Here is a 57,355-nt window from a genome sequence, read left to right as displayed (position 1 = left end):
CCTGGCGACATTCAGTGTCTGTCGGCGCAGAGCACTGGGACTATTTTTATGCCTACGATCACAAGATCGGCCGGGAGGCGCTCGCCCCGATTGATATCTTTCGCCCGATCTATCCTGTCGCCGTGAATTATGACGGAGCGTACTGGGCCAATGGCGTCGCGCGTGCATGGAGCCAATCCGTGTTCGGGCAGGATATGATCGATTTCGATGATCACTGGCGACTGATGGTCGGCGGCCGCTATGATCTTCTGAGCCAGCGAGAACGAATGTTTGATCCTTTCGGCGTTCTGGCGGGCGAGCCGACCATTGGATTGAGCAAGGGAATAAATGGTTATTTTTCGCCCAGAGGCGGGATTCTCTATCGTCCTTGGAGCAGTACGCATCTATTCGTGGCATTCGGACAATCTCTCATTCCGAATACGGGCGTTCGTCTGCGGGGGGGTGATGCGCCCGCTCCGCAACGAGATACACAATACGAGCTCGGACTGAAGCAGGGGTTTCCAGATCATAATCTCGTATTCGGAATTGGCCTATTCGATGTCACTCGCGACCATGTCGCGATTGTCGATCCGGCTAATCCGTCGGGATTTTACTCGATCGTCACGGGGCAGCAGCACAGTCACGGTGTGGAATTGAATGCCAGCGCCGAATTGATTCCGAATCTACGCATCGAAGGGGCGGCGACCTTCGTCCACGCGGTGGTGTCGAAGGACTCGAATTCTCGGTCCCAGCTGGGGAGCGATCTTCTGGGGGCGCCGCGACGCGTGTATAGCGTTTCTGCGAACTACGATTTCGATTTTGGTCCGTTTGCCGGCCTCGCGATCGGAGCCAGCTATTATTACGCCAGCCGTGCTCAGGCCACTCTTCCGAACGCATATGGATTTACCGTGGCGTCGCAGCGAATGCTCGGGGCGTCGCTGAGCTGTCGCGTCAATGATAAGATGAAGCTTGAGGTCAATGCGTCCAATCTGATGGATCGGGCGAACTTTACGTCGAATGGCGCGCTGTTCAGGGGCGAGCCGCGATCGATCTCATTGGGTCTGCAATTCCGATACTGAAGGTTTCGGGAATCAAGCGTCGGTTTCGCTTCCTAGGCGGCGTGGACAAATTTGAGCCAGTATCTGGCCGTGGCGATGTTGACCATGCCGAGAAAGGTTTCGGGGAGCTGGTCGTAGCGGGTAGCAATGGCGCGATTGACTTGTATCCCTCCGGCGGCGGCCGCCTGGCGGTGACCTCGGTTTTTGAGATAGCTGCCTGACGGGTGGCGCGATGATCGTGTCCACTTCAGTTACAAGCGGACACTATCGCCTATGTCGCGCAACGATGATGGTCCTCCGGCGCTCGAGCGCAAGCGTCGATCATGGGCTATGGATGAGAAGCGCCGGATCGTCGACGAGAGCCTCGAGGAGGGAGCTTCGATCGCCGAGGTCGCGCGGCGGCACGACCTCAACACCAACCAGCTCTTCACCTGGCGTCGGCAGTTCGGCGTCGTCCCGACCGCGCCGCAGGAACTCGCGCCGATCCTGCCCGTAACGATCACGCCGGACGCGGCGACGGAATATTCCGCTCCAGGGTCGACCGGCCAGATGGAGATCGTGCTGGCCGAGGGTGATCGGATCATCGTGTGGGCAGACGTCGAGGCAGCCGCGCTGTCGCGGGTCGTGAAGACGCTGCGCCGATGATCCCGTTGCCGGCGGGCTGCCGAGTGTGGATCGCGACCGGCCACACAGACATGCGGCGCGGCATGCAGGGGCTGGCGCTTCAGGTGCAAGAACAGTTGAAGCGCGACCCGCACGCGGGCGACCTGTACATTTTCCGTGGGCGTCGCGGTGATCTCGCCAAAATCCTCTGGCACGACGGGATCGGCCTGTCGCTCTACGCCAAGCGGCTCGACCGCGGAAAGTTCATCTGGCCCTCGGCGACGGCGGGCGCGGTGGCGATTTCGGCCGCTCAGATGGCCTATATGCTCGAAGGGATCGACTGGCGGAATCCGCAACTCACCTACAGGCCGCAAAGCGCGGGGTGAGAAAAAGCTGGGGTCGACTGCATTTTGGGGCGCCGCAAATCGCGCGATCTGTGATTCACTTCGCCTCATGGACGCCGTGAACCAAGCCCTTCTCGACGAAAACGCCGTGCTGAAGGCGCAGCTCGCCGTCGCGCTTGCAAAGGCGTCGGAAGACATGGCGCTGATCGCGGCGCAAAAGCTCCAGATCGCCAAATTGCAACGGCAGATCTACGGGCAGAAGTCGGAGCGCTCGGCGCGGCTGCTCGATCAGTTGTCGCTCGAACTCGAAGAGCTGGAGGCGAGCGCAACCGAGGACGAGCTCGCGGCGGAGCGCGCCGTCGCCAAAACGACGACGGTCGCCAGCTTCGAGCGCAAGCGGCCGCAGGAGCGCGACACCTTTCCCGAGCATCTGCCGCGCGAGCGGGTCGTAATCGAAGCTCCGGCGACTTGCGACTGCTGCGGCGGCGCGCGGTTGCGCAAGCTCGGCGAGGATGTGACGCGGACGCTCGAGACGACGCCGCGTCAGTGGAAGGTCGTCGAGACCGTGCGGGAAAAGTTCACCTGCCGCGACTGCGAGAAGATCACCCAGGCGCCGGCGCCGTTCCATGTCGTCGCGCGCGGCTGGGCGGGTCCGAGCCTGCTGGCGATGATCGTGTTCGAGAAGTTCGGCCAGCATCAGCCGCTCAACCGCCAAGCCGAGCGCTATGCTCTCGAAGGCGCGCCGATCGCGCTGTCGACCATGGCCGACGCGGTCGGCTCCGTGTGTGCGGCGCTCGATCCGCTGCGGCGCCTCGTCGAGGCGCATGTTCTGGCGGCGGAGCGGCTTCATGGGGACGACACCACCGTGCCCGTGCTGGCGAAGGGCAAGACCGCTGCCGGCCGGTGCTGGGTCTATGTTCGCGACGACGCGCCTTTCGGCGGAGCCGGGCCGCCGGCCGCGATCTTTTATTATTCGCGTGATCGTCGCGGGGAACATCCGCAGACTCACTTGTCGGGGTATTCCGGCATCCTGCAAGCGGACGCCTACGACGGCTATAACCGGCTGTATCTGGCGGAGCGCAAGCCCGGCCCGATCCGCGAGGCCGCGTGCTGGGTCCATGCGCGGCGCCCGTTCTTCGCCATGGCGGATGTCGACGAGAATGCGCGGCGCAAGGCCGCGGGGAAAAAGGAAATCCCGCTCTCTCCGATCGCCGTCGAGATCGTGCGCCGGATCGACGCGCTGTTTGCGATCGAGCGGTCGATCAACGGCAAGAGCGCCGGGGAACGTCTCGCCGTCCGGCGCGCGTCGAGCCGCCCGCTCGTCGATGCGCTGGAAGTCTATCTGCGCGAGCAACTCGCCAAACTCTCGCGCGGGCACGATCTCGCCAAGGCGATCCAGTACATGCTGAAGAGGTGGCCGGCCTTCACGCGGTTCCTCGATGACGGACGCGTATGCTTATCGAACAATGCCGCCGAACGAGGCCTGAGAGGCATCGCCCTTGGCCGGAAAAGCTGGTTGTTCTGCGGTTCCGACCGCGGCGGCCAGCGCGCCGCCGCGATGTACAGCCTCATCATCACGGCCAAGATGAACGGCGTCGATCCGCAGGCCTGGCTCGCCGACGTTCTCTCGCGCATCGCCGGACATCCAGCGCATCGGCTCGATGAACTGCTGCCGTGGAACTGGCGAGCGTCGGCTCCGCGCGCGTCGGCGCTGGCGGCCTGAGCATGCACGTCAACAAGGTCGATCACGTCACGACCGTCGAGCGCGTCGCAGAACGCCTCGGCGAGAGCGTCGACTTCATCCACGACGTCGCTCTCGAAATGGACACCGAGGACGGCGTCATCTGGGTCTACGGCATCGGAGACGACGGCGTTCTCGCATTCACCGACTTCGGCATCGAAACTCTCGTCGAGCTCATCGAAATCCACAAAGACCGGAAGTCGCGCGCCGGCGCCTGACGCTTCAGCCTATCCCGCATGCGGCCCACGCCGGATGCTTACATTGACTTTGAGATGACCGAACATGCGCTCAATGCGGTTGCGCTGTTTGTAGAGGGTGCGGTTGTGCTCGATTTTCACGCGTCGGTTGGACCGTCCCGGAATTACGGCCTCGATGTTGCGTGCGGCAAGGTCAGAACGGATCGCATCGGCATCGTAGCCCTTGTCTGCGAGCAGTGCGTCTGGCACGCGTTCGGGCAAATCGATCAACGCATCATACGCCTTGCAATCTGCTGACTCACCGCCTGTCAGATGGAAGGCGAGCGGTCGTCCGAGAGCATCAGCCAGGCAGTGAAGCTTACTGGTGAACCCGCCCCGCGAGCGGCCAAGAGCGCGTCGATGAGCCCCCCTTTTCCGCCCGCTGCCGAGACGTGGGCGCGAACCGTGGTGCTGTCGATGCTGTAGTGACCGCTGTCTGCCATGATCTCGGCCAGCGTCACAGCCACCATTTCCCAGATCCCGGCTTCGCTCCAACGTCGGAACCGCCGATAGATCGTGTTCCAGTTGCCATATTTGGACGGCACGTCGCGCCACGGAGCGCCGCAGCGAAGTCGCCACAGTATCCCATTAATGATCGAGCGGTTCTCTTCAGGAGGTCGGCCTCGACCTCGGTTCGACGCTTCGATCGGGAGCAAGCCTTTCAAAACACGCCATTCTGCTTCGCTCAGGTCGCCTCTGCTCAAGTCTGCCTCCAAAAAGCAGTCTTGAATCAATGCTTTTGGCTCAAGTCAATCAGGTCCGATTGCCACCATTGCTGTGTCGTGCCAGAAAATTCTTCATGAAAAATATCCAGATCATCGACGGTGCTGCAAACGCCACTTTCAGCGTGTTTCAGGCAACAGAGGAAGAGTTCGTTGCCATCTTCCCGGACGGACGAGACATGGAACTGGTCGAAGACTTAATCGAACGGCTTGGCGACGAGGTCGCAGGTTCCGTGCTGAAACCGCTTTGGAACCGCCCGATCCTGAAGCGTGATGCGCTCGGAATCCATGGGACGCTATTCTACGACAATGAACATCGACGGGACCATATCCCGCCGTCGAAGCGCGAAATCGATTGGGATGATCGCTCGGTCAATCAAGCCCAGCGAGACCTATTCGCCAGACATCGCTAATTTGTCCACGCCGCCTAAGGAGTGCCCCGATCGGACGGATCGTGTGTGGAATTACTTGGGAAGGAGCAATACGTTTGGATCTCAGGGAGCTGAGATGGGCCCTTGTCGCCTCACGGCATCGAAGTCTTCGGCAAGCGGCGGAGACGCTGAATACGCGTCAATCCACCCTCAGCCGTCGATTGCATGATCTCGAATGTGAGCTCGGCGTGGACTTGTTCGAGCGCACGACCGGCGGAACGAAGCTCACGCCGGTCGGTCGGGAGTTTCTGGAATTGGCGCGGCCCATCGTCGACGAAGCGGACCGTCTCTTCCTCACATTCAAAACGCGACGCAACGGCGGAAGCAGGCCATTACGAATAGGGATTTGTTCGTCGCTTTCAGCCGGCAATCTGCGGGAGACGCTCGCGGAGTTACGCCGCCAGATCGCGGATGCGGATATTCTCCTGGTCGACGGCGCCAAGGAGGGATTGCTCGGCGAGCTCGCCGCCGGCGCGATCGACGTCGCCATATTGACCTCCGGCGGCGGAAGGTGGAACGACCGTGTTCTGCCGCTCTGGGGCGAGCGGGTGGTCGTGGCCGTTCCGGAACATCACCCGCTCAATAATCGACCAGCGATCAAATGGCGAGAGCTTTGCAACAATCGGATATTGCTGACGCGGAGCGGCGTCGATTCTGAGCTCGAGCAATTGCTGAGCGTGAAGGCAGGAGGCTCGGGCTCTCTGCGTATCAGCTATCAGGATGTCAGCCTCGACAGGCTGCTGAGCCTCGTCGGCGCCGGCTATGGCGTCGCGCCACTGCTCGAAGGCGCCGCCGGATTTGGCTGCCCCGGAGTGACCCATCGCGAGCTGCATGGCGACTGTGGGCAAATGCGGCTTCAGTTCGCGGCCTATTGGAAAGAGACGAACAGCAGTCCGATGCTGCAGCCATTTCTCGATCTGTTGCGCGCCCGCTATCCCGACCTTTCGGTTTCCGCGACATCGGGTTGAGGTTTCGGACGCGTCCGAGTCTTCGCGAAGGCTCTGTCGGTCGCGATGAAGCGCTGAAGCATCGGGACAATCAGCTTGAGCGGATCGGCGATGGTCTGCCCATTGGCTCGGCCGAGCGCGTCGGCATAGGCGGTGAGATCGCGATGCAGAGAGGCGGGAATCTCGACGGTGATTTTGACGGGCTTGTCGTCGGCGAGCGGACCGAGCTTCAGTTTCGTCACGGCGCCATTCCTTCTTTGTATGGAGCCAATAGGAGATCCCGCGTCACGAGCACACGGACGGGGAAGCCCGGCCGGATGGTGAGAGTGGGCTGGACATTGAGCTGGCGTTGAACGAGCAATTGGCCGGTCTGGCTGGCGCTGTTGGAGCCACCGCGGCGGATCGCCTGGATGAGGCTGCTCTCGCTGCCTGTGGTTCCCGCTTCGGCGCCGATGCTGAGCAGCGTCGAGAGCGCGGCTCCCTTGATCAGCATGTCCCAATGATTGTCGACCTCGTCCTCGAGGCCGGCATAGCCGGCGGCGTCTGAGCCCGGTTGCCGCTCAAGCACGATCGAGGTTCCATTGGGCATGATGAGCCGGGTCCAGGCGAGGAGCACGCGCCTTTGGCCGTAAGCGACGGAGCTGTCGTATTGGCCGATGAGCTTCGCGCCCTGCGGGATGAGCAGAAATTTCCCCGTCGGATTGTCGTAGACTGCTTCGGTCACTTGGGCGGTGATCTGTCCCGGCAGATCGGAGCGGAGGCCGGTGATGAGCGCGGCGGGGATGACGGTTCCCGCCTGAACGACATAGGGCGACGCGGGCTTGGCGAGCCGGTCGGGACTGACGGTTCGCCTGTCGGTCGCAGCAGTCAGAAAAGCGGTTTTGCGATCCTGCATGTTCTGCGCGGAACCGGCGTCGACAGACGGCGCCGCTGTAGCGCCTGCATCGACAGCAGAGATCGCGGTCGGAGCGCTCGGCGTGCTCGGCCTCTCGCGCTCGTTCGTCTGAGCAAAGAGGCGGCTCACGCGCGCGGCCTCACCTTCTTGCGCGCGACGTTGCGCCTCGGGGTCGGACGCCGATCCGCCGACGATCGTCGTATTGCCGGCCGCGCTAGCATTCAAAATCGGCCGCCCGAGATCGCCCGGGAGAGGCGGGCCGAGCGGCGGCGCCGGCCGAGGCATTCCGGTATAGTCCTTGGGGAGGTTCGCGAGGCCGTCGGCTGCAGGACGGTTCTGCGTATTGTAGAGTTCCTGGGCCGCGCCGGTCCGCTCGCGGGGCTGGAGGGCGTAGCCGAGCGCGCCGGCGATCGCGAGAGCGGCGACGCTCGCCATGCCGATCAGCACCTTGCGCGACAGCCGCGTCACGCGCGGGCGTTCGCCGCGGAGGCGAAGGTCGGGCGCAATCGGCGGCGATGCGGCAAACCGCTCGTCATTCGAGTTCGGCGTCATGACCGCGGCCTTCCGTCGGTACGGACGATGCGCACGCGCCGCTCGCTATCCGCATCGCCGAGGCGGAGCTCTGCCGCCGCGAAGAGGCGATCGACGACGTAATAGTTGCGGCTCACGCGATAATTGACCAGCTCCGAGCCGCCGGCCGGACCGATGACGAAGAGCGGCGGCGTCTCACCCTGGCGAATGCCGCTCGGGAATTCGATATAGACCTTCGATCCGTCGTCGAAGGCGCGCAATGGCCGCCAGGCCGGAGTGTCGCCCTGGATTGCATAGCGGAAATTCAGCGCGGAGACGTCGACGCCCGTCGCGATCGGCGCAGCGGATTCCGCAACCACGTTCTGACGGCGCAAGGCGATGAGCTGGTCTTCTGGATATTGCCAGGAGACCGAGGCCATATAGGTCTTCTCCGTCGATCGCAGCTCGAGCAGATAGGTGCGCCGATCGGTGTTGACGACGAGATTGGTGACGAGATCGGGCCGCGTCGGCTTGACGAGGATGTGGATCTTTTTGGTCGCGCCCGCGCCGCTCTCCGTGTCGCCGATGATCCAACGGACGGTGTCTCCAGCCGCAACCGGCCCGGAGCCGACGAGCTGTTCGCCCTCTTGCAGAGCGACGTCGGTGATCTGTCCGGGCGCGGAATAGACCTGATAGAGCGCGCCGCCGGAGAAGGCATAGACCTGCACGGCGTTGATGAATCCGTCGCGCACCGGCTGCACGCGGGCGGCGGCGTTGGCCAGATTGACACGCACGGCAGGATCGGCGGGCTCGGGCGGCGTCTTGCCGGAGTAAAGCGGCTTCAACTGGCCCGGTAACGGAAGCGGCTTGGCGAGGGTGACGATTTTCACCGGCGCCGGCGGATCGGCGGAGAGCCGCGCCGGCGCGGCGTCGTCGTAATCAATGTCGGGCGGAATGAATTTCGCGCATCCGGCCAGCGAGGGCACGGAAATGAGCAGAATCGCAAAGCCGGCTTTACGGAAAGATGCGTTTCCATTTTTCCGGAACCGCAGGTTTACGGCGATGTGCGAAGCCGGATCGCCGGCATTCTGGAAATTCGGCCGGGTCATTGTCCGAGCTCCTTGGACCAGTTGATGGCGTTGACGTAGACGCCGAGCGGATTCTTGCGGAGACGATCGGCGTCGGTCGGCAGCTGGATGACGATGGTGAGGATCGCCGTCCATCGCGTGGTGTCGGCGAGCGCGCCCTCCTGATAGCGGCGCTCGATCCAAGCGACGCGGAACGAGTCGGTCGAGGCGCGGATGACGCTGGAGACGTCGACGGCGATCTGCTGCTTGCCGAGCTTGGCGAAAGGATCATTGGCGCGTGCGTAGTCGTTGAGCGCCGCGGCGCCCGCCGTCGTCGTGAAGTCATAGGCCTGCAGCCAACTTTGCCGGACCACGACAGGATCGGCCGGAGCGGCACGCACATCCTTGATGAAGCGAGCGAGATACCAGGCGATCTGCGGATCGGACGGCGTGTAATCTGCGGTCGCCGGAGCGACGGCGCGCGCCTCGCCGAGCCGGTCGATTTCTACGACCCAGGGGACGACGGTCCCATGCGTCGACTGCCAGACGAGACCAGCCGCGAGACCGCAGGATAAGAGCAGCGAGCCGAAAGCCATCAAGCGCCAGTTCTGCGCCTGGACGCGTGCGGAGCCGATGCGCTCGTCCCAGACCTGCGCGGCTCTTTGATAGGGCGTCTCCGGTTCGGGCGTGCGGCCATAGCGCACCGAGGCGCGTCGGAACATGGGTCTATTCCTCTTGTGAGAGATCGACGGAATGGCCGCCGCCATGGCTGTCGCCGGACTGAATGACATGCGCGGCGGTCGTCGCGCCGTGGCTCGCGAGTTGATTGCGCTTCATGCGCCGCGCCCAGGCGGGCGGCGCATTCCCTGGCGGAACGCTGGTCGCGCCGTCGCCGACCGCGCCTGTCGTCGACGAGCCGCCGGTCGCTGCGAAGGCGGCGCGTGCGCCGGCGGAATAGTTCTCGGCAAGGGAGCTCGTCGCGCGAGCGGCCGCGCGCCGGAAGGGCGCCGCTGCGACTGCGCCCGCCGCTTTGCCAACACCGGCGAGTCCGGCGGCGACAGCCGAAGGCCCAGATTCGCCGGCCGAGCCGAGCGCATAGGCCGAAGCGGCCCCGCCGGCGAGCCTCGCGCCACCGCGCGCGGTGACGGCGGCTCCCGAGGCGGCGGCCGTCGCTCCCCTTCCGGCGAGGCCGAGCGCCGCGCCTCCGACCATTCCGGCGCCCGCGACGGCGACTCCGGTTCCGACCGCTGCGCCGGCGCCGAGCTGCGGCGCGCCGGAGACGAGGCCGGTCGCGATGCCGGGACCGAATATGCCGAGTCCGAGCATGGCGAGCGCGGCGAGCACGACGGAGAGCGTCTGCTCGATCGTCGGCTGCTCGCCGCCATAGCTCGTCGTGAATTGCGAGAAGAGTCCGGAGCCGATTCCGACGATGACGGCGAGCGTCATCACCTTCACGCCCGAGGCGACGATATTGCCGAGCACCTTCTCGGCGAGAAAGGCAGTCTTGTTGAAGAGCGCGAAGGGAATGAGCACGAAACCGGCGAGCGTCGTCAGCTTGAACTCGATCAGCGTGACGAAGAGCTGCACGGAGAGGATGAAGAAGGCGATGACGATCAGCAGCCAGGAAATCATCAGCACGGCGATCTGAACGAAATTGGCGAAGAAGGACGCAAAGCCCATCATCTGGCTCGCCGCGTCGAGCAGCGGCTGGCCGGCGTCGAGGCCGACCTGAGCGAGACGGCCCGGCCGCAGGAAATCGGTGGTCGACACCGAAGAGCCACCGGCCTTGAGGCCGACGCCGGCGAAGCTGTTGAAGACGATTCCCGAGAGCTTGTTGAAATTGGTGATCAGGAAGGCGAAGAAGCCGATATAGAGCGTCTTCCTCACGAGTCGCTGGATCACATCCTCGTCGGCGCCCCAGGCCCAGAACAGGCCGGCGAGCGTGATGTCGATCGCGATCAGCGTCGAGGAGAGATAGGCGACGTCGCCCTTGAGCAGGCCGAAGCCGGAATCGATATAGGTCGTGAAGGTGTTCAGGAAGGAGTCGATGACGCCGACATTGTTCATGGCGCAGCGCCTTTCGATGTAGCAGCGGCCGGCGCGGCCGTGGGAGGCGTCGGCCGCGCCGGCCTGCCGAAGAAGCGGCGGCGGTTCTCCGTCCAGACCGCCTCACAGCGCTTGTCTTCGGCATCCTGGAGACCGAGTGCGCTGCAGCGGCGCAACTCGGCGGAAAGATCGTCTGGATCGTTGACGAAGGCAGCGCCGGCGTCACCGATGAACGGCGCAGGCGCATCGAGATCGATTGCGGAGAGCGTCGCGACCAATGTGGCGATCAGAATGAGGATCGCGCCGGCGCGCCATATGTCCGCTGGTCCCATGGCCGCGCCTCAATTGCCGTGGAACATGGTGACATTGTCCGGCTGATAGCCGGAACGCGTCGAAAAACGCCGATATTGCTCCAGTCCTTGTGACTCGGCGGCCGTGAGGCGCGATTGTTCGAGCGCATCGGCGCGGCTCTTGGCTGCGACCACGGCGACGAGATCGGAGAGCTGCTGCGATTGCAGCGCCAGCAGCTGATTGCCCGCCTGCGCCGCCTGGAGCGCGCCGGTCGCCGTCTGGCTGGCGGAGGACAGCGACGACATGGCGGAGCCGTTGCTCGAGATATTGCCGACGACGCCGGCCTGCACTTTCAAGGAATCCTCGAGGGCGGCGACGGAATTCTGCCAACGCGTCTGCGCCGTGGCGATCAGTCCGGAGCTGGAGGAGCTGGTCGACGCCGAACCATAGGTCGTCGCGAACGCAGTCTCGATCTGCTGGACATCGAAGGCGATGCGCTGCGCCTGGGCGAGCAGCGATTGCGTCTTCTGGATCGTCGTCTGGAGCTGGCTCAGCGTCGAGAGCGGCAGGCTCGCGAGATTGCGCGCCTGATTGGTCAGCATCTGGGCCTCATTGGCGAGGCTCTGGATCTGATTGTTGACCTGCTGCAGCTCGCGCGCGGCGGTGAGCACGTTCTGCGAGAAATTGCTCGGATCGTAGACGACGATCTGCGCGGGTGCCAAATCGGCGACGAGCGAGAAGCAAAGAGCGGCTGCGCCGAACAGGGCGTCGCGGCAATGAGACGGAGCAGCCATCAGGAAAACTCCAGATTGGTGAGGTCGGGGATGAAATCGGCGGCCCATTCGAGGCCGCGCTCGATCAGCCAGGCGCGGAGAAAGCCGTCCGGACCATAATCGGCGAGGATGCGCTCGATCGCGGCGTGATCGGTCTTGGATGAGGCGGCGCAGAAGGCGAGGCCGATCGGTCCGAGCCCCAGTTCGAAAAGGCGATTGCCGCGTCGCGATTGGCAGTAATAGTCGCGCTTGGGCGTCGCGCGGGCGATGATCTCGATCTGGCGATCGTTGAGGCCGAAGCGGCGATAGATTACGGTGATCTGCGGTTCGATCGCGCGCTCGTTCGGGAGGAAAATGCGGGTCGGACAGCTCTCGACGATCGTCGGCGCGATCGGGCTATTGTCGATGTCGGCGAGCGACTGCGTGGCGAAGACGACGGACGCGTTCCTCTTCCGCAGGGTCTTGAGCCATTCGCGCAGCTGACGCGCGAAGGCGGGATCGTCGAGCACGAGCCAGCCCTCATCGATGACGAGCAAGGTCGGCCTTCCGTCGAGGCGCTGCTCGAGGCGATGAAAAAGATAGGTGAGCACGGCTGCTGCGGCGCCCGCGCCGATGAGGCCTTCCGTCTCGAAAGCCTGGAAATTGGAATAGCCGAGGCGCTCCTCTTCGGCGTCGAGCATCCGGCCGAAGGGGCCGCCCACGCAATAGGGCTGAAGCGCCTGCTTCAGGGCCGTCGATTGCAACAAGACTGCGAGGCCGGTGAGTGTGCGTTCACTAGGCGGCGAAGAGGCGAGCGAGGTGAGCGCGGACCAGATATGCTCTTTCGCGATCGGATCTATGGTGGCGCCTTCCTTGGCGAGGATGGCGGCTACCCATTCCGCCGCCCAGGCGCGCTCGGCCGCGTCGTCGATGCGGGCGAGCGGTTGCAGCGCCACACTCTCCTCTGAGCCCGCCGACAGGCCGCCGCCGAGATCATGCCAATCGCCGCCGCAGGCGTTCGCCGCCGCGCGGATCGAGCCGCCAAAGTCGAAGGCGAAGATCTGCGCGCGGGCATAGCGCCGAAACTGCATCGCCATCAGCGCCAGCAGCACGGATTTGCCGGCGCCCGTCGGACCGACGATCAGCATATGGCCGACGTCGCCGACATGCAGCGAGAAGCGAAACGGCGTCGAGCCTTCGGTCTTGCCGAAGAGCAAGGGAGAGGCGCGAAGATGCTCGTCTCCGTCTGCTCCGGCCCAGATGGCGGAGAGCGGAATCATATGGGCGAGATTGAGCGTCGAGATCGGCGGCTGGCGGACATTGGCGTAGGCGTGACCGGGAAGAGAGCCGAGCCAAGCTTCGACCGCATTCACCCCTTCCGCTATGCAGGTGAAGTCGCGGCCCTGGATCGCCTTCTCGACGAGGCGCAGCCGTTCCGTCGCAATCGCCGGGTCTTCGTCCCAGACGGCGACAGTGGCGGTGACATAGGCTTCGCCGACATCGTCGGCGCCGAGTTCTTGCAGCGCGACATCGGCGTCGGCGGCCTTGTTCGCCGCGTCGGAGTCGACGAGGGTCGAAGCCTCATTGGTCATCACCTCCTTGATGATGGCGGCGACGGATTTTCGCTTGGCGAACCATTGCCGCCTGATCCGAGTCAGCAATCTGACGGCTTCCGTCTTGTCGAGGAGGATGGCGCGCGTCGACCAGCGATAGGGGAAGGCGAGACGATTGAGCTCATCGAGAATGCCGGGGTGAGTCGCGGTCGGAAAGCCGACGATGGTCAGAATGCGCAGATGCGCGTTTCCGAGCCGCGGCTCCAGCCCGCCGGTGAGCGGCTCGTCGGCGAGCAGCACGTCGAGATGCATCGGCGTTTCGGGGACGCGGACGCGCTGACGGCGCGTCGAGATCGTCGAATGCAGGAAGGTCAGCGTCTCGCCGTCGTCGAGCCATTTGGCCTCGGGCATGAAGCTCTCGACCAATTGCAGCACACGATTGGCGCGATCGATGAACCCCCGCAGCAGCTCCCACGGATCGACGCCGTCTTGCGCGCGGCCTTCATAGAGCCAGTTTTCGGCGCGCGACGCGTCCTCCTCCGGCGGCAGCCAGAGGAGAGTCAGGAAATAGCTGCTCTCGAAATGCGCGCCGGCCTCCTCGAATGCGTTCTGCCGCTCGAGGTCGACGAGCGCAGAAGCCGCATCGGGAAAGCGGTCATGCGGATAATGCTGCGCCGACGTCCGATCGGCTTCGACGAAGATCGCCCAGCCGGAGCCGAGGCGGCGCAGCGCATTGTTGAGGCGAGCGGTCACGCCGACGAGCTCGGCCGGCGTCGCGCTGTCGAGATCGGGTCCGCGGAAGCGCGCGGTGCGCTGAAACGAGCCGTCCTTGTTGAGGACGACGCCTTCGGCGACGAGAGCGGCCCAGGGCAAGAAGTCCGCGAGGCTCGTCGGGCGGCCGCGATATTCAGCGAGATTCAGCATGGAGCCTCACACACCGAGATAAGCGGGATAGCGCAGATGTCGGCGCACGACCTCGACGAATTGCGGATCTCGCTTCGCCGCCCAGACCGCGGCGCTGTGGCTGACCGCCCAGAACAGAGCGCCGGGAAGCCAGAGGCGAAGGCCGAGCGCGATGGCCGCGGCGAGCGTGCCATTGGCGATGGCGACCGCTCGCGGCGCGCCGCCGAGCAGGATCGGATCGGTCAGCGCCCGATGCACGGGGACGAAGAAGCCGGGGACGTCCTCGGCGCTGTTGAAGCCGCTCATCAGATCAGCGCTCCGCCGGAGAAAGAGAAGAAGGAGAGAAAGAAGGAGCTGGCGGCGAAGGCGATCGAGAGGCCGAAGACGATCTGGATCAGCCGGCGGAAGCCGCCTGACGTGTCGCCGAACGCCAGTGTGAGGCCGGTTACCGTGATGATGATGACCGAGATGATCTTGGCGACCGGACCCTGGATGGATTCGAGAATTTGGTTGAGCGGCGTCTCCCATGGCATGGAAGAGCCGGAGGCGTGGGCCGAAGAAGAAGAGATCACCGCGCAGCCGACGATGGCGGCGAGAATGGCGATACGGCGGCCAGATCGGCTATGCGGAACAAAGGGCGTCATGATTGGTCTCCTGCGACATGTGCAGCAATCGAAAGGACTCGGTAATCGCCGGTGGATGGATCGAGGCCGTCGACGGTCGCGAGCTCGGAGAGGCGCCGCTCGCCGCCGCGGCCCTGAAGAACGGCGATGACATCGATGGTCTCGGCGATCAGCGCGCGCGGCACGGTGAGCACGGCTTCCTGAATGAGCTGCTCGAGACGGCGCAGCGCCCCGACCGCCGTGCCGGCGTGAATGGTGGCGATGCCTCCGGGATGTCCGGTGCCCCAGGCCTTCAGCAGATCGAGGGCTTCGGCGCCGCGGACTTCGCCGATCGGAATGCGGTCGGGCCGCAGTCGAAGCGACGAGCGCACGAGATCGGAGAGGGAGATGACGCCATCCTTGGTGCGCAGAGCGACGAGATTCGGCGCGCGGCATTGCAGTTCACGCGTATCCTCGATCAGCACGACGCGATCGGCCGTGTGCGCGATCTCGGCGAGCAGCGCGTTGGTGAGCGTCGTCTTGCCGGTGGAGGTGCCGCCGACGACGAGAATGTTCTTGCGATCCGCAACAGCCTTTCGCAGGGAGTCGGCTTGACCGACTGTCATCACGCCTTCGCGCGCGTAGTCGTCGAGCGTGAACACTGCGACGGCAGGCTTTCGGATTGCGAAGGCGGGCGCCGCAACGACGGGCGGGAGCAGTCCTTCGAATCTCTCTCCCGTCTCGGGCAATTCCGCCGAGACGCGTGGCGCCAGCGGATGCACCTCGGCGCCGACATGATGGGCGACGAGCCGCACGATGCGCTCGCCATCGGCCGCCGACATTCTGCAACCGCTGTCCTTGAGGCCGCTCGATAGTCTGTCGATCCAGAGCCTGCCATCCGGATTGAGCATCACCTCGACGACGGTCGGATCTTCGAGAAAGCTCGCGACGGCAGGTCCGAGCGCGGTGCGCAGCATACGCGCGCCGCGTGCATGAGCCTGCGAATGGAGAAGAGATGCCGCCAAGATTGCCCCCGCTTCCGCCGATCTCGCGAAGGCGAACGGCCACGGGGATGATTAGAAAAGGCAAGAAAACGATGAAATCAACAAGCCAGCGGGCGTCGTAGCGGCCCGTCGAAGCGCAGCGAAAAAATACTTGCTCGGAAGGCCATGTGGACGGCTTTCATGAAGCCGTCGCTTTTCAGCATTCCTGCTGCGCTTAGAGGACAGAATTTGCGCACCGTCAGATCGTCAGCGCGCACAATCCTCCGTCAATGAGAAGGTTCTGGCCCGTGATGAAGGCCGCCTGCTCACTGCAGAGGAACGCGCATGCTGCTCCGAATTCCTCCGGCTTTCCAGCTCTCCCGGCGGGGACACGGGCAATCAGTGCGTCGGCGGTTGCGCCGAGCTCGATGAGTCGTTCCGTCATGATGGTGCCCGGCAGCAGGTTGTTGATTGTCACGCCATCCTTGGCGATCTGTCGAGCGACGCCTGCCACATACCCGGTGAGCGCCAGCCGAGCCGATGTGGAGAGGTCAAGTCTCTCCACCGGCATTCGGGCGGTCGCCGATGTGATGTTGACGATCCGACCAAAACGCCGCGTGCGCATGCCGGGCACGAACGTCTGGATCATCTCGACCGCAGAAAGAAAATTGACGTTGAGCGCCCGCTCCCAATCCTCGAGCGTCAAATCCATAAAATCTCTAGCCGGCGGGCCGCCGGCATTGGTGACGAGAATGTCCGCCTCGGAGGTCGACGCGTGGACTGCAGCGCGCCCTTGCGCAGTGCCGACATCGGCAACGACGAAGGCGGGCCGAAGTCCGGTCGCCTCCGCAATTCGGTCGGCGGCCGCCTGTAACGTCTCGGCCCGCCGTGCGACGAGCGTGACATGAGCGCCCTCGCTGGCAAGTGCCAAGGCGCATGCCATACCAAGTCCCCGAGAGGCGCCGCAAACGACAGCCGTTCTGCCCTGTATCCGAAAGTCCAAACGATACGCCTTTTCTCAGATGGCGGGATAGACCTGTGGGCCTTCGTCGCCATTGATAACGAGCGGTCCGATACTACAGAGGCAAAAACTCGACGATCACATGATATGTGTCAAGCGTTCGTCGGTGCTCCCGCGGTTTGACCACTTCGAGATCGCTCAACGAGTAAAGACGAGCTAATTCCTTCTCAATGCCGCTGGGGGTGCGTCGAGTGGACCTTCGGCAAAACAATGCGTCTCACATGTCTCCGTTAAACGGCGGAAAGAGGGCAGAAAAAACTGTCTTGATTGTTGCCCTCACATGCGCCCTCATCTCGATCAAATCGTCTGAGCGGTCTAGTCGAGAGAATTCTTCGCACTTTCATCAGAGTCCCGGGCTCGGAGCATGTCTCTCGGAATCTCGTCGAGCAATGTCCGTCCCTGATTGAGTCGTCGCCCCAGCGCCTCGATGAAGCCCTCGTAGCGCTCGCGCCCTTTCACCTGGGCGCTGGCCTGCGCCTCCGGCGGCAAGGGCGGCGTGACGGTCAGCCAGAAGCGGACGAACAGCGCGAGCGCTTCGGTCGTGAGGCCGCTGTTGCGTTCGAGGCGTTGAACCTGGCGGGTCAGCCTGTCGAGGCGGCGCGTGAAGGCGGCCTCCATTCGATCCGCGCCGTCAGGCGATAGGAAGGATGCGACCGCAGCCTCGACGATGGCGGAGCGCGTCAGGCGTTTCTGAGCGGCGAGTTCGTTGATCCTCGCGATCATCTCCACGGGAAGCGAGACATTGAGGCGGTCGCGCATCATGGCCTCCTACAGATCGAGGCCGTCGGCCGGGTCCATCGCACCCTGGCGCGCGACGCCGCCCATGCGTTGCCGGATGATTTCTTGCTGGCGCACGGCCTGCTCGGGCGTATCGTCGACCATGGCGAATTCGTTCATGCCTCGATGCGACGGCGTCGTCTCCTTCACGATCGCGACATGGTCGGGCAACTCCGGCTCACGTCGCAACCCGCCATTGGCCTCGTCCTCCGCTGTCGACCGCGCGAGGAGGTCGGTTGCTGGGCGCTGGACCGGCAGGGTAGACCAGTCATCCGGTCGGGGCGCGTGAGGCGCGTCTTTCGGCGGCGGCAGAATCCGATCGGCGAAGCGGCGGTCCTCATAATAGCGGGCTTTCTTCGCGCGGATGGGATGCAGGCCCGACATCATGACGATCTCGTCGGATGGTGGAAGCTGCATGATCTCGCCGGGGGTGAGCAGCGGGCGCGCCGTTTCGGAGCGCGACACCATCAAATGACCGAGCCAGGGCGAAAGCCGATGCCCGGCGTAGTTCTTCATCGCCTTCATCTCGGTCGCGGCGCCGAGCGCGTCACTCACCCGCTTCGCGGTTCGCTCGTCATTGGTCGCGAAGGACACGCGCACATGGCAATTGTCGAGGATGGAATTATTCGCCCCATAGGCCTTCTCGATCTGGTTCAGCGATTGTGCGATCAGGAAGCTCTTGATGCCATAGCCGGCCATGAAGGCCAGCGCGCTCTCGAAGAAGTCGAGCCGTCCCAGCGCCGGGAATTCGTCGAGCATGAGCAGCATGCGGTGACGTCGGCCGGTCGGACGCAATTCCTCGGTCAGGCGGCGTCCGATTTGATTGAGCACGAGTCGGATCAGCGGCTTGGTGCGGCTGATGTCGGAGGGCGGCACCACGAGGTAGACCGTGGCCGGACGCGCGTCGGACACGAGATCGGCAATCCGCCAGTCGCATTGGCGAGTCACTCTCGCGACGACGGGATCGCGATACAGTCCGAGGAACGACATGGCGGTGCTGAGGACGCCCGAACGCTCATTGTCGGATTTGTTGAGCAGCTCGCGCGCGGCCGAGGCGATGACGGGATGAGGACCGGCGTCGCCGAGATGGCGGGTGGTCATCATCGCCAGTAGCGTCGTCTCGATCGGCCGGTTCGGATCGGAGAGGAAGGCGGCGACGCCGGCGAGCGTCTTGTCGACTTCGGCGTAGAGGACGTGGAGGATGGCGCCGACCAGCAGGGAGTGGCTGGTCTTCTCCCAATGGTTCCGGCGCTCGAGCGATCCTTCCGGGTCGACCAGAACATCGGCGACATTCTGCACGTCGCGAACTTCCCACTCGCCTTTGCGCACTTCGAGCAGTGGATTATAGGCGGCCGAGTCGCCGTTGGTCGGATCGAACAGCAGGGCGCGGCCATGGCGGGCGCGAAAGCCGGCGGTGAGCTGCCAGTTCTCGCCCTTGATGTCGTGGACGATGGCCGAGCCCGGCCAAGTGAGCAGCGTCGGCACCACCAGCCCTACGCCTTTTCCGGAGCGTGTCGGGGCGAAGCAGAGGACATGCTCGGGTCCGTCGTGACGCAGATAGGCGCTTTCGTGCCGGCCGAGCACGACTCCGTCGGGGCCGAGCAGGCCAGCGGCTTTCATCTCGTCGGGCCGCGCCCAGCGGGCGGACCCATAGGTCTCGGCGTCGTCGGCCTCGCGCGCGCGCCAAATCGACATGGCGATCGCCGCCGCGATGGAGAGTGGTCCGGCCGAGGCTGCGATATAGCCGCCTTCGACGAAGATCGCTGGCGCATAGGCGTCGAAGGCATACCACCACCAGAAGAAGGCGGGCGGCGGATAGAAGGGGAAATGGGCGAACTCGAACCAGGGATGTCCGAGCTGCGGCTGGAAGCCGAGGCGCCAGGCGGTCCATTCGGTCGCCGTCCATATCGTCGTCAGCACGATGAGCGATACGACGAGAATTTGGCCCCAAAGAATCCTGGTCGCCCACATGGACGCCTCCATTCGAATAGAGCGAGGCGTCGAGACAAAGACGCGGTCCGAGCGCATTCAAGCGTGTTCGCGTCGCGATCGTAGCGTGGCGAACCGAGACGAAAAAATACTGGCGCGTGAACCGGCGATCGAGATTCACCGATCGTCACAAGCCCAATCCTCGTTTTCTGCCGATGCTCCATTCGATGCCGCCGTCGTCTCGCGTCGTCCCGGCGACATGCTGGCCGAGCTTCTTTTCGAGCGTCGGCGACCAGGGCACGAGCTGGAAGCCGAGACCGTCGTCGATCATGGCGAAGCGTCCGGAAGCGAGCACGAGGCGCTGACGATAGACGCCAGAGACCTGATTGCCGGCGGCGGCCAGCGTGTGCGGAAGGCCGGTCTCGGCCGAGAGCTTCGCGGCTACGTCATTCAGCTCGCGGCCGCGCAACGTCGCGAGCAGGTCGCCCTGGAAAATGACCTGTCCGCCTCGGCGCTGCGCCAGTCCTTCGGCGATGAGATGCTCGGCGCGCGCTTTCATGGCCGCGCGGACCTCGCCGCCGAATCCACCCATCGCCAGCGGCGTCGGCGTGCTCTCGATGAGACGGTGATCGAGCCATGTCGCCCCAGACGCGCCGATCTGGCGGTCGAGATCGAAGTCCGAGCGCGTCGCCAGGACGAGCGTCGGCTGCGGATCGTCGGAGCCGCCGAAGCGCCGCACCTCGACGACGCCGCCGATCGGCGGGGCATGTTCGAACGCCTCGACGCCGCGGAAGCGGACATGATGGGCGCGGCCGTCAGTCCCGTCGATGACGGCATAGGCTTCTCCGCTCAGCTCGTCGTGCAGTCCCTTGTCGACCAGCCGCCCGACGATCGGCGACTCCGAAGGCGCAGCATCGAGGGCATAATCACCGACTCCACGGTCCTGGCCGCGCTCGGCGAAGGCGCGGTGCATGGTCGTGATGATGTCGCCGCGCATTCCGAGATCGCGCAAGGTTCGTTCCGCTTCCAGGCCGATCATCCACTGGCCGGGACCGGCGGAGGCGGCGAGTCCCATTCGCTCGAGCTTCTGAGCGCGGCCTACCATCAGGCGGCGCAATTCGGGATCGTCTGGACCAGGACTCGCCGGGCGCAGGTCGACCAGGCCCGTCTCGTCGGCCGCGAAGCGAATGGCGGCGTCGCACCGTGTCCAGCGGTCGGCGTCGACCTCGAGCTCGAGCGCCGTGCGGATCGCATGTTCGGAGCGTGGGCCGAGTTCGATGGAAACGATGTTCTCCGCGCGTGAGCGCAGGCCGTGGCTGATATAGTCGCGGGCGATGACGAGATCGGCGCCGGTCTCGTCGACGCCGCGCACCAGCAGATGGACATGCGGATTGGCGGTGTTCCAATGATCGACGGCGATCCAATCGAGCCTCGTTCCGAGATCGGCCTCCATCCGGCCGGCGAGATCGCGGGTGAAGGCTTTGAGGTCGGTCATCTCACCGGCGTCCTCGGGCGAGACGATGAACCGGAAATGATGCCGGTCGTCTTCGCATCGCTCGGCGAAGGCCCGATCGTCGGCGCGATCGTTCGCGGCGTCGAACATGACGCCGTTCTCTCCGTCGCGGCTGACGCCGTCGCGTTTCAGATAGGAAAAATGCGCGGACAGCGGCGCCGATCGAAAGCTGCGGCCCTTGTGGCGAACGACGCGCGCCTTGACGACGACGCGGCGGCCCGGATCGAAGAGGCGGGCGCGGCCGAAGGCGGAGCGCCCGCGCCCGAAGCCGGAGCCGCCCGCGGCAGCGGATCGCGCGCCGCTATGCGGCGTCGCAGGTCCGGCCTTGCGCGCGGCTTTCAGAACCTCAGCGACGAAGCTCTTCGGCTTCTGCGCGCGCGTCGTGCGGACCCGCCCCGGCCGGACGCGGAAGTCTTTCTCCTCCCGGCTCATCGGAACGCCTCGTCGGAACGAACGGCGGCTCCGAGAACGTGGTGTGCAAGTCGAAGCCTTGTAACTCCACGTGGATTTGCCGAAACCTGCCAACGACCGACCGGCCTGCCAGAGGAAAGACGAGTCGCGACAGCGACTTGTCTGCCGGCGTGGCAGGCGCTTTTATCTCGCCGTAGTCCGGTCGTGATCTGCGCTGAATTGCCTTTCGCCGTTCTCTCTTCACCACATTGCGTTGGGAAACGCTGGAGTGCGAATTGTTCACAAACCGCGCTCGCAATGCGCCCGCACGCGTTCCTCGCAGGGCAAGTGGCGGCGACGGGGTCCCTCAGTGCGCAAATGTCGGCAGTCCGACGGCAACAGCGATGCTGGTTCATTGCGCGTGCTCCGTCGACGAGAGCGCGACGAACAGGCCGTTGGAGCGAGGCGCGATGGCGGACAGATCGCGCGTGACGGCAACAGCTGTCGTGTCGGTCGCTGTCTGGACTAGCGCCGGATGATTGGCGGTATGTGCGCTGTCGAGCTGTTCGACGAACAGCGGCGCCTTCGTCCACGGTGAAAGACCGGAGACAGTGCGAATGACAGGTCGAGCGCTACCATTTCCATCGATGAGAGGGAGCAGCGCCGCGACATAGGCGACGGTCTCGGATGGCAATGACCGGCGCCCGTCGCGATAATCCTCGTAGCGGCGCGGTCCTGCATTATAGGCCGCGAGGAAGCCCGGCGAGCCGTAGCGATCGTGCAATTCGCGCAGGTACGCGGCGCCGGCGAAAATGTTGTCGTGTGCGTCGAAAGGATCGCCGGCAAGAGTGTAACGGCTGCGCAGTTCCGTCCAAGTGTCCGGCATGATCTGCATGAGCCCGATCGCGCCCTTGGGCGAGATAACGTCTCGTCGGGCGCGGCTTTCGATCGCCATGACGGCGCGAATCCATGCCGCGGGAATGCCGAAACGCCGCGCCGCCTCTGTGACGTGGACGGCATAGGGCTCGCCATCGGTCGGACGATCGAACGGCGCTGCCTTCGCGGGCATGACTCCGCCCAGTGTGCAGGCTGAGGCGAGGCCGATAAGAAGAAGGAGCGTGAATCGCGCGCGCGTGCAGGCACGGTTTGGGCGGTCCGATTTGCACATGAGCGGGAGTGCGGAGCGCATGTGGTCAGCCCCGCTCGTTGCGCTTCTGAAGTCGGGTCCAGTGCAGAATCCAGCTGGACTTGTCTTCGCTCGACTGGAGCAGATTGGCGCGGATCGGCTGCGTCAGGGCTGGATCGTCGAGGAGCAGCGAAACATAGTCGCCGGCTTTCTTGCCGATGCGCTTCCATGCCGCCCCGATCTCCGGCCCTTCCTCGTCGCCGAGCAGGATGCGGTAGTCTGGCGCGTTCTCCGCGCCACTATGGTCGGCGGGAACGAGAACGATCTGGGCGTCGAGCGACAGCGTGCGGACGGCGCCGGAATAGCCTGATTTGGTGCGCATGAATCGACCGATCTGCGTCATCGGAGTTCTCCTTGGGTGGTAAAATCATGCGGGTGTCAGTCGACGGCGGCGCGCCAGACGAAGCGGCCGTCGCCTCCTTCGTCGGTCCAGATCGGAACTGCGCGAGCGACGATCGATGCGACGGGGAGCGGACCGAAGTAGCGGCCGTCGAGGCTGTCCGGGACGGTCGGATTCATGAGGAAAACCTCGGCCACCCTCAGCGTCCGGCAGCCGGTCCAGTTCGGCAGCAAACGACCGAGGCGATCGCGATCTCGCGCTTCGCCGACGTCGACGCCATCGACGGTGACGGTGGAGCCGGCGCGGCATACATTCTGTCCGGGGAGCGCCAAGACATGCTTCAAGAGAAGCACGCCTTTCGGCAGGAAGCCGCCGTCAGCGAGGAAGCTCACGATGGGTTCCGGCGGGCGGACTGCCACCAGCTGCATAGCGCGGAGTCGGCCCGTGGCCTGAAGCGCATAGAGTCCTGTCGGCGTGCTCGCCGTGGCGTTCCAGACAAGCCATGGTGTGGCGGGAGCCAAGGACTGGCCGCCGATCAGCAGCACGGAGGAGAGCGTCGCCGTGACATAGCCGAGGCGGATCATGGCGCGACGCTCCGGCGCTTCAGCCACGCGTCATGCTGCTCGCGCGTGTAGGCGCGTGGCTCGTCGCCGACGGCGAGACGGTTGTGTAAATGCCGCCAATAGTCGGGCGACGCGTCGGTGGGGTCGACGCCGATCGCCTCTATGGCGTCGATCACCTGGAGCGCTCGCTCGACCCTCGGCCAGGCGTCGACGCGCAGCAGGATCTCGCCGCCGGGCCGCACGAAGGGCAGCGTCTGATAGCGCTCGCCGGCTCCGACGGCGCGGACAATGTCCATCCGTGAAATCACCGTGCCGAAGTCGTTCGACGCCCAACGGACGAAGCAGAAGATGCTGCCGGGAGCGAAGCTGGCGATGCGGCGGCGGCGGTCGAGAATCTTGTCCGCCGCGCGATGGCCGAAGCGAATCCGGAACTCGATCTTCTTTTCGATCCAGGTCAGCTCGACATGGGTGAGAGGCGCGGCGCCGCGATGGGGCGGCGCTTCGACGCGAGCGGATTGCGGCTCGTTGTCGTTCATGATGTTTCTCCGGGATCGTCGGGAAATTCACGTGCGAGCAGGTCGCGCAGCATGTCGGCGACGGTGACGCCGCGCCGAAAAGCGGCGACCTTGATGCGGCCGCGCTGCGTCGGCGTGACGTCGATCGTCAGGCGTGCGGTGAATCCGCTGGCGTCGTTCGCGCGCCGGGCGGGAGCGTTTGCCGATTTGATCCAGTCCTCGGCGTCGCCGGGACGCGCCGCGAAGCCGCGCTTTGCAGTGCGCTCGTTCATGCGGCGCCTCCGTCGTCGGACGACGAGAGGTCGTGCATAATTCCCGCGAAGATCGTCATGGCGCGATCCTCCCGACCTCGGCGGCGAGCGCGACGATCTCGCGCGCGGCCGGCGTATCGTCGGCGAGTTCGCAGACGAGCCTGCCGGTCTGCGCGGCGTCGGCGAAGGCGATGCGCTGACCTATCGTAGCGGAGAGCGCCGGCGGATCGTGATCGGCGAGCGTCTCGACCGTCTCGCGCGCGATGACGGTGCGCGCGGCGTAGCGGTTCAGCACGAAACGGGCGGCGAGCTGTGGGCGATAGATGCGTGCCTCGCCGAGCAACGCCAGCATCTCGGCCGACGCCCAGCCGTCGAAGGGTGACGGCTGCACCGGGATCAGCGCCAGATCGGCCGCGAGCAGCGCCGAGCGCATCAATCCGGCGACTCGCGGGGGACCGTCGATGACGAGATGGTCGACGCCGCGCGCCAGCTCGGGCGCTTCACGGTGGAGCGTGTCGCGCGGCAGGCCGACGATGGTGAACAGCCGCGAGAGGTTCTCGCGCGCTCGCTGCTGTGACCAGTCCAGCGCCGAGCCCTGAGGATCGGCGTCGATCAGCGTGACGCGCTTTCCCTGCCGAGCCCATTCGCCGGCGAGATGCAGGGCGAGCGTCGTCTTGCCGACGCCGCCCTTCTGGTTGAGCAGCGCGACGATCATGACGCGCGTCCTTCGCTTTCGCCAAAAGGAAGAGGCGCTTCGGAAGTCGCATCGTCCGTAAAGCCGGATTTACGGAAAGTCGTATCAGGCGTATTCTTTTCAGACGGAAGTTTCGGTGCGCGCGAACGCTCGGATGTGATTTCCACACCGGCCGGGCGCAAACAAAAGTTAGAGTCTCTGTTAGACTCTAAGTTAAGAGCCGGGATTTTTTCAGCGGGCCAGAGGGTTAGCTGCCCTCCGCGCGCCCGAAGTCCCGATAGGGCCGCGCCCGAAGTCCCGATAGCATGCGCGCCCGAAGTCCCGAGTGTTTCCACAGGTTTATCCACAGGGGCTGTGGATAAGTCGGCCGGCAGGATGTGCAGCAGCTCGCGCCGGCCCTCGTGCTCGATCCGCAGGCGATAGCCGGGCAGCGACTGCCGGCACACGATGAGCCGGATGTCGATCGCGAAATCCCTGAGCCTCGCGAGGCTGCCGGATTTTTGATGCAGATGCGGGATGTCGAAAATCCAGCCCTGCCTCTGTCGACCGGCGTGCTTGCGGGCCACGCGATAGAGCCAGCGCTCGACGCCGCCTGTCAGCCGGAAATAGGCTGGGTCGATCGCGAGCACGAGCGAGCGGTCGACGACGCCGCGGTAGAACCATTCCGGGAGAACGAATTCCATGCCTTCGACGCGGCCGTCGCGCGTCACGCACTCTTCCCATTCGTTGATCCAGGAGAACTGGCTACGACGCCAGTGCTCGCCGTTGCGAATGGTGGTGCAGATGGCCGTCGATTGCAGGCGGGCGAGCGCGCCTTTCAGCAGCTTGTAGTCGCGGGCGCCGGTCGCGCGTCCGACCGCTTTGAGGAGCTGATAGGGCGTGAAGCGCAGAAAACGGGAAGTCGTGAGGCCTTGGTTCTCGGCCTCGACGATCTGGCTCGCCGCCCAGATCAGCACATCGGCATCCCAGATGGTCGCCATGCCGTGCTCGGGCATGGCGAAGACTTCAACGCGCGCGCCGGCCGCCTCGTAGAAGATCGGCGTCGTGCGCTTCGCCTTGGCGAGCGAGAAGAACGGCCGCTCCATGAGATCGCGCTGATCGCGGGGGGATGCGTCCCCCGTCGCGATGACGAAGGGGTGGAGCCGGCTTCGCTCGCTCGAGATGACGGGGAGGCGGCGCGACATGGCGGCGTCGCCTCAGCGGTGGGAGTTCGGGCGGGCGATGCGCACGCCGGTGTCGACGCGGACGGCGTCGCGCGCTTCGACATATTGCGGGTCGGACGTGGAGCGGCAGGCGGCCCCATCGGCCCAGGCCTGCAGATCCTCGATCGCATAGACGACGCGCCCGCCGAGCTTGCGGAACGTCGGGCCGGCGCCGTGACAGCGGTATTTTTCGAGCGTGCGCGCGGAGAGGCTGAGCATTCGCGCGGCTTCGTGCGTCCGGACAAAGCGCGTGGCGCCCTCGGGTGATTTGTCGCGCAAGAGACGCCTCCGTAGTGGCGAGGTGCGCCGCAGGGACGTCGCGGCGTTTCGAGATCACCGTGGCGGAGAAGAGAAGCGCAGGGGGAGGACGAAGTTTTGAGGCCGGTCCGTGTCCCCCCTTCCGCGAGGCGCACGCTGGGATGTCCTAGGAAACGGAGAATGCGGAAGGTTCATCAGCCGCCACGCAGCAGCCGCTTGTAGCCGCCGTTCATCAGCGCGATGGAATCATGGATGAGACGGTTCGCCTTGCGGCGCGTCGCCGAACTCTTCCACTCGAGCGCGGGAAGAGCCGCGTCCTCGGCGTCGATCAGGGCCGCGGCGATGTCGCGTGGTCCCGCGCCGCCGAGCCGGAAATCCAGAGCGTGCAGCAACAGGATGAGACGCGCGCGTCGCTGCGCGGTCAACTGTAGCGCGCGAGGTAGCGGCCCTGCGGCGCCTCCTTGAAGGAGGCGAACGAATCGCGACGCGCTTTCGAGCCGGATTTCGAGTGACGCGTCGAGCGGCAAGATGATCGCTGGATGGCGCGGCGCGCCTTCGTTCATCCAGACATGAATCTCGCCTCGAACCTCGCTGATCACGACCCGCCTGTCGCGGTCGTCGAACCTGTCGGCGACGACCTTGCCGAAGGCCGTCGGATCGAAGGTCCCATCCGCCGCGAAGCGGGGCGGCGCCGAAGCGATGATCAGCGTGCCGGGATCGACCTCAGGGAGCCAGAGCGCTGGCTCCCTTCCTGCCGGAGATTCCGGGTCATGAGCGAAACTGCAACCCCCAGCGACGCGCGAGGCTCGAAAGCGCGGTCGCTTCGTCGGCGGCGCCGCGTTCGATCCGCCTCAGCGTCTCGCGATAATCCTGGCGATATTTGGGATTCCGGCGCAGGAATTCGAGCGCGAAACCGGAAGGGTCCAGGTCGTTCAATTGCTTGATAGAATCAGGAGATTTCCAAAAATTCGTCGGCATGAAGCGCTCCTCGGCTTGGCCTCGTAGCTCGAGCGGCGGTCACGACGATTCCGGAATGTCAGAACCAAAACTAGCCCAAAGGGCTGCATCGCGTGCCGCAAGCCCCCATGACCTTTTTATGGCAGGCGAGACGAGAGATTATTGCGGGCGCGTGCCCAAGAGCTGCCGATAGCCGGCTGCAGACATCCATCTCGCCCTGGCCAGATGGCTTTCATGGATGATCTTCGCCCGTTCCGGCTCGCGCTCTGAATCGATCCCGAAAATCACCGCGACGACCTCGCGCCAATCGGCGCCTTCTTCGGCGGCGTCCAGCAGTCGCAGGTAGGTCGTGAGGTGACGCTCGTCGTAGGCGTTCACGTGCTCGGTGAGAGGCGGACGATCGTCGAAGGCTGGCACACTCATTGCGGACCTGCCTGTCGCTCTATGCGGGCGAATTCATGGCGAGACAGCGGGATTATATCCCAGGATTGGTCGGTGTTCTATTCCACGGGTGATGCAATCGGCGCATCGCGTTGTGCGATCTGGATAAGACCCACAGCGTCAGCGGATGTCGAGCGTAGCATGGTCGCCGACGAATAGGAATGTTCGTTCCTGGAATGAACGTTCTTGACTCGGTTTCCATGCCACCATGGAAATCGAGGAGGTCATAGCGACAAATGTGCGTCGCCTGCGTAACGCCAGGAAATGGACGCAGGAAGCGCTCGCCGAGAAGGCGCAGCTGAGTTCTCGCTATGTTGGCGCGATTGAGCGCGCCGATGTGTCGGCGAGGGTGAATATTGTCGGTCGGATCGCTGATGCATTCGGCGTCGAGCCCGCTGAGCTTTTCAAGCGCAGCAAGCCGAAAATTCGCGGCTGAACTCGCCAGACGGCCGAAGGTCGGCCGGAACTGGCGTGACGTCTATTTGGCGCCAGGCAGGGACGCTCGCTCTGAAGGCCCTGGTATCCGTTTCGGCGGCGGCGTCGTCGATCAAAAGAAAATCTCAGCGGCATTAGCCTGTCCGCAAAGCACTAACTCATCAAGGCGGGCCATCACGTGGCGAAAAGCTTCCGCGCCAATTCCGCTATTGCCGGTGAATCAATGCCCTGTTCGGGGCCATCTTCGGTGACGATCAGCCGCCCGTCCGGATTCTTATCGGAATACAGTGCATATCCGTTACCAGCATAGAGCTTCAGCTTCCGCTGCCACCGATTGCGGTAGGATTGGTCGTCCAGCCGGCCGCAATGCTCCCAGTACCAACTCTTGCCATTGGCCTCGATGATGAAGTCCGCCCAACGTCCACGCCCGTCGTCGAACGGCAAGCGCGGCTCGACCTGGTACTTCAGATGTCCCTGCTTCTCCAGCTCATAGAGGATGTTGGCGATAATGAGCTCGTTCTTTGAGCTGACCATTTCGCCCCGAAACGTCCGGTGAATCAGGCGCTCTTCGAGAAATCCTCGTTGTGATCCTTTTAGGCCGAGTGGCACATCTGCCACGAGACGCGGCGCCTGTAGATTCGGAGTGTGGAGCAAGTTCGTAAACCGACCGGCGATGTCCGAGAACACGTACTGACGAAGTGAGAGGAATTTATCGAACGCCCCTTGATGCAGAATCCAAATTCTCCGCTTTTGGCGAGTGAGCGCCGTGTACAGCATCTCGCGTGACACAAGGCGGCTGTCGGAAGGGAGTATTAGCAAAACCACGCCGAACTCACTTCCCTGAGCCTTATGCACAGTGATCGCGTAGGCGAGCTCGAGGTAAGGTTGGCCATCCTCGGAGAAGGCCGAGCGCGAGAACGAAAAATTGCGGTCGTGGCGCCCAGAAAATTCGATGTGAGTGAATGACGGACTTCTTTTTCCCCATACGCGCTGGCCAATCACCATTCCAATCTCGCCGTTTGCAAGAAATTCCTTTTCCCCGTTGTCCGTCGTTCCGTAGACATAAGCTGCGCGCTTGTGATTGCGCACGCAGATCACCTTGTCGCCATATACGATCTGCTCTGCTCCGCGGGGTTTGATGAACCTCATCCAGTCGCGGTAGTGGGGGACCTTGTTTGAGTCGATTGCGTCATTCAGCCGTTTCGCCCGCAAGCGCTCTTTGATTCGCCTATTGAGATAAATTGACCCGCCAGGGCCATTCCGGTTGACACTCAGAATCTGCCAGTTGGCGCTTGCCTCGGAACAGGCGCGATCGAAATTCAGATAGCCTTTTTCGTTACGAGTCGCACCGAGGGACAGTTCGACCTCGGCGACTAGATCGTCTTTCTTGCAATTGAACTCCTCCAACAGTACGTCATCAATGAGGTCAGGAAGATCGGCAACCTTCTCCCAACGGCGATAGCGAACGGTTTCATCGTTCTTTCCCGCAATAGCGTTGACTACGATTTCGTCATCGCCGGGCGGCAGGTCGCGGCCCGAAAAGATCGCGGCGAGTTGTACGTCCGACCGCTCAAGCACAGGCGTAACGCCTTCGCGCTTGCCCATTGAAATCTCATCCTGGCGCCGTGGCGTCCTTAGCTCCGCGACCCCTTTGCCGTTATGCGCTTTCTTCAGATATTCAATGATGTCCACGAAGGGACAACCGGCGCCGATAGGCGGTAGCTGATACGGATCGCCCACGAGAATAAGCCTGCAATTCGCTGGGACGGCATCGATAATTGCTGCCAGCATGTCCTCTGTCAGCATCGACGATTCATCCACGATACAGGTTGTGGCTTCCGTCTTAGGCGCCGCCGCATTTGTGTAGTAGCGCCCGGTATCGGCGTCGAACCGTGTCCCGAGCAGGAGTTGTGCGACGGTTTGTACGTGTTTTTGATCCGTTTCCTGCGCCAACCGAACGCGCGCTTTGCCCGTCGGCGCCAACAGCCGCACACGGGAACCGACAATATCCGATTGCGATAGCAAGAACCGAATGACGGTGGTCTTTCCGGTCCCAGCAGGTCCGATCAACATGCTGACGCGATTGGCGGCAAGGCATTCGAGAGCCGACGACTTCTCCATCCGCGCGCGGTCTTCGTCAACGTCTCCCTTGGCAATATCGCCAAACCTCTCCTTCATCAGCGCGCGCCAGTCCACAGATATGGGCTTGGGCGCGTTCTGCATGCGGTCATTTATGGCGCCGGTTAGCAGCCTGCCAATTGTCACATACCGATCCAACTGCACGGCTATGCCGTCACCTTTGCCAGTGACCGCGACGACTGGGACGAAGTCATCGCGGCATATGTCCACCGTGTCCTTGTCCAGAGGAATGTCGTGAACCACTGATAGTTCTTTTGCTGCGTCCTTTACCTTGTCGATCGGCAGGTACGTGTGGCCGTCCTGTGTGCTGTTCTCAAGGATTTCGACGCAGGCAGCACGCAACCGGTGTTCGTTGTCATACTCAGTGAGAATCGCATTGCACTTCGGTGGCAATGGATGCGCGGTCGCGACTTCTTTTCCCGGATAAATCCCACGGTCTACAGTGCCGAACGAGATGGGTTCGTACGCCGTCCGGTCATTCTCGAACAGCACATAGGGATTGTTGAGGAGGATTTTTGCCTCGATTTCAAGCGCGCGCTCAGCCTGTTCGCCCTTCAGCTCCAAGCGCGCAAGCAGCTTCAGGGAATCCATTTTCTCGCCGTCGGCCTTGATGCGCTCCCAACGCCTTCGCATCATACTGGTAATCTCGGGCGCACTTGCGGGTGGCTTCTGTTTTCCAGTAAAAATCTTATCGATGATCGGCCATGGGTCCACGTTGAGCTCTAATTCATTAGCGAGTGTCATTGCGAACAGTGTGCCGTTGAAACCTGAGTGTAGGGCAGACAGCACGACGCCTAAACCCGGAGCCGGACCCTGAAGCTTCCACAGGCGACTTAACCGCTCATCGATCCACCGAATGTAGCGGTCCCAAGGTCCCGTCAGGACTTCCGATGTCCGCTCCAGCGCGTTGCGGGCGGCAACGAGTGCCGCAGCGGCAGCCCCATGGCTGACATGCTCGCTGCCGTATGAGAATTGAAGCCGCGAGTCATTTGGAGCGAAGGCTATATAGTCGACGGGATTCAGCTCGGGTCGCTTCTCCAGCTCCTTGAGCATTTCATGATAGGGCATCACGAAACCGCCTGTGAAACCTCCGCCGTTCTTTGATGGGCGTATCGAATGCTGAATCGGCCGCTCCCATACCATCGCCCGAATTGCCAACTTCGGTGCATTGTCGTAGGTGTATTCTTGCAAGCCATGCTTTTTGCTTAGCAGGGCTCCGCCAAGCACAACGCGGCGCTCATCATCGCACAGGGGCGTCCGTGTCGCATAAAACAGGACAAGGCTTTCATCCTCAATTAAGGGCGCCGCGAAAGCGTCAAGCAGCGCCTCCTGATTGCCAAAACCCTGTATCCAGCTTGTGCGCGCCAGCCAGTCTGGGCTATCCGGCTCCCGGTCCTTATCGGCTTCGAGTTCCAGCTCATCGGCAATCGCGAAGCCACTCTCTTTCAGCATCCATCGGTAGGGAATCGTGAGCGCACCCCAAGCCGGTATATGAACCGGGCGCGGCTGTATGTGCTTATGGTCCTTGCTCCACGTGGAGTACGACATCACGCTCTCGAACGAGTAGGACCGAGAGCTCAGGAAGCTTCCGCTTGCTCTCAGGCAAGGAGGCATCCGATTTGGTTGCAGTCCATCGAACGCTTCGTTCGGGATCTTTACCTCGATATCGTCCTTACGGTTTTCGGCAATAAGCTTGAGGGCAAGACAGGAGCTGTTGCCCAATGGGTCCGCGCAGACATGACCGTCCCAGGCACGGTCGTGCCATGGCACTCGGACTGACAGATTACGCACTAAACCCATGCGCCCCCCCCCCCGAAACCCGGATTCTTCCTATGCAAGGCTGTTCACATGCAACTCTTATTCAACTCGCCGTCTTTGACAAGGCTTAGCCATTTCGGAAAGCTCGAGTGCATCCGCCAAGGCGATGGCCTCAGTCGATAACCGCTCAGGGGTCATTTTTTCGCTTTCGTGGAGACAAAGCACGCTCGATTGCAGGGCACGCGCCCCGCCGGGAAGGCGGGGCGCGATATCGGTCAGTCGCCGTTGCGGCGGCTCGGGCGGGACCAGATCAGGCTGTAGCCCTCGCCGCTCTCGTCGTCGAAGAGGTTGGCGAAAATCGGGGCGTTGAAGCTCGGATCGTCGAGCTTGAGGCCGAGATAATCGCGACCCTCGTTGGAGCGCTTGGACCAGGCGGCTCCGAGCTCCACTCTGCCGACATACACGCGGTGGCTGGGCGCATTCTCGCCGGATCGGCTGGTTTCGGGAACGATGCGAACGTTCTTCGCCTGGACGGAAAGGGTGACGATTTCGCCAGTGAACTCGTTGTTGCCGGTCTTTTTGAAGGTGCCGATGGTCGCCATTGGAATTCTCCTCGATCTGAAGTTCCGAGCCCGCGCCATTGCGGCCTCGATGGCGATCGAAGGGCCGGAGGCGATCGACGCGGCATCGCTCGCGACCGCAGCGTCAGCGGAGGATGGCGCAAGAGCGACTTTGTTGCCTCGCGAGGAATGACGGCGTAGCCGTCAGGGGAAGAAAGTCGATCGCGCCATTGCCGCATAGGCGATCGAGGCGTAGCCCGGCCTTCGGCCAGATGCGCCCATCAAAGAGGCCGTTATGGAGCGCTCGGCCCGACGGATATCGGGGAGAGTTCGGCGACCATGTGCGACCGGAAAGATTCGGCGACGAGTGCCGACGATGATGACAATCCTTTGTCCGGCTGGAAAATTTCGTCGTCACTTCCGAGCCGCATATCGAAATGCCGTCGGCACTGCCGATTGTCGCCCGACCAGAAGATCGCAGCCGCCAAAGGAAGGTGCATCACAATTCGACCGGCGCGCCACAACGATTGGAACTCGCCGCCATCATAGCCGCCGTGTCACGACGATGACCTCGGAGAGATGCAGATCGACATGCGTCGATCGGAGCAGCTGGAGCGGCGTCAGGCCCGCGCGAGACGTGTTTCTCCCCGTCCCAGCGGGGTCGCTCCAGCGATGCGGACCAAAGCGGTGATGCCAACCGCGACCGCGCCGACGAGCGAAAAAATCATCTGCCATGTCGTGGAGGGCATAGCCATCTGGGCAATTCCGTGCGTGGCGTAATAGCCGGCGACTGTCGCCGGCGCAGCGTAGACGAGCACGATGGCGAGCCGGAGCCATGTCCAGGGAGCGAAGGCGAGCGCCAGTTGCCCGACCGCAAATGTGACGCCCGCGGCGATGACGCCAACGATTGCTCCGCCGAGCCAGCCGGCGCCGGTGTGAAAAGCCCAGGCACCGAGCGTCAGGCCGGCATAGAAGGGGAGCGCGAAGACGGCGAGCGTGAACAGTAGCCAGCAGAAGAACCCGATGCCGGCGACGACGAGAAGAGGTCCGAAGATGATCATCGCGGTGGTCTCCGTAAGACAAAGGTCTGACGAGCGCGCCTTCCACCACCGCCGCGGCGCAGCGGCGAGTCTAGCCGGAAAGATGAGACAGGGCGAGCGAAAATCCCCGTAGGATTTTCGCCGTTCGTGGTGGCAGATTCCTTCATGATGGGAAGGGATCAAATTCATGTATGATGTCGGCGGGATCGCCGTCGTATTCGGTCGACGGCATGACGCCGTAGTCTCCCGCGCCATCATGGAAGACGACGACGCAGATCATGAGGGTGTTCGCGAGGTCCCAACCGCGAGCGTGGGCGAATGTGAGGTTTCGAGACATCGATCAGCTCCTGTGCTGAGGCGGGGGCCATCCCCGCGCGACAGGCGCCCGATGTGTCCGGCCGATGGCCGCGATCACCGCGCAGGTGAAACCGAAGCGGCGGCACGCTCGCGTAGCCGACCCCTCGTGGGTTGATGGCGTCAGGCCATCGGCCGGATAGAGGATCAGCGCCGATCAGAGCGGGGTGGCGCTCGCCGACAGGAGGCGATCGCTTCGAAATCATGCAGCCCGGTCGCGGATCGCGCGAACCTCCTCAATTGTCGGCGGGTCACGTGCATCTGCAGAGCGAACAGCTCAGGAGATCGGCATGACGGAGTTCACGGGGCGAGATCTGCATCTCGTGAAGAAGGCGCTCGCCATCGCAGCGTTGACGATCGAGGGGCAGCCCGGGCCGTTTCAGTCCAACTCGGATTTAAGCGACATCAAAGCGTTGCTCGATGAGATCATCGACGATGATGCCGAGTTGGCGTATTACACGCGCGCCGCGAGGATCGCCGTGCTCGGCTCTCCCGACTGAAATACGGCTTTACGGAAACGCGGCGACACGCTTTTGCGTTTCGGGGCATTTCCGGCTCTGATGGTCGGCGGCGCTCACGCGCCGCCTGCGCCGAAGCGCCAAACCGGAATTCCGAGCTTGCGCGCCTTGTCGGCGAGGTTTTCCTGGATGCCAGTTCCGGGAAAGGTGATGACGCCGATCGGCAGGACGTCCAGCATCGCGTCGTTGCGCTTGAAGGGCGCGGCCTTCGCGTGCTTGGCCCAGTCGGGCTTGAAGGCGATCTGCGGAACCTTGCGGTGATCGGCCCAGCGTGCGGCGATCCGTTCGGCGCCTTTCGGACTGCCGCCATGCAGCAGCACCATGTCGGGATGCTTGGCGTGAACCTGGTCGAGCTTGGCCCAGATCAGGCGATGGTCATTGAAGTCGAGGCCTCCGGTGACGGCGATCTTCGGACCGGGGGGCAGGAGCACCTCGTTTTCGGAGCGCTTCTTCGCTGCGAGAAAGTCCCGGCTGTCGATCATCGCCGAAGTGAGATTGCGGTGATTGACCATCGATCCGCCGCGCGGTCGCCAGGACGATCCGGTGTGGCGTTCGTAATGCTCGGCGGCCTGATCGCGCATCAGCTCGAAAGCGTCCCGGCGCTCGAGGAGCGTCTGACCTTCGGCCGTGAGGCGCTCCAGCTCGACGGATTTCACCTCGCCGCCATCCTGCTCGCGCTGCGAGCGGCGTTGCGCCTGCTCATTGTCGTCGAGTTCGCGCTCGATCCGCTCCACGGCGCGGTGAAAGAGATTGACGGTCGACCAGAGCAGGTCGCCGAGATCCGGCTCGAGGCGGGTGTCCTGCAATGCCGCGATCAGCGCGTCGAAGATGTCGGCGACGGCGCCCGAGACGATGCGCCCTTCCGGCAATGGCCTCGGATCGGGTTCGTCCTGAAAGGGGCGATAGCCGTAGAGCTGGAGTTCCTGGAGAATATGGTCGGTCGGGGATGACGCGTGCGGCGGCTCGTGGCGGTCATCGTCGCGATCGGTGATCATGGCGCTTCCTTTCGTCGGATCGACCGCGCCCATCGCGGCCTTCATGGCGACGAAAGCGGCAGGCGGAGCGGATCTGCACCCGCAGCGAAGCGAAGGGCCGCAGCGCAGCGGAGGACGGCGAAGGCCGGCTATTTTGTCTCGCGATGGAAAGCGGCCGCAGGCCGCGCCGGAAAATAGCCGGCCGCAGCCGTTGCCGATCCGAGCCGCCTGCCGATCGATCGCCCTCTGAAGAAGGCCGTGGGGGCGGACCTCTCCGACAATTCAGGAAACGTCATCATTCACCATGACGTGAATGCGCCGAAAGCGACCGTCCGCTCTTCAGCCCGGGCCTATGCCGCCAGTTCCATGAAGCGCGCGACGTCCTGCGGGGCGATCTGCACACGTATGGCGGCCCGAAGCGCATCGAGCCCGAGCAGCCGTAGATCTTCGTTGAAGTCGCCGAGCGCCGGAGACAGCACGATCGCCTCGATACCGAGCTGGTGCGCCCGGTCGATCAACGCCGTCACCGCGCCGTCACCGGCCGGATCGTCGTCTCGCGCGATGTAGAGTCGGCGCAAAGTGTCGGAGAAGAGCATGGCGGAGAGATGCGCCGCCGAGAGCGCCGCCGCCATCGGCATGGTCGGAAGCGCAGATCGCAGCGACAGAACAGTTTCGACGCCTTCGCCCGCCGCCATGACCTCGCCCGCCACGCCAAAACGGACCGCATGGCCGTTGAGATCGCCCATCGCTCGTCTCGGCGTTTCGATCGGCGCCTTTCCGAGCGTCGTCTCCGAGAAGCCGCGAGGATCGAGCCAGGTGCGATGCACGCCGGTCAGGCGCCCGTCGAGGTCCGTGACGGCGGCGATCATCGCCGGCCAGATTTCGGTCGGGGAGTGCTCGTCTGGCCGGTGATAGCAGCGCGGATGAAAGCGGAGCGATGCGGATTCGTGCAAAGCCGTAATGCCGCGATTGCGCAGATACGCTTCTGCGAGAGTCCCGGTAATCGGCTGCGACATGGCGAAGAGCCGCCTCGCCGACTCCCGAGAGTCAGCATGTGTCGAACGCGATCTCGTCCTCTTCGTCATCGACGCCGGCTCCGGACGCGGTAGTCTCAGGAACGAGCGCGCCTCGTCCACAGTGTCCTTGAATTCGGCAAAGCCGCAACTCTCCTGGATGACGTCGAGAAGATCGCCATGCTCGCCAGTCGCGCCGTCGGTCCATTTGCCGGCGGCGCCCTTGCCGCTCTTCGTCCCGATCAGCCGGACGAACATGGAGCGGCCGGGCGTGTTGCGAACATCGCCTACCAGCCAATATCGGCCTTCGCGATGCCCATTGTGGAGATAATGACGGCACACCGCCTCGGCCTGACGGCCGAGACGCTGCGCGAGATCGGAAGCGTCGGGACGAGCCATGTCACGCGGCCTCCTTTTCGCTGACGCGCTGGAGCGGATAGCGCTCCATCAGCTTCGCCAGCACCGCCGAACCGTTCGCGTCGACGGGCACGAACATGCGCAGCTTCCAGGAGATGATCTCGTGGAACAGCCCGTAGGCGGAGAGACGTTCGCGCATCGCGTCGGTGAACCCCGACAGCTCGATGCGGTGCACGCCCATGACGCGGACACGGCGAAGCTGGAGATCTTCGGCAAGGTGGAGGATGGCGCGGCCATCCGTCAGAGCAGCGAATGCGTCCTCCGCCGACAGTTCGGCGGCGCCGTTCGCGAGAGTTCCGGCGACCCAGGCGGCCGTGACCCGGCGGCCGATGATGCGCTCGCCGTCATCGGTCTGAAGGCGATAGACCCGCGTCGAATCCTTCGGGAGGCGTTTCCAGATCGGCAGCAGCAGGCCTGCGACGATATGGATCGTGCTGTCGGAAAATTCCGGAACGGCGGCGACCTCGGCGCTCCACGTAGTGGCAAAGGCGTCCCGATCGGCCTCGATCCAGTTACTTTCGGCCATCATCTTCAGAGTTGCGTAATGCTGCTCCATCGGCCGAATGAGGCGCACGCGCCGCTCGATCTCGCCATCATCGAGCATCAGCGACGGTGCAGGCAGTTGGATCGCCGCTCGGCCGGAACGCTCGTTGACGAGCGGGACGGCGTGTCGATCGGTTTGCAGATCGAGCGCCCGATCGAGCGTCAGCGGATGATTGCGTTCGCGCTGCGTGATCGTCAGCAGGCGCGTCTCCGCGCCTGTGCCGGGATGGACGTAAATGGTCCGGCGGTCGGTGACGAGGAAACTCTCGGCCCGCAGCGTCTCGAGACCGACGTCATAGACGCCGGCGGCGATGGCGCCTTCGACCTTGGCGTTCAGCAATTGCTCGAAGGCCGTGAACAGCATGCCCTGGAGCTCGATGGTGAGCGCCAGCAGTCGATTGAGGAAGGTGGTGATCGGCGGCAGGTCGTCCTTGATCCCATTTGAATCCGTCAGCGCCAGTCCCGTCGCCTCTTCGAAGGTCTGCAAAGAGCAGCCCTCGATCTTGCCGCGGACGAGCAGCAGATAGAGCTGGCGCAGCGCGTCGCGCGCGTAGTGACTCTCGAGATTGTCCTCGGGACGGAACAGGCCCTGGCCGCCCGTTTGACGCTGGCCCCTGGTGATCGCGCCGAGCGTGTCGAGCCGGCGCGCGATGGTGGAGAGAAAGCGCTTCTCCGCCTTCACATCGGTCGCGATCGGCCGAAACAGCGGCGGCTGCGCCTGATTGGTACGGTTGGTGCGACCGAGGCCCTGGATCGCCGTGTCGGCCTTCCATCCGGGCTCGAGCAGATAATGGACGCGAAGCCGTCGATTCCGAGCGGAGAGTTCCGCATGGTAGCTGCGCCCGGTGCCGCCGGCGTCGGAAAAGACGAGGATACGCTTCTGATCGTCCATGAAGGCGGCGGCCTCGGCGAGATTGGCCGAGCCGGCGCGGCTTTCGACGGCGAGGCGGTCGCCCTTGCGCACGATGCGCCGCGAGCGGCCGGTCACTTCGGCGACCATGTCGGTCCCGAAGCGCTGGACGATCTGGTCGAGCGCGCCGGGAACCGGAGCCAGGGAGGCGAGCTTTTCGATCAGCGCAGTGCGACGGGCGACCGCCTCGCGGCTCTCGACCGGCTGGCCGTCGCGGAAGACGGGTCGCGATGACAGATTGCCTTCGCTGTCGGTGAAGGGCTCGTAGAGCTGCACCGGGAAGGAATGAGCGAGATAGTCGAGAACATATTCGCGCGGCGTGATGTCGACCTGGACGTCGTTCCATTCCTCGGTCGGAATGTCCGAGAGACGGCGCTCCATCAAAGCTTCGCCGGTCGAGACGATCTGGACGACGGCGGCGTGACCTTCCGCCAGATCGCGCTCGATCGAGCGGATCAGCGTCGGCGTCTTCATGCTCGTCAGCAGATGGCCGAAGAAACGCTGCTTGGCGGATTCGAACGCCGATCGCGCGGCGGCTTTGGCCTGCCGGTTGAGCGTCCCCGTCGCGCCGGTGATGTTCGCCGCCTGCATGGCGGCGTCGAGATTATTGTGAATGACGGCGAAGGCTTCGGCGTAGGAATCATAGATGCGCGTCTGCTCCGGCGTCAGCCGATGCTCGACCAGCTCATATTCGACACCGTCGTAGCTGAGCGAGCGCGCCGTGTAGAGGCCGAGGGCGCGAAGATCGCGGGCGAGCACCTCCATCGCCGCGACGCCGCCGGCTTCGATCGCCTCCACGAATTCGGCGCGGGTCGCGAACGGAAAATCCTCGCCGTCCCAAAGGCCGAGACGTTGGGCGTAGGCGAGATTGTGGACCGTGGTGGCGCCGGTCGCCGAGACGTAGACGACGCGCGCGTTCGGCAGCGCGTGCTGGAGACGAAGTCCTGCGCGGCCCTGCTGCGAGGCGGCCTGGTCGCCGCGTTCGCCCTTGCCGCCGGCGGCGTTTTGCATGGCGTGGCTCTCGTCGAAGATGATGACCCCGTCGAAATCGGGACCCAACCATTCGACGATCTGCCGCACGCGGGAAACCTTCTCGCCGCGCTCGTCGGACCGCAGCGTAGCGTAGGTCAAAAATAGGATACCTTCTTGCAGGGAGATCGGCTTGCCCTGGGGGAAGCGCGAAAGCGGCGTGACGAGCAGGCGTTCCATGCCGAGCGCCGACCAGTCGCGCTGCGCATCCTCGAGAAGCTTGTCGGATTTGGAGATCCACAGCGCCTTGCGGCGGCCCTGCATCCAATTGTCGAGGATGATGCCTGCTGATTGACGGCCCTTGCCGGCGCCGGTCCCATCGCCCAGCATGAAGCCGCGGCGAAAGCGGACGGCGTTCTCCGCGCCGTCGCGCGCTGCGGCGACGACGTCGAAGGTCTCGTCGACCGTCCATGAGCCGGCGAGAAACGCCGAATGAGCTTCGCCGGCGTAGATCACTGTTTCCAGCTGCGCGTCGGAGAGAAGGCCGTCCGAGACAATGCTCGCCGGCAGCCGCGGCCGATAGCTCGGCTTCGGCGGCGCGACGGAGGCCATCGCGGCGGACTGCACCAGCTTGGTGGGATGCGCCTGAGAGCTGGGAATACGGATCGACTGCAATCCGTATTCTTCATAGATCGCATCCGTCAGGTGAGCGCCTTCCGGCGGCGCCCAGTCGATGGTCTCATAGGTGAGCGCGGCACCCTCGGGCGCGCGGTCGAGCGTCTCTCGGCGAACCGGAGCGTTTCGAACGGAAACGGCCGGCGCCGTGCGCCGCCGCGGACCGATGGCCGGCGCCGACAAGGCGACCGGCAGGCGCGGCGGCGCCAGCTCGTCGATCCAGGCGAGGAGCGTTGCGACATCGGGCGCCGTGCCGGGCGACGCCGGAAAGACAGTCGGATCGTCTGCTGGCAGTTTGTCGATGATGGTCAAGCGCGTGTCGATCATCGTGCCATGCTTTGAGTAGACGGCGCCATCGATCGCGGCGGAAAAGACGACGCGGCTGCGTTGCTGAAGGCAGATGAAGGCGTCTCGCCAAGCGGGTGCGTCGGGCGCGAACCTCGCGCCCGTGATCGTGACCAGGCGGCCGGCGTCGGCCAATCGCGCCAGCGCGGAGGCGATGTGACGATAGGTGGCGTCCGCCATTCGGCCGGAGACATTCGCCACGGCCGAAAACGGCGGGTTCATCAGCACGACGGAAGGAACGATCGCCGGATCGAGGTGATCGTCGATCTGCGCCGCATTGAAACGGGTGACCGGAACGGAGGGAAAAAGAAGAGAGAGAAGCTCCGCGCGGGTCTCGGCGAGCTCGTTGAGAATGACGGATGCGCCGGCCATCTCGGCGAGAACGGCGAGCAATCCCGTGCCGGCAGACGGTTCGAGAACGCGGTCGGCGGGTGAAATCGCCGCCGCGGCGAGAACCGCAAGGCCGAGCGGGATCGGCGTCGAGAATTGCTGGAAGGACTCGCTCTCCTCAGATCGGCGCGTATGCGTCGGCAAGCGGTCTGCGATTTTCGACAGCATCGGAAGGGCGGCGGCCGGAGATCCGGCTTTGCGGAGAAGCGCCTTTCCGTATTTGCGCAGGAAAAGGACTGTCGCCGCCTCGCAGGCGTCGTAGCTCATTTTCCAGTCCCAGGCGCCGGAGGCGTCCGACGCGCCGAAGGCGGATTCCATCGCCGCACGCAGGATTGCGGCGTCGACGCGTCGGCTCTGTTCGAGATGGGGAAGAAGGCGGCGTGCCGCGCCGGCGATCGCGGAGCCGGTAGACGTGCGATGGTCGCCGGGCGACACTGCCGCGTCAGCGGCAGCGGAAGCAGACATTTTGGACATGGAAGAGGTCTCGGGAGAGCGGGAGCGGACGAGCCGGCTGGCGCTCTCTTTCGGACCCGCCGGGCTCAAATCCCTCCGGCCAAACTCTTCCTCTCACGGTGTTGGCGAAGCAGAAGGCCGAGGCCGAGCGGCAACCCATCGAAGGGCCGAAATATTACGTGAAAAGGGATATTCTGAAGTTCGAGGAATTTCGAAAAAGAGGTGGCGAAAATGGTCAACCTAGCCTGTGAGTGCAATGCAATCGCATGGTCAATCGATGAAAGAATTCCTCGAGCCGGGATTCGCTACGTTTGTCATTGCGATGACTGCCAAGCTTTCGCGCACTTTATCGGGCGGCCAAACAGGCTGCTCGATGCCAACGGGGGCACCGACGCCTACCAATTGCCGGCTTCACGATTGATGTTCAGCCGCGGTCTCGATAATCTCATCTGCGTGCGGATGACAAACAGGCGTCTGATCCGCTGGTACTGCTCACATTGCAATACACCCGTGGCCAATACGTACGACACATCGAAACTGTCGTTTCTATCTGTTCCGCTCTGTGCTCTTCCTGCTGAACAGCGCGACGAGGCGTTGGGTCCATCTTCAGGGCACGTCTGGACGAAATTCGGTCACGGCGATCTATCGCGGGTAAAGCAGGTTAGTATTCCTGCAATGCTCTGGCGCATGGCATCGCGCATTGCTGCTGCACGGATGAGCGGGGATTATCTCAACAATCCATTCTTCGATCCCGTGACCTGCAAACCAATCTGCATGCCCCGTCACCTCACCTTTGCGGAACGTTCCGAACTTGACCGAAAGGTGCATGCGGTCGCGAGTGCCTAGTGGGGCTCTCGATCGTCGGCATGAAAAGTGGCGGAGCACTCTGCAGCGCTCCGCCGACAGATCATTCAGCCGCAATCGGAATCGGCGCTCTCGTTCGCTTCATCGTCCGAAAGAAATTCAGGCAGCTCTTCGGATTCGTCGGTTGCTTCGCCTGCGGAGAGCTCGACCTGCACACCGTCGTCGAGCCTCAAAGGCTCCGGCAGCCAGCCGGAGTCGGCGAGCAGGTGTTCGGCTTCGACCGCCATCTCGCCCTTTTTCAGATGTTCGATGAGCTGGACGGCCCGTTCGCCCTTGGCCTTGCGGACGGCGTCCAGGATTCGTCGCTTCGGCACGCGACCGAGATAATTATCGACGGTCGGTTTCCAACCGGCGTCAACCATGTTCAAGCCGACCGCCCGAGCGAGCCGGTCGGCATTCTTCAGGCGCTGCTGCACCGAATGCGACGTGACCGCGCCGCCACCATAGCGGTCCGTCTTCTCATGGAGGGCGTTGACGCCATGGCTGACGCAATGCGCGAGCAGCGCCAGGCGATGCGTGTCGTCGAGGCCGACGAGCCAATCCCAGAGCTCCTGGTCGTCTCTGGGAATGTTCGATTTCCAAGCGTCCTGCCGCTCCGCGATCGCATGTGAGCTGGCGCTGTTCTTCAGATCCGTGGGCTGGATCGGAAAGGCGATCTGCCGCAAGGAAATTTCCAAGCCGGAGGCCGAAGTCGCCGCGTAATGGAAGGTGTCGGCGACGAGCTTGTGCAGCAGCGCCGTGATGGCGACGTTCGGATTATTCGCGACGGCGTTCTGCAGCGCCAATGTTCTGTGCGCCGTCAGCTCGATCATCAGCCGCTCAGGCAATGGTGCGAGCGCGTCGGTTTCATCTTCCTCCGAGTCGACCGGGCGGCCTTCGATCGTGATGACGGCCTGCTGTGTGGCGGGAGCAATGGCTGGTGAGAATTCGCCTGTGCCCGCATCCTCGTTCGCGTTCTCCTCATGAGCGGGCGGCTCGTCCTCGGGCCGCACATAGCCGCGATCGACAGAGAGAAGGCCTTCGGCGTCGATGCTGACGAATGCTCCGGCGCGCGCGACGTCAGCCGGGTTGAAGCTCCGCGGTCGATTTTGCAGCTCGGCGAGCGCAGTTTCGATCTCTCCCAGGCGCCGGTCCACATCCTCCGGCAGCTCGTCGACTTTTTCATATTCGGTCTCCAGGCTCTCATGTTCGGCCTCGAGCGAGTCGATCGTCGCCTGCTCGTCGTCGGTCAACTCCGTGGGCGCGCCGACGAGTTCTCTCAGTCCATTCGTATGTCCGAATGGAAACGAGACCGCGACCTCGACCCATTTCCAGCCCTCGGCGGCGACCGTTTCGGCCGCCGCCTTCAACTTCTCGATGACGAGGCTGTCGAGCAACGCGACATTTTCCAGCCAGCCGCCATCGTCGTGCTGAAACAGGTCGCGCATGACGAGTCCACCCGCTGCTTCGTAGGCGTCGAGGCCGACGAAGACGGCTCGCCGATCGGCGGCGCGCACGGCTTTTTCCGTCAGCATGCGCCGAATTTGGTAGGGCTCTTTCGACCACGACTTTTCTAGCGCCACCCAGACCTGCTCCTGGCGAGCATGGTCCGATGAGACAGTGAAGGCCATCAACTGCTCCAGCGACATTCCGTCTTCGGCATAGATGTCGAGGAGCTTCTCCGACACGGTGGTCAGCCGCAGGCGCTGCTTCACGACATTGACGCCGATGAAGAAGGCTGCGGCGATATCCTCCTCGGATTTCCCCTTGGCCCGCATCGCCTGAAAGGCGCGGAACTGATCGAGCGGATGCAGCGGCGCGCGCTGGACGTTCTCGGCGAGCGAGTCGTCTTCCGCGAGGATATCGCTCGCGGGATCCCTGACGACGCATGGGACGGGCGCCGTTTTGGCGAGCAGCTTCTGTTTGACCAAAAGCTCGAGCGCCCGATAGCGGCGACCGCCCGCTGGAATTTCGAACATGCCGGTTTCAGCGCCATCGGCGTCGAGCACCGGCCGTACGTTCAGGCTCTGAAGCAGTGTGCGGCGCGCGATGTCCTCGGCGAGTTCCTCGATCGAGACGCCGGCCTTCACGCGCCGGACATTCGCCTGGGAGAGGACGAGCTTGTTGAACGGAATGTCGCGCGAAGACGACAATGTGATCTTCTGAGCGGCTGTAGCCATCGGCATAAACTCCGTGACGGGCGGTCGAAAGCCTCTCTCTCGACTCAAACCCGTCACGAAGCACGGCGCCGCCCTCTGACTTTGAGGACGGCGCCGCGGGATCGAGGATCAGCAGATGCGGAAATGCACGAAGCCGGAGATACGGATTTCCGCGTCTCCAGCTTTCCGGATTTCAGGCTGCGCGATCGAGGAGCTTCTTGGCGCGCGCCTCCAGATCGAGACGGGCGTCCTGATTTGTCTTGTTCCGTGCGACGGCGGTGATGCCCTGCACAAAATCGAAGATGCTCTCGGGTTTGCGGCCTTCCTCGGCCAACACGGTCTCGATGATCTTCGCGGTCTCCTTCTTCGAAAAGCCGCGCCGTCGCAGGAACTCGTCGCGGTCCTCGTCATTGCGCGCGACGATCTTTTCCCGCGCCGCCTTGATGCCGTTCACGAATGGCATGTGTGAGGAATCAGCGAAGCGGGTCAGCGCCGGGGCGGCCTCATGCGCGAAGCGTGAGGCGGCGTATTTCGAGTGTCGGATGGTTATTTCCTCGAAATCTTCGACGCCCCACAGATTCCTATTTTGACATACCGCGCGGAGATAGAAGCTCGCCATGCCGAGCGTCTTTGCGCCCACCTCGGAATTCCAGCAGTAGAAGCCTCGGAAATAAAGATCAGGCGAGCCGTCCAGCAGCCGACCGGCCTCGATCGGGTTGAGATCATCGACCAGGAATAGGAAGACGTCGCGGTCCGAGGCGTAGAGTGTCGTGGTATCCTGCGTGATATCGACGCGTGGGTGGTAGACGCCGGTCGACCAATCGAGCACACCCGGTACCTTCCAGCGCGTGTCGCCTGTGCCGTTTCCCGCGATGCGCTGCACCGCCTCGACGAGTTCATGGTCGTAGATGCGGCCGTAGTCCGGGCCGGTGACGGCTCGCAGCTCAACGCGGCCATCTTCGATCTCCAACGTCTTGACCTGTTCGGCACGATTCGACGTCAAGCCGTATTGGAGGTTGATGCCGGCGAGCGGCGCCGGGAGCTGGCGGAGGTAGGCGGCCGGCGCGCCGACCAGGCCCGCGAGCTGACCGAAACTCCAATGCGTCGGCGCGACCGGCGCGTCGGCGCCGGGCAATGTCAGAGTGAGGCGCTCCGCGTTGCAGCGGTCGGCTTCCACGCGGATCGCCGCGCTCTCCACCGTTCGGGTCCGGCTGCGCTCGGTCCGTCCGCGCACTGCCGCGTAGAGGTCCGACAGGGACTGAAAGCGCTCGTCTGGCGGCCGGGAGAACCACTCTGACGATACGCGGCCGACGCGCTCACCGCGGCTCACGTCTACCTTGTAGCCGTGTGTATGATCGCGCACGGCGTCCAGAATTTGCACCTTGGTCATTGGGGCATTCCACGACGGGCGCCGGAGGCCTCTCCTCCAGCCCTCAACCCGTCCACGGAAACCCGATCCGCACTCCCACTCTAAAGGGGTGGGGCTCCCCTTGCAGATGAGGTCGGCCGAGACGCTGGCTTGGCCGAATGGTAAGACATTCCCCAGATGATATTTGACCCCATCCTGACCCCGCCCTTGACCTGCGCAGCACGGTGAGGCTAAAAAGTATATGGATACATTAATTGTGTCCGGATAGCAGCTATTCGGTAGCCGGCTGGAGAGAGCTTGATGGCGCAAGCCGCCGCGGCATTGAAATGGGGGGTGGAGCAGCGGCTCGAGTTCATCGAGTTCCGCCTCTTTTGGGAGGGCGGCGTCAATCGCGCCGACATCATGGAGATGTTCGACGTGTCGGTGCCGCAAGCCTCGAAGGACCTCACGCTCTATCAGGAGCGTGCGCCGAACAATGCAATCTACGACAAGAGCGCAAAGCGCTACGTCGCCAGCAACCGCTTCCAGCCGTGTTTTATGAAGCCTGATCCCGCTGCCTATCTCAACCAGCTCCGATCGGTTTTCGAAGGCATCATCGACCGATCCCATGCCTGGATCGGGCAGTCTCCGTCCTACGACGCTGCGCCCACGCCTGTTCGCGGCGTGAACGCAGGGATCCTGCGCAGCGTCATGGCGGCAATCCGTATGTCACAGGCCATCGAGATTCGCTACCAGTCGCTCTCCCGCCCCGAACCTCGTTGGCGGTGGATAGCGCCGCACGCGATCGGCTTTGACGGCTTTCGGTGGCACGCCCGGGCCTACTGCGAGACCGACCGGACGTTCAAGGATTTCCTGCTCTCGCGGATGCTGGAGACGCGCGACACGAGGACGAGCGAAGTCGCGCCCGACACCGATGCCGATTGGCACGAGTTCGTCACCCTTGAGATCGGTCCTCATCCCGAGCTTTCCGAAACACAGAAAAAGGTCGTCGCTCTCGATTATGGGATGCGCGGAGATAAGGCGAAAATCCGTGTACGGAAGGCGCTGCTCTACTATGCACTGAAGCGTCTCGGTCTCGACACGGCCCCCGCCGTACGGCGCCCCCAGGATCAGCAGATCGTACTCCTGAACCGGGGGCCGGAACTCGCCGCCGTCGGGGCGACGGCGGTGGAGGGCTGAATGGCGGTCCTCGAAGACCTCAAGCCCGGCGGATCGATCCGCGGAGTCCTGCCCAGCGGACTCGTGACGGTGGTAAACGTTCAATGGTTCGGATCCGACGCCATCGAGCTGACCTACAAGGACGCGGCGGGCAAGGTCGGTAACGAACTGCTCTACCGGGATCGGGAGGCGGATCTCGAAATCGTCGAGGAAGGACGGCCGTGGAGCTTCGATGGGGACGGCGCCCTTTTCCGGCTTGTGTCCGAGGCCCAGCGCATTCACCTCGCCCATCTGTTCGACCCGGTCCTGGCGGTTCACACCTCCGTCGTCGAGCCGCTGCCGCATCAGATCACGGCCGTCTATGAGAGCATGTTGCCGCGCCAGCCGCTGCGGTTCCTGCTCGCCGACGATCCGGGCGCCGGCAAGACCATTATGGCGGGACTCCTCATCAAGGAGCTGATCGCCCGTGGCGACCTACAACGCTGTCTCGTCGTTTGCCCAGGTAGCTTGGCGGAGCAATGGCAGGACGAGCTCTATCGCCGCTTCAATCTGCCCTTTGACATACTGACCAACGACAAGCTGGAGGCGGCGCGCACCGGCAACTGGTTCCTGGAGACCAACCTCGCCATCGCGCGGCTTGACAAGCTCGCTCGCAACGAGGACGTCCAACTCAAGCTGCAAGCGCCCGATTGCCGATGGGATCTCGTCGTGGTCGACGAGGCGCACAAGCTCTCCGCCACCTTCTTCGGCGGCGAGATCAAATACACCAAACGCTACCGGCTCGGGCAGCTCCTCTCGCAGCTCACGCGGCATTTCCTCCTGATGACTGCGACGCCGCACAACGGCAAGGAGGAGGACTTTCAGCTCTTCATGGCGCTCCTCGATGGTGATCGCTTCGAGGGCAGGTTCCGCGATGGCGTGCATGTGGCCGACGTCTCAGACCTGATGCGGCGCATGGTGAAGGAGAACCTGCTGAAGTTCGATGCGACGCCGCTGTTCCCCGAGCGCGTCGCCTACACCGTCCCCTACAAGCTTTCGGACGCGGAGGCCGCGCTCTACAAGGCTGTCACCGAATATGTGCGCGAAGAATTCAATCGCGCGGAGGCGCTGGAGAATGATAAGCGCGCCGGAACGGTTGGTTTCGCGCTGACCATCCTTCAGCGCCGTCTCGCCTCGTCCCCCGAGGCGATCTACCAGTCCCTGCGGCGCCGACGTGAACGGCTTGAAAGCCGGCTGCGTGAGCTGGAGGTGCTGCATCGCGCCGGTCAGGTCGGCGGCGTGTTCGACACGCGCACCCCGTTGCTCGATCGGGAAGACGTCGAGGACTTGGACGACGCGCCCGACGCCGAACTGGAAGCGACCGAGGAGCAGGTCCTCGATCAGGCCACGGCAGCGCGCTCGATTGAAGAGCTCCGGATCGAGATCGAGACGTTGAAGCGCCTTGAAGCGCTAGCGCTCTCGATCCGGCGGAGCGGCGAGGACAAGAAATGGCGCGAGCTGGCGGCGCTGCTCGGCGAGATTTTCACGCCAGCATCGATCACGAACGGCTTCGCGGAAGAAGCCGCAGCCTATGACGCGGGTTTGCCTGAGCCGCCCAAGCCCACACCCTCGCCACACCAGAAGCTGGTCATTTTCACCGAGCACCGCGACACGCTGAATTACCTGCAATCGCGGATCGGCACGCTGCTCGGACGTGATCAGGCGATCGTCGTCATTCATGGTGGCATGGGTCGGGAGGAGCGCATGAAGGCCCAAGAAGCCTTCCGCCACGATCCCGAGGTCAAGGTGCTGTTGGCGACCGACGCCGCTGGCGAAGGCATCAATCTCCAGCGCGCCCATCTTATGGTGAATTACGACCTGCCCTGGAACCCGAACCGGCTGGAGCAGCGCTTCGGACGCATTCACCGCATTGGCCAGACCGAAGTCTGCCACCTCTGGAACCTAGTCGCCGAGGAGACTCGCGAGGGCGATGTCTATCACAAGCTGCTGGACAAGCTGGCGCAGGCGCGCAGCGCGCTGGGCGGACAGGTCTTCGACGTGCTCGGCAAGGTGCAGTTCGAAGGGCGCTCATTGCGTGAGCTGCTGATCGACGCGATCCGCTATGGCGATCAGCCGGAAGTTCGAGCGCGGCTGACCAAGGTCGTCGAACACGCCTTCGACAAGGACGCCCTGCGTGAGCTTCTGGAAAACCGCGCGCTGGCGCAGGACTCCATGGATGCCTCGCGGGTCTATCGCATCCGTGAGGAGATGGAGCGGGCCGAGGCCCGCCGGCTCCAGCCTCACTATGTTGAATCCTTCTTCCTCGAAGCTTTCAAGCGGCTCGGCGGCGCCATTCGGCAGCGTGAGCCGCGGCGCTACGAGATCACGCATGTGCCGGCGCCGGTGCGCAACCGTGATCGCCTGATTGGTTTTGGCGAGCCGGTATTGCCGCGCTACGAACGTGTCTCGTTCGAGAAGGCGCTCGTGGCGCCGCCAGGGCAGCCGCTGGCGGCCTTCGTCTGCCCGGGTCATCCATTGCTGAACGCCGTGATCGACATCAGCCTGGAACGCTATCGCGACCTGCTGCGACGCGGCGCCGTGCTGGTCGACGAACGCGATTCAGGCACGAGCCCGCGCGTGCTGTTCTTCCTCGAACACGCGATCCAGGATGCGAGTGTCACCAAGGCAGGCGAACGGCGCGTCGTCTCGAAGCGACTGCTGTTCGTCGAGATCGACGCCAATGGAACAGCGCGGCACCTCAACTATGCGCCTTATCTCGACTATCGCCCGCTCGGCGACGGCGAACCGACGGCGGAAGCGCTCCTGGTCCGGCCCGAGGCATCATGGATCGGCCGCGACCTCGAAAGCAAAGCGCAGGCGCACGCCATCGCCCAAGTAGTGCCAGAGCACTTGACTGAGGTGCGGGACCGCAAGCTCGCGTTGCTCGTCAAGACCGAGGCGGCGGTGAAGGACCGCCTGACCAAGGAGATCAACTACTGGGACTTCCGGGCTGAGCAGCTCAAGGAGCAGGAACGCGCCGGCAAAGCCAACGCGCGGCTCAACTCTGGCGAGGCCCGTAAGCGAGCCGATGAGCTACAATCCCGGCTGCAAAAACGCATGGAGGAAATCAAGCGCGAGCGCCAGTTGGCTCCTCTGCCTCCGGTGGTGCTCGGTGGCCTTCTGGTTGCGCCTGCCGGGTTGATTTGTGCGATGGGCGGGCGGCCGCGGGCGGCCCAGACTGTGGTCGACGCGCAGGCCGCCGCGGCGCGCGCACGGGAGATCGTCATGGAGGTCGAGCGCGGTCTCGGCTTCGTCCCGGTCGATCGGGAGTTCGAAAAGCTCGGCTACGACATCGAAAGCGCGATCCCCGGCACAGGGCGTCTGCGTTTCATCGAGGTGAAGGGCCGCGTCGCGGAGGCGGACACTGTCACCGTGACGAAGAACGAAATCCTCTATTCGTTGAACAAGCCCGACGATTTCATTCTGGCGATGGTCGCTTTCGGCGCAGACGGATCGCATGAGGTCCGCTATCTGCGCCGCCCCTTCCATGAGAAGGGCGTTACCACCGACTTCGCCGGCGCCACCGTCAATTTCCCCTTCGCGCAATTGCTCGCCGAAGCGGTTTCCCCGTCGTGAGAACCGATATGGCCCCTAAAACAAAGAAGAAGCTGATCGAAGTCGCTCTACCGTTAGAAGCGATCAATAAAGGCTGCGAAGAGGACAAGAACCGAAAAACCGGCCATATTCGCAACCTGCACAAGTGGTTCGCGCCGATGCCTCTGCCCTCGTGGCGGGCGATGCTCTTTGCCGCTCTGGTGGATGAGCCTGACAACAGTGATGGCGGAAAAGAGAAAAATCGACTCTTTGGAATCATAGAACGACTTTCGCGCTTTGATGCCTACAAGGACCGCTGCCTCCTTGAGGAGGCCAAGGCCGAAATCCGAGACCAACTCGGAAACATAGATGTTGAAATTGTCGACCCATTTTGTGGTGGAGGCAGCACGATATTGGAAGCCCAGCGGCTTGGTCTAAAAACGAGGGCTTCCGATCTAAACCCAATCCCTGTACTGATCACGACAGCGCTATGCCAGATCGCTCCGCTGTTCGGTACACGCGAGCCAATTAATCCTGAGGCTGGACAACCTGCTATCGGCGGTTGGGAAAGCTTTGATGGGCTGAAATCCGACATTCGGTACTTTGCGAATATCGTTCGTACACGGGCCTGGGAACGCCTGAAGACACACTATCCGTCTGTCAATGGCACCGTTCCAACAGCATATCGCTGGGCTTGGTCGGTAGCGAGCCCCGATCCGTCAGCAAGGGGACGGTATACGCCATTAGTTTCGGATTGGGTGCTCTCGAAGCACAAATCACTGAAGGCGTGGATTGCGTTCAATGGAGACAATAATTCGCAATTCTCTATTTCAAACTCTGGCACGCCACCGAAAGGAAATACAGGACGTTCTGGCGCCACCTGTCTGATCAGTGGGAGTCCAATAACGCTCGATTATATTCGCTCTGAGGGGCGAGCCGGTCGCCTGAGACAGTGTTTGATAGCGACGGCCGCTAGGGGTGCATCCGGAGTTTCGTACTCAGCCCCAGACGATATTCAAATTCAAGCCGCGATGGCTATCCGTGAGGCGGATATCTCCGGGATTGAGATGCCGGACGCAGCGCTAGGTTTTCGTGTGCAACAATACGGCATTCATAATTTTCTCGGACTATTCACAAAACGGCAAGCGCTCACTTTGGGAGTTTTCGCGGAGGAAGTAGAACGAATTCGTGAAGAGATTGCCGATATTGCACGAGAAGCCCGGTTTCCAGACGACAAGAGGCGACTCCATGAAGGTGGAAATGGCGCAGAAGCTTACGCAGACGCCATAACCTGCATGCTTGGCCTTTGCGTCGGCAAGATGGCACAGAGCAACAATATTCTTGTGCGGTGGTTTGTAGACCCTCGAAATGGCAGTGGCAAAGCTACCCCGTCGTTTGATCGCCATGCCGTACCAATGGTGTGGGATTTTGTCGAGACGAATCCGTTTGGGGGCTCTGTTGGCGATTGGACGGGGCCGGTTTTGGAAACCGCGTTACGATCCTTGGACCTTTGCGTTTCTCAGGCGAGCCCGGCCAGTGTTCAGCAATCCGACGCCAGAGACGTGAGCTTGAGCCTTTCAGGGCCTGCTCTGGTTGCAACTGATCCACCGTACTATTCCAATATTGGCTACGCGGATCTTTCGGATTTTTTCTATCAGTGGATCCGTCCAGCTCTCAGAAGAGTCTTTCCGCACCTGCTGGCAACTATGGCAACACCAAAAGAGAAAGAGCTTATTGCCACACCGTTTAGGCATGATGGGAACACACAGAAGGCTGATGAATATTTTCGATCAGGCTTCTCTCATATCTTTCGTGACCTGGCTGACAAAGCTGACCAGAGATTTCCAATCCTAATAGTATATGCGCTTAAACAGACCGATGAAAACGATGGTGGTCAAGTCTCGACGGGTTGGGAGGTGTTTCTGGGGGGCTTGATCGATGCAGGATTATCGGTTGTTGCTACCTGGCCCGTGCGCACCACTACAAACACTAGGATGATTGGAATAGGGAACAACGCCCTAGCTTCAGCAATCTTTGTTGTTTGCCGAAAGAGGCTCCCTGATGCGGCTTCGGCGACACGTCGGGAGTTCATGGCGGTGCTCAAAGCCGAGTTGCCCTCGGCATTGCGTGAACTGCAAGCAGGCAATATTGCGCCTGTTGATCTTGCGCAAGCATCTATTGGTCCCGGTATGGGTGTGTACACGCGTTACTCGGAGGTGCGGGATGCGGAAGGTAGGCTTGTCACCGTCGGCGACGCACTAGCGTTGATCAATCAGACTCTTGATGAAGCTCTGACCGAACAGGAAGGCGATTTCGACCCAGACACACGTTGGGCCGTCGCATGGTTTGAACAGCAAGGCTTCGTTGAAGGCGACTTTGGTGTGGCCGAAACGCTCAGCAAAGCCAAGAACACTTCAGTCGGAGGCCTCGCTCAAGCGGGCATCCTGGACTCACGGCGCGGCAAGGTACGGCTTCTGAAACCGGAAGAATTACCCGAGAGCTGGGATCCGGCAACGGACCCACGATTGACCTCTTGGGAGATCGTCCATCACCTGATCCGCGTGCTCGCCAGTGGTGGAGAGCGCGCGGCGGCCGATCTGGTCGCCAAGCTCGGCGCCCGGGCAGAGACAGCGCGGGAACTTGCCTACCGGCTTTACACCATCTGCGAACGCAAAAAGCGCGCCGCGGAGGCACTCGCTTATAACGGCTTGGTTCAGAGTTGGCCCGAGATCGTCCGCCTCGCTCAGGTGGGAGGCAGACCGGCGGTAGCCGCGCCGGACCTTTTCGCTACGGGGGAGCGCTGACCCATGGCCATGACCAATCAGGAGCGTGTCGGCAAGGCGATGGACCTGCTGCGGGCTGGCCTCGCCCCGTTCGTCGAGCGCGAAGTGCAATCGGCCGTGAAGGCGGGAACCGTGCGGATGGACGCGGTGCGCCGCTTCGCCGAAGATCCGATGCTGGGCAATAAGCCGATCGCGCAGTGGGACGTCGCCGGCTTGCTGAAGCTGATGTGGGAAACCTGGAACGACGTGTTCAAGCGCACGCTGGGTTTCGCCGAGCGCAGCCTCGTCAGCGAGCTGCGGGACGTGCGCAACAAATGGGCGCACCAGAATCCCTTCTCCAGCGACGACGCCGACCGCGCGCTCGATTCGATGGGGCGATTGCTCGCAGCCGTCTCGGCTCCCCAGGCCGACGAGGTCGGGAAGATGAAGATGGAGCTGCGTCGGCTCATCTTCGACGAACAGGTGCGCGGTGAAAAGCGTAAGGCCGGCGGCTCGCTGATCGAGCCTGCGGCGGCCGGAAACCTGAAGCCCTGGCGCGAGGTGGTGACGCCGCATGCCGACGTCGCCAGCGGGCGCTATCAACAGGCCGAGTTCGCCGCCGATCTGTGGCAGGTGCATCTCGGCGAAGGCAGCGACGAATACCGCAAGCCTGCGGAGTTCTTCCGCCGCACCTTTCTGACGGAGAGCTTGAAGCGCCTTCTGGTCGGCGGCATGCAGCGGCTGTCCGGTCAGGGCGGCGATCCGGTCGTACAGCTTCAGACCAATTTCGGTGGCGGCAAGACCCACTCCATGCTCGCGCTCTATCACCTCTTCGGTGGCGATGCTCCCGGCGAACTGGTGGGCATCGACGCTGTGATGGCCGAGGCGGGCGTGAAGACCCTGCCGAATGCCAAGCGCGTCGTGCTGGTCGGCAACAAGATTTCGCCCGGCAATCCTGTGACCAAGCCGGATGGCACGGTCGTGCGCACGTTGTGGGGCGAGCTCGCGTACCAACTCGGCGGCACGAAGGCTTTCGCGCGGATCGCCAAGGATGACGAAAGGGCGACCAGCCCCGGCGACCTGCTGCGCGAACTGTTCGTCGAACATGGGCCCTGTCTTGTGCTCGTGGATGAATGGGTGGCCTATGCGCGCCAGCTTCACGACCAAAGCGATCTGCCGGCCGGTGGGTTCGAGACCCAGTTCACCTTCGCGCAAGCGCTCACCGAATCGGCCAAGCTGGCCGGGAACTGTCTGCTTGTCGTCTCGCTGCCGGCGTCCGACACGTCGGGCTCGCCGCACACTCAGGCTGACGACGTGGAAGTGGGAGGCGTTCGTGGCCGCGAGGCTCTCGACCGCCTTCGTAATGTCGTCGGGCGTGTCGAGTCGTCGTGGCGGCCGGCGACAGCGGAAGAAGGCTTTGAGATCGTACGTCGAAGACTCTTCGAGCCGATCGCAGGCGATATGTTCAAACAGCGCGATCTGACGGCGCGGGCGTTCGCCGACCTCTATCAGGCGCAGGCGGCCGAGTTTCCAACGGATTGCCGCGGGGGCGATTACGAGCGGCGCATTCAGGCCGCCTATCCGATTCACCCCGAGATATTCGATCGGCTCTATACCGATTGGTCGACGCTCGTGAAGTTCCAGCGGACGCGCGGCGTGCTGCGCCTGATGGCGGCGGTGATCCACAGCCTCTGGGAGAAGGGCGACCGCAGCCCACTGATCCTGCCGTCGACGATCCCGATCGACGATCCACGGGTGCAGTTCGAACTTACGCGATACCTCTCGGACAATTGGGTGCCGATTATCGAGAAGGATGTCGATGGCCCCAATTCGCTCCCTCTGAGGATCGACGGGGAGGTGCCAAATCTAGGTAAGCTGTCGGCGACGCGGCGTGTCGCGCGCACCATCTATCTGGGCTCTGCGCCAACCGCGGCAGCGGCCCATCGCGGGTTGGAAGACCGGCGTGTGAAACTCGGCTGCGTGATGCCGGGCGAGACGCCGGCCGTTTTCGGGGACGCGTTGCGCCGGCTCGCGTCGGCCGCCACCTATCTCTACCAAGACGGACCACGCGCCTGGTACGCGACCCAGCCGACAGTGACGAAGCTGGCCGAGGACCGGGCCGAGCAGCTCAAGCGCGATCCCGACAAGGTAGCCGCAGAACTGGAGGCGCGATTGCGCGCCGACCTCAAGCGCGCCGGTGACTTCTCACGAATCCATCCGATGCCGCGTTCGGGCGCGGATGTGCCCGACGATTACGACGCTCGACTTGTCGTTCTCCCTGCGGAGCAGACCTACACCAAGGAAAGCGGCAACGCCGCCGAGACGGCGGCGAAAGCAATCCTGGAATCGCGCGGGAACGCACCTCGTCTCTATCGGAACGCGCTGGTCTTCCTCGCCGCCGATAAAGTGCGGCTGCAAGACCTTGACGAAGCCCTGCGCAAGTATCTGGCGTGGTCGGCGATCGTTGCCGAGAAGGAGGCGCTCAACCTCGACCCGCACCAAACCCGTCAGGCCGAAACCCAGAAGCAGGCCGCCGACGGCGCCGTAACGGCAAGGCTGCCTGAGACCTATCAATGGCTTCTCGTTCCAGAGCAAACGACTCCGCAGGCGCCAGTCATTTGGCAAGCTTCCCGGCTCACCGGCAGCGACGCGCTAGCTGTGCGGACCAGCAAGAAGCTTCGCAGCGACGAGCTGTTGGTCGCGGGCCTCGGCTCGACGATCCTGCGCAAGCATTTGGACGACGTTCCCCTGTGGCGCGGCGATCATGTCGCGGTGAAGCAGCTCATCGATGATTTCGCGCGCTATCTCTATCTGCCGCGGCTCGCCGGACCGGAGGTTCTGGTACAGGCTATCCGGGACGGGCTCGCGTTGCTGACTTGGCGTGCGGATACGTTCGGCTATGCCGAGAGCTACGACGAGGCGGTGTCACGCTATCGCGGGCTGCACGCCGGGCACGGCGTCAACGTCTCGGCCGACAGTTCGGGGTTCCTCGTGAAGCCCGACGTGGCCGCCAAGCAACTGGACGCCGAGACGCCTTCTCCTAGTAATCCTGGCGCCACTCCAAACCCCGGAGGCGGTGGAGGGACCGATCCTCGTACCGGTCCGGGCGAAACTCTTCCGACACCGCCAGCAGTCCAGCAGCTTCGGCGCTTCCATGGGTCGGTGCGGGTCGATTCGACCCGCGTGGGTCGTGATGCCAGCCGCATCGCCGATGAAGTGATCGCCCACCTGGCTGGTCAGATGGGTGCGGAAGTCACCGTCACTATCGAGATCGAGGCCAGGCTTCCCAACGGAGCCACGGATCAGCTCGTGCGCACCGTCACCGAGAACAGCCGCACCTTGAAATTCGATAACCAGGGTTTCGAAACCGAATAGGGGTCACGCATGGCTGATCGCCATTCCGCCATCCAATCAGCCGTGCACTGCGAGACAGGCAGTTAGAAAATCAGCCCTTCCTCGCGTAACCGCCCACTCTTCACGGAAGACGGATTATCCCATGGCGCTGTCGGGAAGGATGAGCAAGGTTAGAATTTCATTCCCGGGCAGGGAGAAAGACTGTTCATGGACCTCATATCGCTCAGCCCCGCGGAAATCGAACCATGCATCGGCACCGATCTTTCGTGGGATCGTGTCCTCTCTGCCCCCACGAAACAGAAGATCGAAAGCCGGGCTTTCGGGATCGAGTTCCTCCCTGGGAAACCAAAATCGTTGTAGCGACGGCGGACGACACGGCCACTTTCGGCCTGACTGCGAGTGGCATACGAGCATGATCGGGAAGTTGGCGATTCCGACGAAGGCGCCCGTCTTTAACGGGATAATGGCGCCCGGGGATTCCGGGATGATGGCGCCCCCCTCTAACGGAATGATCCCGCCCGGGCGCCGCGTTCGTCGACCGGCGAGATTTGTCTCACCCGTTCTGGTTTTCGGTCAAGGCGTTTTTGGTTCCTTTGGCGCGCGCTCGGCGTAGGCTTTCGCCCGATAGCTCGATACGGTTGGCGTTGTGAACGAGGCGGTCCAGGATCGCGTCGGCGTAGGTGGGATCTCCGATAACCTCATGCCAGGAGGCTATGGGGAGCTGAGAGGTGACGATCGTCGATCGGCGCCCGTAGCGCTCTTCGAGGATCTCGAGAAGATCGTGGCGAGCGCCGGCGTCGAGCGGCTCGAGGCCGAAGTCGTCGAGGATGAGCAGATCGGCGCGTCCGAGCGATTTCAGAAGCCGCGGATGGCGGCCGTCGCCGCGTGCGAGCGCCAGCTCTTCGCAGAGCTTCGGCCAGCGATGATAGACGACGGAGCGATTG

At 63.3% G+C, this 57,355-nt stretch carries 50 protein-coding genes and 1 pseudogene (1 of these 51 cut by a window edge); 14 read left to right on the top strand and 37 right to left on the bottom strand.

Features of this window, described 5'->3' with window-relative positions:
* From FMZ75_RS12760 to FMZ75_RS12740, 5 genes are all read left to right on the top strand, one after another.
* Nucleotides 1–1,058 carry the 3' portion of a TonB-dependent siderophore receptor gene (locus FMZ75_RS12760; protein ID WP_246728941.1) on the top strand. Its footprint begins 997 nt before the window's first position, so only the last 1,058 of its 2,055 coding nucleotides appear in the window; its start codon lies beyond the left edge, outside the window; it ends in the stop codon at nt 1,056–1,058.
* A 252-nt stretch (nt 1,059–1,310) separates the two neighbouring features.
* A complete protein-coding gene (locus tag FMZ75_RS12755) occupies nt 1,311–1,682 on the top strand; it encodes a transposase (RefSeq protein WP_255461808.1) in 372 nt (123 codons plus the stop codon).
* The gene (gene tnpB, locus FMZ75_RS12750; RefSeq protein ID WP_166143249.1) at nt 1,679–2,026 is read left to right on the top strand and encodes an IS66 family insertion sequence element accessory protein TnpB; all 348 of its coding nucleotides are present in this window, start codon (nt 1,679–1,681) and stop codon (nt 2,024–2,026) included. Before FMZ75_RS12755 ends, tnpB begins: the two co-directional genes overlap by 4 nt.
* 67 nt (nt 2,027–2,093) lie before the next feature.
* A complete protein-coding gene (locus FMZ75_RS12745) occupies nt 2,094–3,707 on the top strand; it encodes an IS66 family transposase (RefSeq protein ID WP_166143247.1) in 1,614 nt (537 codons plus the stop codon).
* A gap of 2 nt (nt 3,708–3,709) precedes the next feature.
* Entirely contained in the window at nt 3,710–3,943 is a 234-nt protein-coding gene (locus tag FMZ75_RS12740; protein WP_166143245.1) for a hypothetical protein, read from the top strand.
* Nucleotides 3,944–3,952: 9 nt separating this feature from the next.
* Here FMZ75_RS12740 and FMZ75_RS12735 read toward each other — a convergent pair.
* Nucleotides 3,953–4,617 (bottom strand): annotated as a pseudogene (locus FMZ75_RS12735) (IS5 family transposase).
* Nucleotides 4,618–4,760: 143 nt separating this feature from the next.
* Here FMZ75_RS12735 and FMZ75_RS12730 point away from each other — a divergent pair.
* On the top strand, nt 4,761–5,096 hold the full coding sequence (locus FMZ75_RS12730) for a hypothetical protein (protein ID WP_166143243.1): 336 nt from the start codon (nt 4,761–4,763) through the stop codon (nt 5,094–5,096).
* A gap of 41 nt (nt 5,097–5,137) precedes the next feature.
* Entirely contained in the window at nt 5,138–6,082 is a 945-nt protein-coding gene (locus FMZ75_RS12725) for a LysR family transcriptional regulator (protein WP_370464714.1), read from the top strand.
* Here the strand turns inward: FMZ75_RS12725 and FMZ75_RS12720 are convergent.
* From FMZ75_RS12720 to FMZ75_RS12595, 26 genes are all read right to left on the bottom strand, one after another.
* The gene (locus tag FMZ75_RS12720) at nt 6,046–6,303 is read right to left on the bottom strand and encodes a DUF2274 domain-containing protein (RefSeq protein WP_109027543.1); all 258 of its coding nucleotides are present in this window, start codon (nt 6,301–6,303) and stop codon (nt 6,046–6,048) included. The genes FMZ75_RS12725 and FMZ75_RS12720 overlap by 37 nt on opposite strands.
* Nucleotides 6,300–7,508, bottom strand: coding sequence for a TrbI/VirB10 family protein (locus tag FMZ75_RS12715; protein WP_166143241.1), 1,209 nt, complete (start codon nt 7,506–7,508; stop codon nt 6,300–6,302). The genes FMZ75_RS12720 and FMZ75_RS12715 overlap by 4 nt, the downstream gene beginning before the upstream one ends.
* Nucleotides 7,505–8,575, bottom strand: a complete 1,071-nt coding sequence (gene trbG / locus FMZ75_RS12710; RefSeq protein ID WP_166143239.1) for a P-type conjugative transfer protein TrbG — start codon at nt 8,573–8,575, stop codon at nt 7,505–7,507. Before trbG ends, FMZ75_RS12715 begins: the two co-directional genes overlap by 4 nt.
* Entirely contained in the window at nt 8,572–9,255 is a 684-nt protein-coding gene (gene trbF / locus FMZ75_RS12705; protein ID WP_166143237.1) for a conjugal transfer protein TrbF, read from the bottom strand. The genes trbG and trbF overlap by 4 nt, the downstream gene beginning before the upstream one ends.
* 4 nt (nt 9,256–9,259) lie before the next feature.
* Nucleotides 9,260–10,600: a P-type conjugative transfer protein TrbL gene (gene trbL / locus FMZ75_RS12700; protein ID WP_166143235.1), complete on the bottom strand. Its 1,341-nt coding sequence runs from the start codon at nt 10,598–10,600 to the stop codon at nt 9,260–9,262.
* The gene (trbK-alt, locus tag FMZ75_RS12695; RefSeq protein ID WP_166143233.1) at nt 10,597–10,911 is read right to left on the bottom strand and encodes a putative entry exclusion protein TrbK-alt; all 315 of its coding nucleotides are present in this window, start codon (nt 10,909–10,911) and stop codon (nt 10,597–10,599) included. The genes trbL and trbK-alt overlap by 4 nt, the downstream gene beginning before the upstream one ends.
* 9 nt (nt 10,912–10,920) lie before the next feature.
* A complete protein-coding gene (gene trbJ, locus FMZ75_RS12690) occupies nt 10,921–11,664 on the bottom strand; it encodes a P-type conjugative transfer protein TrbJ (RefSeq protein ID WP_166143231.1) in 744 nt (247 codons plus the stop codon).
* Complete coding sequence (gene trbE / locus FMZ75_RS12685; RefSeq protein ID WP_166143229.1) at nt 11,664–14,099, bottom strand: conjugal transfer protein TrbE; 2,436 nt, start codon at nt 14,097–14,099, stop codon at nt 11,664–11,666. Before trbE ends, trbJ begins: the two co-directional genes overlap by 1 nt.
* 6 nt (nt 14,100–14,105) lie before the next feature.
* Nucleotides 14,106–14,384: a VirB3 family type IV secretion system protein gene (locus FMZ75_RS12680; protein WP_166143227.1), complete on the bottom strand. Its 279-nt coding sequence runs from the start codon at nt 14,382–14,384 to the stop codon at nt 14,106–14,108.
* The gene (locus FMZ75_RS12675) at nt 14,384–14,722 is read right to left on the bottom strand and encodes a TrbC/VirB2 family protein (protein WP_166143225.1); all 339 of its coding nucleotides are present in this window, start codon (nt 14,720–14,722) and stop codon (nt 14,384–14,386) included. Before FMZ75_RS12675 ends, FMZ75_RS12680 begins: the two co-directional genes overlap by 1 nt.
* Nucleotides 14,719–15,705 carry a P-type conjugative transfer ATPase TrbB gene (gene trbB / locus FMZ75_RS12670; RefSeq protein WP_166143223.1) on the bottom strand — a complete coding sequence of 329 codons (987 nt, stop codon included), beginning with the start codon at nt 15,703–15,705 and terminating at the stop codon, nt 14,719–14,721. The genes FMZ75_RS12675 and trbB overlap by 4 nt, the downstream gene beginning before the upstream one ends.
* Before the next feature lie 217 nt (nt 15,706–15,922).
* The gene (locus tag FMZ75_RS12665) at nt 15,923–16,666 is read right to left on the bottom strand and encodes an SDR family oxidoreductase (protein WP_166143221.1); all 744 of its coding nucleotides are present in this window, start codon (nt 16,664–16,666) and stop codon (nt 15,923–15,925) included.
* A gap of 333 nt (nt 16,667–16,999) precedes the next feature.
* Complete coding sequence (locus tag FMZ75_RS12660) at nt 17,000–17,443, bottom strand: ribbon-helix-helix domain-containing protein (protein ID WP_166143307.1); 444 nt, start codon at nt 17,441–17,443, stop codon at nt 17,000–17,002.
* Nucleotides 17,444–17,452: 9 nt separating this feature from the next.
* Nucleotides 17,453–19,432 carry a conjugal transfer protein TraG gene (locus FMZ75_RS12655; protein ID WP_166143219.1) on the bottom strand — a complete coding sequence of 660 codons (1,980 nt, stop codon included), beginning with the start codon at nt 19,430–19,432 and terminating at the stop codon, nt 17,453–17,455.
* Between the two features lie 145 nt (nt 19,433–19,577).
* The gene (locus FMZ75_RS12650; RefSeq protein WP_166143218.1) at nt 19,578–21,335 is read right to left on the bottom strand and encodes a DUF3363 domain-containing protein; all 1,758 of its coding nucleotides are present in this window, start codon (nt 21,333–21,335) and stop codon (nt 19,578–19,580) included.
* 370 nt (nt 21,336–21,705) lie between these two features.
* Nucleotides 21,706–22,362: a lytic transglycosylase domain-containing protein gene (locus tag FMZ75_RS12645; protein WP_246728940.1), complete on the bottom strand. Its 657-nt coding sequence runs from the start codon at nt 22,360–22,362 to the stop codon at nt 21,706–21,708.
* A 124-nt stretch (nt 22,363–22,486) separates the two neighbouring features.
* A complete protein-coding gene (locus FMZ75_RS12640) occupies nt 22,487–22,822 on the bottom strand; it encodes a DUF736 domain-containing protein (protein ID WP_166143216.1) in 336 nt (111 codons plus the stop codon).
* Nucleotides 22,823–22,857: 35 nt separating this feature from the next.
* Nucleotides 22,858–23,403 carry a S26 family signal peptidase gene (locus FMZ75_RS12635; protein ID WP_166143305.1) on the bottom strand — a complete coding sequence of 182 codons (546 nt, stop codon included), beginning with the start codon at nt 23,401–23,403 and terminating at the stop codon, nt 22,858–22,860.
* On the bottom strand, nt 23,400–23,918 hold the full coding sequence (locus FMZ75_RS12630) for a DUF2840 domain-containing protein (RefSeq protein ID WP_166143215.1): 519 nt from the start codon (nt 23,916–23,918) through the stop codon (nt 23,400–23,402). The genes FMZ75_RS12635 and FMZ75_RS12630 overlap by 4 nt, the downstream gene beginning before the upstream one ends.
* Nucleotides 23,915–24,169, bottom strand: coding sequence for a hypothetical protein (locus FMZ75_RS12625; RefSeq protein WP_166143213.1), 255 nt, complete (start codon nt 24,167–24,169; stop codon nt 23,915–23,917). Before FMZ75_RS12625 ends, FMZ75_RS12630 begins: the two co-directional genes overlap by 4 nt.
* Nucleotides 24,170–24,224: 55 nt before the next feature.
* Nucleotides 24,225–24,863, bottom strand: a complete 639-nt coding sequence (gene parA / locus FMZ75_RS12620; RefSeq protein WP_166143211.1) for a ParA family partition ATPase — start codon at nt 24,861–24,863, stop codon at nt 24,225–24,227.
* Nucleotides 24,860–26,026: a replication initiator protein A gene (locus FMZ75_RS12615; protein WP_166143209.1), complete on the bottom strand. Its 1,167-nt coding sequence runs from the start codon at nt 26,024–26,026 to the stop codon at nt 24,860–24,862. The genes parA and FMZ75_RS12615 overlap by 4 nt, the downstream gene beginning before the upstream one ends.
* 12 nt (nt 26,027–26,038) lie before the next feature.
* A complete protein-coding gene (locus FMZ75_RS12610) occupies nt 26,039–26,263 on the bottom strand; it encodes a DNA-binding protein (RefSeq protein ID WP_246659723.1) in 225 nt (74 codons plus the stop codon).
* 233 nt (nt 26,264–26,496) lie between these two features.
* Nucleotides 26,497–26,829: a DUF2285 domain-containing protein gene (locus tag FMZ75_RS12605; RefSeq protein ID WP_246728939.1), complete on the bottom strand. Its 333-nt coding sequence runs from the start codon at nt 26,827–26,829 to the stop codon at nt 26,497–26,499.
* Nucleotides 26,830–27,070: 241 nt separating this feature from the next.
* Nucleotides 27,071–27,280, bottom strand: coding sequence for a transcriptional regulator domain-containing protein (locus FMZ75_RS12600; protein WP_166143204.1), 210 nt, complete (start codon nt 27,278–27,280; stop codon nt 27,071–27,073).
* Between the two features lie 138 nt (nt 27,281–27,418).
* Nucleotides 27,419–27,682, bottom strand: coding sequence for a DNA -binding domain-containing protein (locus tag FMZ75_RS12595; protein WP_166143202.1), 264 nt, complete (start codon nt 27,680–27,682; stop codon nt 27,419–27,421).
* 226 nt (nt 27,683–27,908) lie between these two features.
* Here FMZ75_RS12595 and FMZ75_RS12590 point away from each other — a divergent pair, with 226 nt between their 5' ends.
* Nucleotides 27,909–28,136 (top strand): helix-turn-helix domain-containing protein, encoded by a 228-nt coding sequence (locus tag FMZ75_RS12590; protein WP_166143200.1) that lies wholly within the window; start codon nt 27,909–27,911, stop codon nt 28,134–28,136.
* Between the two features lie 173 nt (nt 28,137–28,309).
* Here the strand turns inward: FMZ75_RS12590 and FMZ75_RS12585 are convergent, their stop codons facing one another.
* The 4 genes from FMZ75_RS12585 to FMZ75_RS12565 form a co-directional block, all read right to left on the bottom strand.
* Nucleotides 28,310–31,996 carry an AAA family ATPase gene (locus tag FMZ75_RS12585; protein WP_166143198.1) on the bottom strand — a complete coding sequence of 1,229 codons (3,687 nt, stop codon included), beginning with the start codon at nt 31,994–31,996 and terminating at the stop codon, nt 28,310–28,312.
* 311 nt (nt 31,997–32,307) lie between these two features.
* Nucleotides 32,308–32,634, bottom strand: a complete 327-nt coding sequence (locus tag FMZ75_RS12580; RefSeq protein ID WP_166143196.1) for a DUF736 domain-containing protein — start codon at nt 32,632–32,634, stop codon at nt 32,308–32,310.
* Between the two features lie 578 nt (nt 32,635–33,212).
* A complete protein-coding gene (locus FMZ75_RS12570; protein WP_166143194.1) occupies nt 33,213–33,653 on the bottom strand; it encodes a hypothetical protein in 441 nt (146 codons plus the stop codon).
* A gap of 142 nt (nt 33,654–33,795) precedes the next feature.
* Entirely contained in the window at nt 33,796–33,969 is a 174-nt protein-coding gene (locus tag FMZ75_RS12565) for a hypothetical protein (protein WP_166143192.1), read from the bottom strand.
* A gap of 307 nt (nt 33,970–34,276) precedes the next feature.
* Between FMZ75_RS12565 and FMZ75_RS12560 the strand changes: the two genes are divergently transcribed.
* Nucleotides 34,277–34,486 carry a hypothetical protein gene (locus tag FMZ75_RS12560; protein ID WP_166143190.1) on the top strand — a complete coding sequence of 70 codons (210 nt, stop codon included), beginning with the start codon at nt 34,277–34,279 and terminating at the stop codon, nt 34,484–34,486.
* 74 nt (nt 34,487–34,560) lie between these two features.
* Here the strand turns inward: FMZ75_RS12560 and FMZ75_RS12555 are convergent, their stop codons facing one another.
* The 3 genes from FMZ75_RS12555 to FMZ75_RS12545 form a co-directional block, all read right to left on the bottom strand.
* A complete protein-coding gene (locus tag FMZ75_RS12555; protein ID WP_207783419.1) occupies nt 34,561–35,499 on the bottom strand; it encodes a DUF2493 domain-containing protein in 939 nt (312 codons plus the stop codon).
* A 329-nt stretch (nt 35,500–35,828) separates the two neighbouring features.
* Nucleotides 35,829–36,890, bottom strand: coding sequence for a toprim domain-containing protein (locus FMZ75_RS12550; RefSeq protein ID WP_166143186.1), 1,062 nt, complete (start codon nt 36,888–36,890; stop codon nt 35,829–35,831).
* Nucleotide 36,891: 1 nt separating this feature from the next.
* Nucleotides 36,892–41,214, bottom strand: a complete 4,323-nt coding sequence (locus FMZ75_RS12545) for a strawberry notch family protein (RefSeq protein WP_166143184.1) — start codon at nt 41,212–41,214, stop codon at nt 36,892–36,894.
* A 210-nt stretch (nt 41,215–41,424) separates the two neighbouring features.
* Here FMZ75_RS12545 and FMZ75_RS12540 point away from each other — a divergent pair, with 210 nt between their 5' ends.
* Nucleotides 41,425–42,039 (top strand): DUF6151 family protein, encoded by a 615-nt coding sequence (locus FMZ75_RS12540; RefSeq protein ID WP_166143182.1) that lies wholly within the window; start codon nt 41,425–41,427, stop codon nt 42,037–42,039.
* Nucleotides 42,040–42,104: 65 nt separating this feature from the next.
* Here the strand turns inward: FMZ75_RS12540 and FMZ75_RS12535 are convergent, their stop codons facing one another.
* Nucleotides 42,105–44,216: a ParB/RepB/Spo0J family partition protein gene (locus FMZ75_RS12535; RefSeq protein WP_166143180.1), complete on the bottom strand. Its 2,112-nt coding sequence runs from the start codon at nt 44,214–44,216 to the stop codon at nt 42,105–42,107.
* Between the two features lie 172 nt (nt 44,217–44,388).
* On the bottom strand, nt 44,389–45,585 hold the full coding sequence (locus tag FMZ75_RS12530; RefSeq protein ID WP_166143178.1) for a DUF932 domain-containing protein: 1,197 nt from the start codon (nt 45,583–45,585) through the stop codon (nt 44,389–44,391).
* A 279-nt stretch (nt 45,586–45,864) separates the two neighbouring features.
* Here FMZ75_RS12530 and FMZ75_RS12525 point away from each other — a divergent pair, with 279 nt between their 5' ends.
* From FMZ75_RS12525 to FMZ75_RS12510, 4 genes are read left to right on the top strand one after another with little or no spacing between them, the layout of a single operon-like run.
* Nucleotides 45,865–46,743 carry a WYL domain-containing protein gene (locus FMZ75_RS12525; protein ID WP_166143176.1) on the top strand — a complete coding sequence of 293 codons (879 nt, stop codon included), beginning with the start codon at nt 45,865–45,867 and terminating at the stop codon, nt 46,741–46,743.
* A complete protein-coding gene (locus tag FMZ75_RS12520; RefSeq protein ID WP_166143174.1) occupies nt 46,744–50,337 on the top strand; it encodes a helicase-related protein in 3,594 nt (1,197 codons plus the stop codon).
* Entirely contained in the window at nt 50,334–53,099 is a 2,766-nt protein-coding gene (locus FMZ75_RS12515; protein ID WP_207783418.1) for a DUF1156 domain-containing protein, read from the top strand. The genes FMZ75_RS12520 and FMZ75_RS12515 overlap by 4 nt, the downstream gene beginning before the upstream one ends.
* A 3-nt stretch (nt 53,100–53,102) precedes the next feature.
* Entirely contained in the window at nt 53,103–56,432 is a 3,330-nt protein-coding gene (locus tag FMZ75_RS12510) for a Swt1 family HEPN domain-containing protein (RefSeq protein WP_166143172.1), read from the top strand.
* A gap of 532 nt (nt 56,433–56,964) precedes the next feature.
* Here the strand turns inward: FMZ75_RS12510 and FMZ75_RS12505 are convergent.
* On the bottom strand, nt 56,965–57,355 hold a 391-nt coding region (locus tag FMZ75_RS12505; RefSeq protein ID WP_166143170.1), incomplete at its 5' end, for an ATP-binding protein.

It is taken from the genome of Methylosinus sp. RM1 (assembly GCF_011378635.1).
GTDB lineage: Bacteria > Pseudomonadota > Alphaproteobacteria > Rhizobiales > Beijerinckiaceae > Methylosinus > Methylosinus sporium.
Note: the sequence above shows the minus strand (reverse complement) of the source record. Positions and strands in the feature narration are given on the sequence as shown.

Bases quoted from the DNA above. Each gene is read 5' to 3' on its own strand.
- FMZ75_RS12755 (WP_255461808.1), top strand. From the start codon at position 1,311: ATGTCGCGCAACGATGATGGTCCTCCGGCGCTCGAGCGCAAGCGTCGA.
- tnpB (WP_166143249.1), top strand. From the start codon at position 1,679: ATGATCCCGTTGCCGGCGGGCTGCCGAGTGTGGATCGCGACCGGCCAC.
- FMZ75_RS12745 (WP_166143247.1), top strand. From the start codon at position 2,094: ATGGACGCCGTGAACCAAGCCCTTCTCGACGAAAACGCCGTGCTGAAG.
- FMZ75_RS12740 (WP_166143245.1), top strand. From the start codon at position 3,710: ATGCACGTCAACAAGGTCGATCACGTCACGACCGTCGAGCGCGTCGCA.
- FMZ75_RS12730 (WP_166143243.1), top strand. From the start codon at position 4,761: ATGAAAAATATCCAGATCATCGACGGTGCTGCAAACGCCACTTTCAGC.
- FMZ75_RS12715 (WP_166143241.1), bottom strand. From the start codon at position 7,508: ATGACGCCGAACTCGAATGACGAGCGGTTTGCCGCATCGCCGCCGATT.
- trbG (WP_166143239.1), bottom strand. From the start codon at position 8,575: ATGACCCGGCCGAATTTCCAGAATGCCGGCGATCCGGCTTCGCACATC.
- trbF (WP_166143237.1), bottom strand. From the start codon at position 9,255: ATGTTCCGACGCGCCTCGGTGCGCTATGGCCGCACGCCCGAACCGGAG.
- trbL (WP_166143235.1), bottom strand. From the start codon at position 10,600: ATGAACAATGTCGGCGTCATCGACTCCTTCCTGAACACCTTCACGACC.
- trbK-alt (WP_166143233.1), bottom strand. From the start codon at position 10,911: ATGGGACCAGCGGACATATGGCGCGCCGGCGCGATCCTCATTCTGATC.
- trbJ (WP_166143231.1), bottom strand. From the start codon at position 11,664: ATGGCTGCTCCGTCTCATTGCCGCGACGCCCTGTTCGGCGCAGCCGCT.
- trbE (WP_166143229.1), bottom strand. From the start codon at position 14,099: ATGCTGAATCTCGCTGAATATCGCGGCCGCCCGACGAGCCTCGCGGAC.
- FMZ75_RS12680 (WP_166143227.1), bottom strand. From the start codon at position 14,384: ATGAGCGGCTTCAACAGCGCCGAGGACGTCCCCGGCTTCTTCGTCCCC.
- FMZ75_RS12675 (WP_166143225.1), bottom strand. From the start codon at position 14,722: ATGACGCCCTTTGTTCCGCATAGCCGATCTGGCCGCCGTATCGCCATT.
- FMZ75_RS12660 (WP_166143307.1), bottom strand. From the start codon at position 17,443: ATGCGCGACCGCCTCAATGTCTCGCTTCCCGTGGAGATGATCGCGAGG.
- FMZ75_RS12655 (WP_166143219.1), bottom strand. From the start codon at position 19,432: ATGTGGGCGACCAGGATTCTTTGGGGCCAAATTCTCGTCGTATCGCTC.
- FMZ75_RS12650 (WP_166143218.1), bottom strand. From the start codon at position 21,335: ATGAGCCGGGAGGAGAAAGACTTCCGCGTCCGGCCGGGGCGGGTCCGC.
- FMZ75_RS12645 (WP_246728940.1), bottom strand. From the start codon at position 22,362: ATGCCCGCGAAGGCAGCGCCGTTCGATCGTCCGACCGATGGCGAGCCC.
- FMZ75_RS12640 (WP_166143216.1), bottom strand. From the start codon at position 22,822: ATGACGCAGATCGGTCGATTCATGCGCACCAAATCAGGCTATTCCGGC.
- FMZ75_RS12635 (WP_166143305.1), bottom strand. From the start codon at position 23,403: ATGATCCGCCTCGGCTATGTCACGGCGACGCTCTCCTCCGTGCTGCTG.
- FMZ75_RS12630 (WP_166143215.1), bottom strand. From the start codon at position 23,918: ATGAACGACAACGAGCCGCAATCCGCTCGCGTCGAAGCGCCGCCCCAT.
- FMZ75_RS12625 (WP_166143213.1), bottom strand. From the start codon at position 24,169: ATGAACGAGCGCACTGCAAAGCGCGGCTTCGCGGCGCGTCCCGGCGAC.
- parA (WP_166143211.1), bottom strand. From the start codon at position 24,863: ATGATCGTCGCGCTGCTCAACCAGAAGGGCGGCGTCGGCAAGACGACG.
- FMZ75_RS12615 (WP_166143209.1), bottom strand. From the start codon at position 26,026: ATGTCGCGCCGCCTCCCCGTCATCTCGAGCGAGCGAAGCCGGCTCCAC.
- FMZ75_RS12610 (WP_246659723.1), bottom strand. From the start codon at position 26,263: ATGCTCAGCCTCTCCGCGCGCACGCTCGAAAAATACCGCTGTCACGGC.
- FMZ75_RS12600 (WP_166143204.1), bottom strand. From the start codon at position 27,280: ATGCCGACGAATTTTTGGAAATCTCCTGATTCTATCAAGCAATTGAAC.
- FMZ75_RS12595 (WP_166143202.1), bottom strand. From the start codon at position 27,682: ATGAGTGTGCCAGCCTTCGACGATCGTCCGCCTCTCACCGAGCACGTG.
- FMZ75_RS12590 (WP_166143200.1), top strand. From the start codon at position 27,909: ATGGAAATCGAGGAGGTCATAGCGACAAATGTGCGTCGCCTGCGTAAC.
- FMZ75_RS12580 (WP_166143196.1), bottom strand. From the start codon at position 32,634: ATGGCGACCATCGGCACCTTCAAAAAGACCGGCAACAACGAGTTCACT.
- FMZ75_RS12570 (WP_166143194.1), bottom strand. From the start codon at position 33,653: ATGATCATCTTCGGACCTCTTCTCGTCGTCGCCGGCATCGGGTTCTTC.
- FMZ75_RS12565 (WP_166143192.1), bottom strand. From the start codon at position 33,969: ATGTCTCGAAACCTCACATTCGCCCACGCTCGCGGTTGGGACCTCGCG.
- FMZ75_RS12560 (WP_166143190.1), top strand. From the start codon at position 34,277: ATGACGGAGTTCACGGGGCGAGATCTGCATCTCGTGAAGAAGGCGCTC.
- FMZ75_RS12555 (WP_207783419.1), bottom strand. From the start codon at position 35,499: ATGATCACCGATCGCGACGATGACCGCCACGAGCCGCCGCACGCGTCA.
- FMZ75_RS12550 (WP_166143186.1), bottom strand. From the start codon at position 36,890: ATGGCTCGTCCCGACGCTTCCGATCTCGCGCAGCGTCTCGGCCGTCAG.
- FMZ75_RS12545 (WP_166143184.1), bottom strand. From the start codon at position 41,214: ATGTCCAAAATGTCTGCTTCCGCTGCCGCTGACGCGGCAGTGTCGCCC.
- FMZ75_RS12540 (WP_166143182.1), top strand. From the start codon at position 41,425: ATGGTCAACCTAGCCTGTGAGTGCAATGCAATCGCATGGTCAATCGAT.
- FMZ75_RS12535 (WP_166143180.1), bottom strand. From the start codon at position 44,216: ATGGCTACAGCCGCTCAGAAGATCACATTGTCGTCTTCGCGCGACATT.
- FMZ75_RS12530 (WP_166143178.1), bottom strand. From the start codon at position 45,585: ATGACCAAGGTGCAAATTCTGGACGCCGTGCGCGATCATACACACGGC.
- FMZ75_RS12525 (WP_166143176.1), top strand. From the start codon at position 45,865: ATGGCGCAAGCCGCCGCGGCATTGAAATGGGGGGTGGAGCAGCGGCTC.
- FMZ75_RS12520 (WP_166143174.1), top strand. From the start codon at position 46,744: ATGGCGGTCCTCGAAGACCTCAAGCCCGGCGGATCGATCCGCGGAGTC.
- FMZ75_RS12510 (WP_166143172.1), top strand. From the start codon at position 53,103: ATGGCCATGACCAATCAGGAGCGTGTCGGCAAGGCGATGGACCTGCTG.